Consider the following 56,798-nt stretch of genomic DNA (forward strand, 5'->3'; position numbering starts at 1 on the left):
TCATGCGAACTCGTGGTCATCGAGCCCGCATCACCACGAGTTCGCATGACTCGACGAACCGAGGTGGCAGCAGGGCGCGGCCCGCCGGGGCTCAGTCCGCGAGCAGCGACCACACGGCGTCGGGGGCCTCCCAGTGGGCGTTGTGGCCGGCGCCCTCGACCAGGACCGCACCCGGGTCCACCCGCCGCATCGCGGCCAGCCCCACCATCGGGTCGGCCGACCCCGCCGCCAGCCGCAGCGGCGCGACCGCCCGGGACAGCACATCTTCGACCGACGGGCCGACCGCCCCGAACGCCCGCGGGTCCAGCGCGGGGGTGTACCCGCCGTCGGTCTCCCACACGCCGGCCAGCGCGACCGGGTCGTCCGGCGCGACCAGCCCGGAGAGCCCGGCCAGCCGCAGGTGCCGCTCGGCGGCCTCGGCCGCGGTGGGCAGGACCGTGGGCGGGCGGACGGCGAGGGACCGCGCCCGGGCGACCTCGTCGTCGGTCCAGTCGATCTTGACGCCGACGGCGACCACCCGCTCGACGTCGACGCCGTACCAGCCGCCGGCGAGGACCGCCCCGACCACCCCGCCGAAGGAGTGCCCGAGCACGGTCACCCGCGCGGCACCGAGGGCCACGGCCAGCTCCGCCACGTCGGCGGCGTGCACGGCGTACCCGTAGGGCGGCTCGGCGACCGACCGGCCGTGGCCGCGCAGGTCCGGCACCGCCCACGAGCCCCGCCAGTCGCGCTCGACCAGCGGCAGCAGCCGATCCCACACCGCGCCCGTGGCGCCGAGACCGTGGAGGAGGACGAGCAGGTCGTCCCCGGGACCGCCGGAGCGGTACGCGATGCCCGAGTGCGTCCGCATCAGGAGAAGGTGGTGCCGGTGAGCTTCTCGTAGGCGGTCACGTAGCGCTCGCGGGTCGCCGCCACCACGTCGGCGGGCAGCTCCGGCGGCGGGGAGACGCGGTCCCAGCCGGAGGACGTGAGCCAGTCGCGCACGTACTGCTTGTCGAACGACGGCTGCGGAGCGCCCGGTGACCAGGTGATCGCCGGCCAGAACCGCGACGAGTCCGGGGTGAGCACCTCGTCGCCGAGGGTCAGCCGCCCGCCGGGGTCCAGGCCGAACTCGAACTTGGTGTCGGCGAGGACGATCCCGGCCTGCTGCGCCAGCTCCGCGCCGCGCCGGTACAGGGCCAGCGTGAGCTCCCGCAGCTCGGCGGCGCGCTCGGCGCCCACGGCCGCCTCCACCGCGGCGAAGTCGATCGCCTCGTCGTGCTCCCCGAGCTCGGCCTTGGTGGAGGGCGTGAACACCGGCTCGGGCAGCCGCGAACCCTCGACGAGGCCCGCCGGCAGGGCGACGTCCCGGATGGACCCGGTGCGCCGGTACTCGGCGGTGCCCGACCCCGACAGGTACCCGCGGGCCACGCACTCGACCGGCAGCATCGACAGCCGGCGCACCAGCATCGCCCTCCCCGCCACGGGAGCCGGCACGTCCGTGGAGGAGATCAGGTGGTGCGCGGCGCCGAAGGACTCCAGCACCGGGGCCAGCTGCTCGAACCACCAGACCGACAGCGCCGTCAGCACCCGCCCCTTGTCGGGGATCGGCGTGGGCAGCACGTGGTCGTAGGCCGAGATCCGGTCGGAGGCGACCAGCAGCAGCCGGTCGGGGGCGGCGGGGGTGGAGGCGTCGTAGATCTCCCGCACCTTGCCGCGGGCGACCAGGGGCAGGTCGACGGTCACGTCAGGGCAGCCACGCGCTCGAACAGCGGGTCCAGGTTGGTCACGTACCGCTCCGGCCGGCAGATCTCGTCGAGCCGCTCCTCGTCCAGGGTCACCCCGGCGGCCTCCGCCCGCGCCCGCAGCGTCTCCCGGAACGGCGTCCCGGTGTTCCACGTCTCCATCGCCGCGGACTGCACCAGCGCGTAGGCGTCCTCGCGCGACAGGCCGCCCTCGACCACCTCGAGCAGCACGGACGACGTGTAGATCAGCCCGCCGGTGGACTCCAGGTTGGCGCGCATCCGGTCGGCGTCCACCACGAGGTTCGCCACCAGGCCGGTGGTCAGGTGCAGCAGGTAGTCGGTGGTGATGGCGGCGTCGGGGAGGAACACCCGCTCGGTGGAGGAGTGGGAGATGTCCCGCTCGTGCCACAGCGGGATGCCCTCCATCACCGGGACGACGGCGGCGCGCACCACGCGGGCCAGCCCGGCGATGCGCTCGGAGCGGATCGGGTTCTTCTTGTGCGGCATCGCGCTCGAGCCCTTCTGGCCCGAGCCGAAGGCCTCCGAGAGCTCCCGCACCTCGGTGCGCTGCCCGTGCCGCACCTCGAGTGCGACCGTCTCGCAGACCGTCGCGATGATCGCCAGGGCGGCGACCCACTCGCTGACCGAGTCGCGCAGCACCACCTGGGTCGACGCGTCGGCCGGCCGCAGCCCGAGGGCGTCGGCCACGGCGACCTCCACCGACGGGTCGATCAGGGAGTAGGTGCCGACGGCGCCGGAGATCGCCACCACCCCGACCCGCTCGCGGGCGGCCCGCAGCCGGTCCCGGGAGCGGGCGGCGGCGAAGGCGATGTCGGCGACCCGGTGGCCCCAGACGTCGGGCTCGGCGTGCACCCCGTGGGTGCGGCCGACCTTGATGGTGTGCCGGTGGGCGAGCGCGTGGTCGCGCAGGACCGCCACCAGCCGGTCGAGACGGGCCAGCAGCAGGTCGGTGGCCTCGGTCAGCTGAACGGCGAGCGCGGTGTCGAGCAGGTCCGACGACGTCATGCCGTGGTGCACGTAGGCCGCCGCCGACCGGGGCGTGGTGTTGTCGGCCCACGCGGTGAGGAAGGCGATCACGTCGTGCTGCGTCGTCTCCTCGATCTCGGCGACCCGCTCGGGCGTCGGCGGCGGGGCGTTGCGCACCGGCTCCACCACGTCCGCGGGCACCCGCCCGGCCGCGGCGTGCGCCTCGAGCACCAGGGTCTCGACCCGGCACCACAGCTCGTACTTGTGCTGGTCGCTCCAGACCCGTCCCATCTCCGGGAGGGTGTACCGCTCGATCATGCGGGTACCGCCCGCACCCGGTCAGCTCGTCGCACCACGGGAACAGTCTCCCGTAGGGCTAGCGTGATCATGTACCGCCCCTACTGCCCGCCGGAGGTGTCGATGCTGCGACGGGCCAGTTCCCTGGTCACCCGGGCGCGCGAACGCATCCGCGCCGCCGCGGAGGCCGATCCCCACGGCTGGCCGGAGCGGGACGACGACCGGGCGATCCTGGTCCACGACGACCTCCCCGCCGACCCGGCCCCCGAGCCGGGCGAGGACGAGGAGCCACCGCTGGGCAGCCCGGAATCGGGCGCCCCCGACCTGGACGGCCCGATCGGCCCCGGTGGGGTCAGCGGCCCCCCGCGAGGAGCGCGCACCCACCGCACCGGCCCGAACGCACGGCGTCTCACCGGCACCGGCCGGCGCGCCACCGACGACGCCGTCCCGACGGCGCTGCGCGTCGCCGCCTCCTGGTCCTGGCGGCTGATCGTCGTCCTGGCCGGCCTCTGGGCGCTGCTGTACGCGGCCGCCTACGTCGCCGTCGTCGTGGTCCCGGTCTTCGTGGCGCTGCTGCTGGCGGCCCTCCTGCAGCCGGGCGCCGCCGCGCTGGTCCGGCACGGGTGGCCGCGGTCGCTGGCGGCCCTGGCCATGCTCATCGTCGGCCTGGGAGTGGTGGCCGGGATCATCACGCTGGTCGTCAACCAGTTCATCGCCGGCTTCCCCGACCTCGCCGACCAGGTCAGCCAGGGGCTCACCCAGATCCGCGACTTCGTCGTCGACAGCTTCCCGGTGTCGGAGCGCCAGATCGACGAGGCCCTGACCGCCGCGCAGGACGCGCTGGTGTCCAACCGGGACACCCTGACCTCGGGGGCGCTGACCACCGCGGCCACGGTCGGGGAGGTCTTCGCCGGCATCGTCCTGGCGCTGTTCACGCTGTTCTTCTTCCTCAAGGACGGCCGGTCCATCTGGCTGTGGCTGGTCGGCCTCTCCCCGGCCGGCGCCCGCGCCTACATCGACGAGGCCGCCCGCCGCTCGTGGCGCACGCTCATCTCCTACGTGCGCGCCACGGTCGCGGTCGCCCTGGTCGACGCGCTCGGCATCGGCATCGGGCTGGCGGTGCTGCGCGTGGACTTCGTCATCCCGCTGGCCGCGCTGGTGTTCCTGGGCGCCTTCATCCCGATCATCGGGTCGTTCCTGGCGGGCTCCGTGGCGGTGCTCGTGGCCCTGGTGACCAAGGGGCCGATCACCGCGCTGATCGCGCTGGCCATCGTGGTGCTGGTCATGCAGCTGGAGGGGCACGTCCTGCAGCCGCTGCTGCTGGGCCGGGCGGTGCGGGTGCACCCGCTGGCCGTCGTCCTCGCCATCGCCGCCGGCCTGCTCGTCGCCGGCATCTTCGGAGCGCTGATCGCCGTGCCCCTGGTGGCCTGCGCCAACGTCGCCGGCACCTACCTGTCCCGGCGGCACGACGGGCCGCGACCACCCGAGCCGCGTCCGGAGCGGGCGCGCCGGGCGGTCACCGCCGAGTGATCAGCCGACGGTGACGCGCCCCTCGACCGCGGCCAGCGCGATGTCGGTGCGCCAGTGCGCGCCGGCCAGCCGGACGGCGGCCACCCGCTCGTAGGCCCGCTGCCGGGCCGCGGCCAGGTCCTCGCCGACGGCGGTCACCGCCAGCACCCGCCCGCCGGCGGACCGGACCGTCCCGTCCGCGTCGAGAGCGGTCCCGGCGTGCAGCACCCCCTCCGCGTCGGCCCCGGTGATCGGGTCGCCGGTGCGCGGCCGCTCCGGGTAGCCCTCCGCGGCCACGACCACGGTGACCGCGGCGCCGGGACGCCAGCGCAGCGGAGGGTGGTCGGCCAGCGCGCCGGTGGCCGCGGCGTGCAGCAGCCCGCCCAGCGGGGTCTCCAGCAGCGGCAGCACCACCTGCGTCTCCGGGTCGCCGAAGCGGGCGTTGAACTCCACCACCCGCACACCGCGCGAGGTCAGCGCCAGGCCCGCGTAGAGCAGGCCCGCGAACGGCTCCCCGCGGCGGCGCATCTCGTCGACCGTCGGCTGCAGCACGGTGGCCAGCACCTCGTCGACCAGACCGGTGGGCGCCCACGGCAGCGGGGCGTAGGCGCCCATCCCGCCGGTGTTGGGCCCGGCGTCGCCGTCGTCGCGGCGCTTGAAGTCCTGCGCGGGCACCAGCGGCAGGACCGTCGTCCCGTCGGTGACGGCGAACAGCGACACCTCGGGCCCGTCGAGGTACTCCTCGACCAGCACGGCCCCACCGGCGTCCAGCACGCGACGGCCGTGGGCGAGGGCGGCGTCCCGGTCAGTGGTGACGACGACACCCTTGCCGGCGGCCAGCCCGTCGTCCTTCACCACGTACGGAGATCCGGCCTCGTCGAGCGCGGTCTCCAGCTCGGCGGGGCCGCCCACCGGCCAGGAGCGGGCGGTGGGCACGCCGGCGGCGGCCATGACGTGCTTGGCGAAGGACTTGCTGCCCTCGATCTGCGCGGCCTGCGCCGACGGGCCGAAGCAGGCGATGCCGGCGTCGCGGACGGCGTCGGCGGCGCCCGCCACCAGCGGCACCTCCGGCCCGACGACGACGAGGTCAGCGCCCCAGCCGGTGGCGGCCGCGGCGACCGCGACCGGGTCGGCGACGTCGACCGGCAGGGCGTCGGCGACCGCCCGCGTGCCGGCGTTGCCCGGCGCGCAGGCCAGGGCGGTCACCGCCGGGTCGTTTCGCAGAGCGACGCACAGGGCGTGCTCCCGGGCTCCGGAGCCGATGACGAGCACGCGCACGGACGGCGACCCTACCCACCTGCCAGATCAGCGCTGCCGGTTGGGCTGGGCGCGCACCGCGCGGGCGAAGGCCCGGACGCGGGCGTGCTCGGCGGCCCGTGCCCGCGCGTCGGCCCGCAGCTCCTGCCGTCGGGCCTCGGCCTGCAGCTTGCGCCAGGCGGTGTACCGGGCGGGGTCGAGCCGCCCGTCGGCGATGGCGACCGCGACCGCGCAGCCGGGCTCGCCGCGGTGCCCGCAGTCGCGGAACCGGCAGCCGGCGGCGAGCTCGGTGACGTCGGCGTAGGCGGTGTCGATGCCCTCGTCGTCCACCAGGCCGAGCTCGCGCATGCCGGGGGTGTCGACCAGCAGGCCCCCGCCGGGCAGCAGGTGCAGCTCCCGGGCGGTGGTGGTGTGCCGGCCCCGCCCGTCGCTCTCCCGCACCGCGCCGGTGGCGATCAGCGGGCGTCCGAGCAGCGCGTTGGCCAGGCTGGACTTGCCGACGCCGGAGGGGCCCACCATCGCCGCCGTCCGCCCCGGGCCGACGAGCGCGCGGACCGCCTCGACGCCGGCACCGGTCACCGCGCTGACCGCCCGGACCTCGACGCCGAGGGCGTCCTCGGCCACGGCGCGCACCGCGGCGGGGACGTCGTCGGACAGGTCGGCCTTGGTGAGGACGACGACCGGCGTGGCCCCGCTGCCCCACGCCACGGCCAGGTACCGCTCGACCCGCCGCAGCCGCGGCGCCCCGGCCAGGGCGTCGACCACCAGGACCGTGTCCAGGTTCGCCGCGACGACCTGCTCGGCCGACGCCCGGCCCGCCACGACGCGGGTGAACGCCGTCCGCCGGGGCAGCACCGCCACGGCGAGCTCCCCGCGCAGGGCCACCCAGTCCCCCACGGTCGCCCCGCCGTGCTCGTGCAGCGTGGCCGCGAGGACGGCGCGCACCTCCCCGCCCGCGGTGAGGACGGTGAGCCGGCCGCGATCGACCCGGGCCACGCGGCCGGGGACGGTGTCCGGCGGCAGCTCGGCCCCCCGGTCCGGCGTCCAGCCCAGGAGTGAGAGTTCGGTCACGGCGGCATGGTCCCGCGCAGGTCAGGACGCTGTCGTCCGAATTGTCAGCGAACCACCGGGCGGCGTTCGCGTTCTGTTCAGGTGCCTACGGTGTTGTAGAGGACATGCACGCGATCGAGTCGCTGGCAACCCGTCCGGCGACCGGCCTCCGCCGTCCCGTCGTCGTGGGGCACCGTGGCGCCCCGACCTACCGTCCGGAGCACACCGCGGCGAGCTACGAGCTGGCTATCGACCTGGGTGCCGACCTCATCGAGCCCGACGTCGTGGTCAGCCGCGACGGCGCGCTGGTCGTCCGGCACGAGAACGAGCTCTCCCACTCCACCGACGTCGCCGACCGGCCGGAGTTCGCCGAGCGGCGGACCACCCGCGAGGTGGACGGCCGCGAGCGCATCGGCTGGTTCACCGAGGACTTCACCCTCGCCGAGCTGCGCACCCTGCGCGCCATCGAGCGCATGCCGGCGCTGCGGCCGCTCAACACCACCTACGACGGGCGCTTCGGGGTGCTCACCCTGGCCGAGGTCCTCGAGATCGCCCGCCGGCGCTCGACCGCCGAGCGGCAGGTCCGCGTGCTGGCCGAGCTGAAGAAGCCCAGCTGGTTCGAGGCGCAGGGCCTGCCGATGACCGACCTGGTCGCCGCCGAGCTGCGCCGCCTCGGGGCGGCCGACCCCGACGGGACGGTCGTGGTGCAGTCCTTCGACGCCGCGGCGCTGCGCCGACTGCGCGCCGACCTCGGTTCCCGGGGTCCCACGATGCTGCAGCTGGTGGACGACGACGCCTCCGACGACCGGCTGGTCACCCCGGCGGGGCTGCGCGAGGTCAGCACCTACGCCCAGGGGATCGCGCCGAGCCGGCACCGCATCCTGCTGCGGGACGCCGACCAGGCGCTGACCGGCGTCTCCGACCTCGTGGCCCAGGCCCACCGCGCCGGGCTGCTGGTCGTCCCGTGGACGCTGCGGCCGGAGAACGCCTTCCTGCCCCGCCACCTGCGCCGGGGCACCGACCCGATCGGGCCGGGCGACGCCCAGACCGAGGCGCGTCTGCTGCTGGCCCTCGGCGTCGACGGGCTGATCACCGACGCCCCCGAGGTCGCCGTCCGGGCCCGCGCCGAACTGCAGTCCGCCGCGCTGGCCCCCCTCCGCCGGCCGTAGGGCGCCCGGGGCGCGGGCCGGGACCGGTCCACCCGCCTGCGGGTGGACCGGTCGCAGGAGCCCGGAGGGCTCCCCGACCGGTCCACGGGCAGCGGCTCGGCGCAGGCCGGGGACGGCACCTGGCCGCGGTGCGGTCCGGTGGGACCGCGGTGTCCTAGTCGATGAGGTCGTGGATGACGACGTTCTCGTCGCGGCCCGGGCCGACGCCGATGACGCTGATCCGCGCGCCCGAGAGCTCCTCCAGCCGGCGCACGTAGGCCTGCGCGTTGGCCGGCAGCTCCGCGAAGGTCCGGCAGTGCCGGATGTCCTCGGACCAGCCCGGCATCTCCTCGTAGACCGGCGTGGCGTGGTGGAAGTCGGTCTGGGTCATCGGCATCTCGTCGTGCCGGACGCCGTCGACGTCGTAGGCGACGCAGACCGGCACCGTCTCCAGGCCCGACAGGACGTCGAGCTTGGTGAGGAAGTAGTCGGTGATGCCGTTGACCCGGCTGGCGTAGCGCGCGATGACGGCGTCGAACCAGCCGCAGCGGCGGTCGCGGCCGGTGGTGACGCCCACCTCGCCGCCCTGCGTGCGCAGGTAGTCGCCGTTGGCGTCGAACAGCTCCGTCGGGAACGGCCCCGAGCCGACCCGGGTCGTGTAGGCCTTGAGGATGCCGACCACCCGCTGGATGCGGGTCGGCCCGATGCCCGAGCCGGTCGCCGCGCCGCCCGCGGTCGGGTTGGACGACGTCACGAACGGATACGTGCCGTGGTCGACGTCGAGCAGCGTGCCCTGGGAGCCCTCCAGCAGCACCCACTCCCCCGCGTCGAGCGCCCGGCCCAGCAGCAGCCGGGTGTCGGCGATGCGGTCCTTGAGCTGCTCGGCGTACCCGGCGTACTCCTCGACGACCTCGTCCACGTCGATCGCCTTGCGGTTGTAGACCTTGACCAGGACCTGGTTCTTCTCGACCAGGGTGCCCTCGAGCTTCTGCCGCAGGATCGACAGGTCCAGCAGGTCGGCCACCCGGATGCCGGTGCGGGCCACCTTGTCACCGTAGGCGGGCCCGATGCCACGGCCGGTCGTGCCGATCTTGCGCTTGCCGAGGAACCGCTCGGTGACCCGGTCCAGCGCCCGGTGGTGCGGCATGATCAGGTGCGCGTCGGCGGAGATCACCAGGCGCGAGGTGTCCACACCGCGCTCGTCGAGGCCCGCGAGCTCCCCGATGAGCACCTCGGGGTCGACGACGACGCCGTTGCCGATGACCGGGGTGCACCCGGGGGTGAGGATCCCCGAGGGGATCAGGTGCAGCGCGTACCGCTCCCCGTCGGGGGTGATCACGGTGTGGCCGGCGTTGTTGCCCCCCTGGTAGCGCACCACGTAGGGCACGCGGCCCCCGAGCAGGTCGGTGGCCTTCCCCTTGCCCTCGTCGCCCCACTGGGCGCCGATCAGCACGACAGCCGGCATCGGTAGCTCAGATCCCCTCGAGTCATCGGCACCGGCGGATGACCGGCTGGCAGGTGGCAGGGTATCCGCATGTCGCTCGTCGAGTTGGACCTGCGCGGCCTGGAGCCCGGGCAGGCACCGTCGCGCGAGACGGTCACGCCGGCCGCCGAGGCCGACGCGCTGCTGGTCCGCGGCCCGGTGCCCGCGCTGGCGGCGGTGCTGGCGACGCTGCACAAGGCCGGCCGCACCGCCGCGGTCCCGGTGTCGTGGGAGCCGGCCGACGACCCGCCGTCCACCGGGCTGGCCCGGTCGCTGGGTGTGGGCACGGGGAGCGAGCGGCAGCTGAGCCTGGTGCGCGACGACCACGGCGGGGTGCTGCTGCACCACGGCCGGGTGGAGGCGGCCGGCGACGACCGGCGCGGGTTCCTCGGCCGGCGGCTGGGCGCACAGGCCCACAACGACGAGGTCAAGGTCGCCGACGGCGAGATCACCCGCATCGACGTCCGGCCCGACTGGCGAGCCGTGGACACCCTCGCGGTGGTGGTGATGACGCTGCCGCTGCGGCCGACCCGGCGCACCACCGGCCGGGCGGTGCAGATCGCCTGCGACCCCGCCCGCGTCACCCGGGACGGCGTCGTCTACCCGCGCCCGGTCAGCCGGTGGACCTGGTACGCCGACGACCGCGTCCGCTGGCGCCTGCGCCCCTGAGAGGACCCCGTGCCCCGCTCGGCCGGGTCCTGCCCGAGCGGAGCGCGCGGGATCGGCAGGGTCGGGGCCTCCCATCGTGGACACTGGGGGGACCCCGCCAGGAGGAGGCCCCGCTGCCGACGTCCCGCCCACGATCGTGACCGCGCACGGTCTGCCCTCGTTCGGCCCCTCACCGGCCACGCTGGCCCCTGCCCGCGGACGGCGGCTCATCGACCGGGTCTTCGCCCGCCCCAGCCTCGCGGCGTTCGCCGGCCTGGTCGTCGTGCTGCTGTTCTTCGGCCCGCTGGCCCCGGGCCTGCTCAGCAGCGGTGGGCTGGCCAGCGTGCTGGACTCCGCGGCGCTGCTGGGCATCGGCGGGGTCGCGGTGGCGATGCTGCTCGTCTCCGGCCACTTCGACCTGTCCATCGGCATGGTGGCCGTGGGCGGCGCGCTGCTCACCGGGCTGCTCGTCGTCCAGGCCGGCTGGGACGCCTGGCCGGCGCTGGTCGCCTCACTGGTCGCCGCGCTGCTGGTCGGTCTGGTCAACGGCTGGCTGGTGGTCGCGACCCGGCTGCCGAGCTTCCTGGTGACGCTGGCGACCTTCCTCGTGCTGCAGGGGGTCGCGCTGGCCGGTACGCGGGCGCTCACCGGCTCGGTGCGCATCGAGGGGGTCGGCGCCGCCCCGGGCTGGTCGTCGGTGACGGCGGTCTTCGGGTCGACGGCCCAGTTGGGGGACGGCCGCTTCCGGATCTCGGTCCTGTGGTGGCTGCTGCTGACCGCGTGGGCGGCGTGGGTGCTCTGGCGGACCCGATTCGGCAACGCGGTCTTCGCCGTCGGAGGTGCCCGGCGGGCGGCGCGGGAACTCGGTGTCCCCGACCGGCGGACGACGATCGTCCTCTACTGCTGCACCGCGGCGGCCGGCTGGCTCATCGGCACCTTCGGCCTGGTGCGGCTGGGCGGCGTCCAGGCCACCACGGGGCTGGGGTCGGCGGTCGACTTCGTGGTGGTCGCGGTGATCGGGGGCTGCCTGCTGACCGGCGGCTACGGCTCGGCGGTGGGCGCGGCCATCGGGGCGCTGGTCTACGCCGTCGCCGAGCAGGGGGTCGCCCTGGCCGGCTGGGACCCGCGCTGGTTCGAGGCGTTCCTCGGCGTCCTGCTGCTCGTGGCGCTGCTGGCCAACAGCGTCGTCCGGGAGCGGCTGCGGGCGGTGCCGCGGTCGTGACCGAGGACGTGCCGTCCCCCGCGGTGCTGCAGCTGCGCGCGCTCAGCGTGCACCACGGCAGCGTCGCGGCGCTGGCCCGGGTGACCGCGGCGTTCCGGTCGGGGGAGATCACCTGCGTGCTCGGCGAGAACGGGTCGGGGAAGTCCACGCTGGTCTCGGTGCTCTCCGGGCTCCTCCGGCCCGACGAGGGCGAGCTGCTCCTCGACGGCCGGCCGGTGCGCTTCCGCTCCCCCCGGGCGGCCCGTGCGGCCGGCATCGCGACCGTCTGGCAGGACCTCGCGGTCGCGCCACTGCTCTCGGTGTGGCGGAACTTCTTCCTCGGGGCCGAGCCCACCCGAGGGAGGTGGCCGCTGCGCCGGCTGGACCTCGCCGCCGCGCGCGAGGCCACGGTGCGGGCGATGACCCGGGTCGGCGTCATCGGGATCGACCCCGACCTGCCGGCGGCCGCACTGCGCGCCGGCGAGCGGCAGAGCCTGGCGATCGCGCGGGCGCTGCACTTCGGTGCCCGCGTGCTGGTGATCGACGAGCCCACCGCGCCGATGACGATCGGCCAGCACACCCTGGTCGGGCAGGCGGTGCTGTCGGCCCGCGCGCAGGGGCTGGCCATCGTGGCGGTGACCAGCAACCCGCGGTACGCGCACCTGATCGGCGATCGCTTCCTGCTGCTGGCGCACGGTCACGTCGCCGGCGACCTGACGCGTGAGGACGTCGACGCTGACGTCCTCACGCGCCTGATGGCCGGGGGCGACGAGCTGAACTCGCTCACCTCGCGGCTGCGTCAGCTGCACCCCGAGCTCGACGACCGCTAGTCGGCCCCGTCCCGAGGCTCGCGCCGAGCGGCCGGGTGGCCCCGTCCCAGGGCTCGCCGAGCGGAGGACGGGGCCTGCCCTCAGGTGAAGACGCTCACCCCGCCCGGCCCGACGAGCAGGCCGACCACGATGAGCACGATGCCCCACAGCAGCTGCCGACGGATTATCGCGACGATGCCGGCGACGACGAGGACGACGGCGAGGATCCAGAGAAGAGTCGCCATGCAACACCTCCGGGAACGGGCGTCCCGACTGGGACGCGGGAACAGAGCGTAGCGCCGGAACGGGAATCCGCACGTCGAGCGATCACGCACCGTGACTCGGATCCGACATCCCGCCGGGCCCCCAGGTCTGAGGGCGGGCACCCGGCGCCGGCACCGGACCTGACCGCCCCGGCGGCGGACGCCGGCGCCCCCGCCGCGGCCTCCCCTGCAGCGGACGCCGCCGACGCCGCGGACGAGGGCACCTCGGTGCTGACGCTGCCGCGCTCGGGGTCGGCGTCGCCGGCCTGCTCGCCGGGGCCGCGGGTGTCGCGCTGACCCTGGGCGCCCGGCGCTCGCCCCGGCCGCCGTCCGGGAGCGCGAGACCGTCGGGGTCTGGAGTGGCGCCGGCCCGGGGTGGTCAGGCCGGGTGGACCAGCCGCTGCAGCAGGTCGACGTGCCAGTCCACCTGCACCCGCCGGCCGACGTGTCCACCGGGCCGGACCAGGTCGAACCGGGTGAGGACCGCTCCGGCGTCGGCCCACAGCAGCGCCAGGTGGCCCGGAGCCGGGCGGGGCTCGTCGGGCCGGTCGTCGAGGTGCAGCTGCAGCTGGCGGCTGGGCGCCTGCCGGTAGAAGGCGCGCAGTCCGTCGGTGGCGGCCGCGGGCAGCTCGCCGTCGTCGGACCGCCAGACCCGGACGACGTCGGCCGGCGTGCGCAGGATCAGCCCGCTCATGGGCAGGCCGAGGTTGTCGGTGCTGGTGTCGGCGAACTCCAGCTGCAGCGCCAGGAGGGGGTCGGGGAGCTCCTCGTCCTCGGGCCGGGCGCCCCAGGGCTTGAGCCGCTCCATCGCCTCGCGCCGGACCAGCTGGTGGTCGAGGTGCCGGTCGGCCGAGGGGTTCCAGCCGCGCTCGGCGTGGATGGCCGCGCTCACCGCGACGCCGGCGGACAGCGCCCGGTGGACGGCCAGCAGCAACGGCCGCAGCCGGTCGATGACGGCCTTCGGCGAGTGCTCTCCGGTCACGGGGACCGTCCTACCCGACGACCCTCCGGCTCCGCGCCGCCGCCCGCCGCCGGACGGTCCGCGACGGGTGAGAGGCTGCGGGGGCTGCCCGCGACCGGGCCATCCACCCCGTGCGACCAGGGAGCCCGACCGCATGACCGCGACCACCCTCGGCTCGCTGGGGGCGGTCACCCTCGTCCTCCTGGTGCTCGCCGCCTTCGCGGCCGGCTGGGTCGACGCGGTGGTCGGCGGCGGCGGGCTGATCCAGCTGCCCGCGCTGCTGCTGGTGCCCGGCATGGAGACCGTCCAGGCACTGGCCACCAACAAGATCTCCAGCGCCATGGGCACGGCCACGAGCGCGGCCACCTACTACCGGCGGGTGCGCCCGGGGCTGGCGACGGCGCTGCCCATGGCCGCGGTGGCGGCGATCGGCTCCGCCGGGGGCGCGCTGTCGGCCGCCGCGGTGCCCGACGGCGTGCTGGAGCCGGTCGTGCTGGTCGCCCTCGTCGTGGTGGCCGTCTACACCCTGGTGCGGCCCGCCGTCGGGAACGTCACCCGGCTGCGGTTCAGCGGCCACCGGCACACGGTGGCCGCCGGAGTGGTGGGCGCGGTGATCGGCTTCTACGACGGCATCGCCGGCCCCGGCACGGGCGCGTTCCTCGTCTTCGCCCTGGTCGGGCTGCTGGGCTTCGCGTTCCTCGAGGCGAGCGCGACCGCCAAGGTCGTCAACCTGGCCACCAACGTCGGCGCGCTGGTCGTCTTCGCCATCGACGGGTCGGTGCTGTGGGCGCTGGGCCTGGTCATGGGCGTGGCCAACCTGGCCGGTGGCTACCTCGGCGCCCGGACCGCCGTCGGCGCGGGCAGCCGCTTCGTCCGGGTCGTCTTCCTGGTCGTCGTCGGTGTGCTGATCGCCCGCCTGGGCTGGCAGCTGCTGCGGGGCTGAGATCCCTCGCCCTCGGGGGCGGCGACGGTGGTCGCCGCCCCCGGGGCCTCGGGGTCAGGGAGCCAGGGTGGGGTCGCTGTCGCGCAGCAGCTCGGTGAGCCGCTCCTGCTCCGCGGTCTCGCCGATGGCCTCCGCGGCCCGCGCCAGCGCCGTCACGCAGCGCAGGTACCCCCGGTTGGGCTCGTGCGACCACGGCACCGGGCCGTGGCCCTTCCAGCCGTTGCGGCGCAGCGCGTCGAGCCCGCGGTGGTAACCGGTGCGGGCGTAGGCGTAGGCCTCGATGGTGTCGCGGAGCTGCCGCTCCGGGCGGTCGAGCGCCTCCTCCGCCAGCGCCGCCCACGCCGCGCTCACCGTGGGGTGGCGCGACGCCACCTCGGCGGCCGGGGTGCCCTCGGCCAGCTCGGCGTCGGCCTCGGGGTTGGCCGGCAGCAGCGTGGCCGGGGGCTCGCCGAGCAGGTTGACGTGTGAGTGCGTCATGCGCTCTGCGACTGGCCGGCCGACAGCAGGTCCTCGCACGCCTCGACGACGCGCGCGGCCATGTTGGTCTCGGCGAGCTTCATGTAGGTGCGCGGGTCGTAGGTCTTCTTGTTGCCGACCTCGCCGTCGACCTTCAGGACGCCGTCGTAGTTGGTGAACATGTGGCCGGCGACGGGGCGGGTGAAGGCGTACTGGGTGTCGGTGTCGACGTTCATCTTCACCACGCCGTAGGACAGCGCCTCGCGGATCTCCGACTGCAGCGAGCCCGAGCCGCCGTGGAAGACGAAGTTGAACGGCTTGGCGCCCTCGCCCAGGCCGAACTCCTGGCTGACGACCTCCTGGCCCTGCTTGAGGACCTCCGGGCGCAGCTTGACGTTGCCGGGCTTGTAGACCCCGTGCACGTTGCCGAAGGTGGCCGCGAGCAGGTAGACCCCGCGCTCACCGAGGCCGAGCGCCTTGGCGGTGGCGACGAAGTCCCCGGGGGCGGTGTAGAGCTTCTCGTTGATGTCGTGCGCGACGCCGTCCTCCTCGCCGCCGACGACGCCGATCTCCAGCTCGAGCACGATCTTGGCCGCGGCGGCCTTGTCGATCAGCTCCTCGGCGATGTCCAGGTTCTCCTGCAGGTCGATCGCCGAGCCGTCCCACATGTGCGACTGGAACAGCGGCGCCTGCCCGGCGTCCACCCGGTCCTGGGAGAGGGCGATCAGCGGGCGTACGTAGGAGTCGAGCTTCTCCTTGGGGCAGTGGTCGGTGTGCAGCGCGACGTTGACCGGGTACTTCTCGGCGACGACGTGCGCGAACTCGGCCAGGGCGACCGCGCCGGTCACCATCTCCTTCACCCGGGTGCCCGAGGCGAACTCCGCGCCGCCGGTGGAGAACTGGATGATGCCGTCGCTGCCGGCGTCGGCGAAGCCGCGCAGGGCCGCGTTGACCGTCTCCGAGGAGGTGCAGTTGATCGCCGGGTAGGCGAAACCGCCCTCCTTGGCCCGGTTGATCATGTCGGCGTAGACCTCTGGGGTCGCGATGGGCATGCGAGGCACTCCTCTGCGTCGGGGACGGCGCTTGCTCGGCGGCCAGTATCCCGCCGCCGCTCCGCGCGGCGACACCCGCTACTCGGGCGGCTCCACGCGCAGGCCCAGCGCGGTCACCAGCGTGACCGCACCGACGACGTCGACCCGCGCGCCGGTCAGCTCGACCCGCCGGGGCTCGAGCGCGGACAGGTCGCTGCCGCGCAGGTCCGCGCCGGAGAGGTCGGCGCCGTCGAGGTCGGCGGCGGAGAGGTCCAGCTGCGTCAGCGTCGCGCCGGCGGCGCAGACGCCGGTCAGGTCGGCCTCCCGCATCCGGACGCCGTCCAGGCCGGCGCGGCGGAGGTCGGCCTCCGGCAGGGCGACGAACGACCAGTCGCCGCCGGTCGCGGTGAGCAGGTCGAAGGTGCACCGCTCGAACCGCGAGCCGACCAGCTTGCAGTCGGTCAGGGTGGCGTCGAAGAACGAGCAGCCGGTGAAGGTGCAGTTCAGGAACGCCATGCCGGTGTAGCGGGCCAGGTTGAACCGGCAGTCGCGGAACACGCAGTCGGTGAAGGCCGCTCCCTCACCGGTGGTCTCGGACAGGTCGACGCCGCTGAGGAGGAGGCCGGTGTGCTCCTGCCCGGAGAGGTCCTCGCCGTACCAGTCGGCACCCCGCACCTCCCCACCGGTCGTCATCCCCGCTCCGCCCGGCTGGCCACCCGGGCGGCCACCAGGACCGGGTCGTGGACCGGGGAGAACGGCGGGGCGTAGGAGAGGTCCGAGCCGGCGAACTCCTCGGCGGTCAGGCCGGCCCAGATCGCCGTGGCCAGGACGTCGATCCGCTTGCCGCTGCCCGCCCCGCCCACGACCTGCGCGCCGAGGAGCCGCCCCGAGTCGCGGTCGCTGACCAGCTTCACGGCGATCGGCTCGGCGCCGGGGAAGTAGCCGGCGCGGGTGGTGCTCTCGATCGTCTCGGTCCGGACGTCGTAGCCGGCCCGCTCGGCCTGGGTGGTGCACAGGCCGGTGCGGCCGATCTCCAGGCCCCCGATCGCGGTGAGCGCGGTGCCCAGGACGCCCTCGAACCGGGCCGGCCGCCCGCCGATCACCGAGCCCGCGACCCGGCCCTGCTTGTTGGCGTGCGTGCCGAGCGCGACGTGCACCGGGTCGCCGGTGAGCCGCGAGAACGTCTGCACGCAGTCCCCGGCGGCGAACACCTGCGGATGCGAGCGGCTGCGCTGCGTGCGGTCGACGTCGATCGCACCCGTCGGGCCCAGCCGCAGGCCGGCGTCCCGGGCCAGCGCCACCTCCGGGCCCATGCCCAGGCCCAGGACGACGAGGTCGCAGGGGTAGCTGCCGGCGTCGGTGCGCACCGCCCGGGCGACCCCGCCGGCATCCGTCTCGATCTCCCGCACCGGCTGCTCGGTCTGCACGTCGATGCCCATGTCGCCCATCGCCTTGCAGACCCGCTCGCCCATGTCGGCGTCCAGCAGGCCCATCGGCAGCGGGTCGGCGAGCACGACGGTCACCGACAGCCCGCGGCCGTGCAGCACGTCGGCCATCTCCAGGCCGATGTAGCCACCGCCGAGCACGACCGCCCGGCGGGCCCCGGCCGCGAGCGCGGCCCGGATGTCGGCGCCGTCGGCCAGCCGGTGGACGCCGTGCACGCCGGCGGCGTCCAGGCCCGGGACCGGTGGCCGCAGCGGCCGGCCGCCGGTGGCCACGACCAGGGAGTCGTAGCCGAGGACCTCGCCGGTGCTGGTCCGCACGGTGCCGGCGTCGAGGTCGACCGCCTCGGCCCGCGTGCCGGTGCGGACGTCGATGTCCTGCGCGGCGAACTCGTGCGGCGTGCGGGCGATCAGCCGGTCCCGGTCGGGCACCACGTCGCCGACCCAGTAGGGGATGCCGCACGCGGAGAAGGAGACGTCGGGTCCCTGCTCCAGGACGGTGACGGCGAGGTCGGCGGCACCGCGCAGCCGTCGGGCCTGCGCGGCCGCGGACATCCCCGCGGCGTCCCCTCCGACGACGAGCAGCCGTTCTGCGCTCATGGCCTCAGGCTGGCAGGCGGCGCAGCACCTTGCCCGGGTTGAGCAACCCGTCCGGGTCGAGCGCCTCCTTGATCGACCGGTGCACCTCCAGCGACACCGGACCGACCTCCCGCTCCAGCCAGTCGACCTTCAGCGAGCCGACGCCGTGCTCGCCGGTGATCGTGCCGCCGAGCGAGAGGCCGAGCTCGAGGATGTCGTCGAACGCGGCGAACGCCCGGTCGCGCTCGTCGGCGTCGGCCGGGTCGAAGCAGATGGTGGGGTGCATGTTGCCGTCACCGGCGTGCCCGACGACGCCGACGGTGAGCCCCCGCTCGCCCGCGATGGTGTCGCAGCCGTCGATGAAGGCGGCGATCCGCGACCGAGGCACGGCGACGTCGTCGATGAGCGTGGTGCCCAGCCGCTCCAGCGCAGGCAGGGCCATGCGGCGGGCGGCCAGCAGCAGGTCGCCCTCGGCGGGGTCGTCTGTGGTGTGCACGAAGTCGGCCCCGGCGTCCCGGCACAGCTGGGCGAGGGTCTCGATCTCCCGGGCGGCGGCCTCCCCGCCCGTGTCGGACTGCGCCACCAGCAGCGCGTGCGCGCTGCGGTCGAGGTCGGCGCGCAGCAGGTCGTCGACGGCGCAGATGCAGGTGTTGTCCATGACCTCCAGCAGGCTGGGCACCAGGCCGCTGGTGACCACCCGCTCGACGACCTGGCCGGTCTGCGCCGTGGTGGCGAAGGTGGCGGCCAGGGTGACCGGTCGCTGCGGGGCCGGGCGCAGCGCCAGGGTGGCCTCGGTGATGACGCCGAGGGTGCCCTCCGAGCCGACGAACAGCCGGGCCAGGTCGTAGCCCGCGACGCCCTTCACGGTGCGCCGGCCCGTGCGCAGCACCCGCCCGTCGGCGAGCACGACCTCGAGGCCGAGCACGTAGTCGGTGGTGACGCCGTACTTGACGCAGCACAGCCCACCGGAGTTGGTGGAGAGGTTGCCGCCGATGGTGCACCAGTCGTAGCTGGAGGGGTCCGGCGGGTAGAACAGCCCGGAGCCGGCCACGGCGTCGCGCAGCTGCTTGTTGACCACGCCGGGCTGGACGACGGCCAGCCGGTCGGCCGGGGACACCTCCAGGACGGCGTCCATGCGGGTCATCACCAGCGTGATCGCGCCGTCGACGGCGTTGCTGGCCCCGGCCAGGCCCGATCCCGCGCCGCGGGGGACGACGGGCACCCCGTGCCGGCTCGCCACCCGCATGACCGCGGCCACCTCGGCGGTCGTGCGGGGGAAGACCACCGCGGCAGGGGTGCCGGCCTCGGCGAGCATGGCCTGGTCGCGCGCGTAGGAGGCGGTGACGTCGGGGTCGGTCAGGACGCTGTCGTTGCCCAGGGCGTCGGCCAGCTCGGCCACCCACGCCGTCATCACCGTGGTCATCGTCACACCGTACGTGACCGGTCCCCCTGCGATGGCCAGGTTCCCTGGCCATCGGGCGTCCTCCCCCACGGTCGGCGGTGCGGGAGGACGCGCTGCGACCAGGCCACCTGGTCACCCCGCGATGATCAGTCCAGGCCCAGGTCGGCGAGGGTGTAGGCGGCGCGGTACTCCAGGCCGGCCGCCTCGACCGCGGCCCGCCCGCCGCGGTCCACGATCACCGCGACCGCCACCGGCTCGGCCCCGGCCTCCCGGAGCGCCTCCACCGCGGCCAGCGGGCTGGAGCCGGTGGTGGAGACGTCCTCCACCACGAGGACGGCGCGCCCGTCGACGTCCGGGCCCTCGATCCGGCGCTGGAGCCCGTGCGCCTTGCCGGCCTTGCGGACGACGAACGCGTCGAGGAAGCCCTCACCGGCGGCCGCGGCGTGCAGCATCGCCGTCGCGACCGGGTCGGCGCCGAGGGTGAGCCCGCCGACGGCGTCGTAGCGCAGGTCGCCGGTCAGCTGGCGCATCACCCGCCCGACCAGGGGCGCGCCCTCGTGGTGGAGGGTGAGCCGGCGCATGTCGATGTACCAGTCGGCCTCGCGCCCGGAGGACAGGGTGACCCTCCCGTGCACCACGGCGAGCTCGACGATGAGCTCGAGCAGCCGGTCGCGGTCGGGGGTGCTCACGGGAGCCGTCATGCACCCGACCCTAGGAGGACCCGCTCCGCCCACCCCTCGCAGGCCCGGCACCGGGCCCTCAGGCGGCCGGGGCGAGCACCTGGTCGAGGACGTACACGGTCGCGTTCGCCGTCTGCAGGTTGCCGCAGGTGACCGTGGCGTCCGCCGCGCCCACCAGGGTCTGGTCCGCGGCGATCGTGAAGTCCTGCCCGGACCCCTCGATGGTCACCTCGTCGCCGGCCATCGTCGGGTGGGTCCCGGCCAGCTCCTCGGGGCCGAGCCGGCCGGCGATGACGTGGTGGGTGAGCACCGCGGTCAGCCGTGCGGTGTCCCCGATCAGGGCGTCGAGGACCTCCCGGGGCACCGCCTCGAACGCCGGGTTGGCCGGGGCCAGCACGGTGACGTCCTCGGTGGTGTTGAGCGAGTCCACCAGCGTGGCGGTCTGGACGAAGAACGTCAGGTGCGACAGCTGCGGGGTGTGGCTGGCCGCGGTGGCCAGCGGGTCGTCGGCCATCCCCGGGATGCTGCCCTCGCCCTCGGTGGGGAACGTCCCGCAGCCGGCCCCGATCGGCCCGGTCACGGCCGGGGCCGACGTCGTCGTCGCGGGGGCCGGGGCCCCCTCGGCGGCGGGGTCGCTCCCGGGGGCGGGGTCGCCGGAGCCGCAGGCGCCCAGCGTGACCGCCAGTGCCGTGACGGCGGCGAGCAGGGCGGCGCTGCGGGAGGGGGTGCGCTTCACGGGGATGGAGCTCCTTCGTCCTCGACGGCCGCCATCATCCCCGGCTCCCCGCGACCCGCCGGGCACCACGCCCGTCCGTGCCGCCCGGCCGGCCCTGCGCTCAGGCCCGGGACGGTCGGCGCAGGCCCGCGACGGTCAGCGCAGGCCCGCGGCCCGGCGCCGGCCCACCGCGGCGTACCACTCGTTGGACGGCTTCATCGCCAGCGCGACGATCCCGACGACGGTCAGCAGCAGCGTGAACACCGACAGGGAGTCGAGGAAGCCGGAGCCCGCGACGCCGCCCGCGGCCCCGCTGAGCGCGCTCAGGCCGAACAGCACGCTGAGCCCGCCGAGGACCCACAGCACCACGCGGGCCCAGTTGCGCCCGTTCCAGGCGAACCAGATGAACAGCGCCTCCAGCGCCACCAGCAGCAGCCCGATCACCGCGCCGACGACCAGGCTGGCCCGGACGACGTCCTCGGTCAGGGCCGGGTCGTTCGCCGCCGCCGCCGTCTCGGCGACCAGCCCGTCGAGGTCGGAGAACTGCACCAGCGAGGAGATGACGCCCAGGATCAGCGTGGCCAGGAAGGCACCGATCCCGACGCGCACCGTCGTGGGCCGTTCCGGAGCCGGGGGCGGCTGCCAGCCCGGTGCGGACGGCGCGGGCGCGTAGCCGTACTGCTCCGGCGGCGGCGCCTGCCAGCCCTGCTGCGGCGGGGGCTGCCAGCCCTGCGGCGGCGTCTGCCACCCCTGCTGCGGGTCCTGACCGCCCTGCCCTGAGGTCATCGCGTGCGCTCCTGTCCCGTTCGACGTCGGCGCGATGATCACCCACGCCGCCGCCCCCGGGCCAGCGCCCGCCCCGGATCGACACCCGATCGCGACGAACGCCCCGCCGGGCGGCGCGGCACACCCGACGACGGGAGGAGGTCCGGGGAGGCCTCGGGCCCGCCGTCCCGGGGAGGGACGACGGGCCCGGTCGACCCGCGCAGGGAGGCCTCCGTCAGCCGCGGGAGACGGTCAGCCCGTCGACGGAGAGGTCCTCCGGCGCGTCGACGAGGACCTCGTCGCCGTCCCGGATGTCGCCGGCCAGCAGCGCCTTGGCCAGCTGGTCGCCGATGGCCGACTGGACCAGCCGGCGCAGCGGCCGGGCGCCGTACACGGGGTCGAACCCGTTGATGGCCAGCCACTCCCGGGCGGCGTCGGTGACCCGCAGGGTCAGCCGGCGGGCCGCCAGCCGGCGGGCGAGCACGCCGACCTGGATGTCGACGATGCCGGCCAGCTCCTCGCTGCCCAGCGCGCGGAAGACCACGACGTCGTCGAGCCGGTTGAGGAACTCCGGCTTGAAGTGCACCCGCACGACGTCGAGGACGCCCTCCCGGCGCCGCTCCTCGGGGAGCGACTGGTCGGCGATGATCTGCGACCCCAGGTTCGACGTCAGGATCAGGATGGTGTTGCGGAAGTCCACCGTCCGGCCCTGGCCGTCGGTGAGCCGGCCGTCGTCGAGGACCTGCAGCAGGACGTCGAAGACGTCCGGGTGCGCCTTCTCCACCTCGTCGAGCAGGACGACGGTGTAGGGCCGCCGCCGCACCGCCTCGGTGAGCTGCCCGCCGGCCTCGTAGCCGACGTAGCCGGGCGGGGCGCCGACCAGCCGGGCCACCGAGTGCTTCTCGGAGTACTCGCTCATGTCGATGCGGACCATCGCCCGCTCGTCGTCGAAGAGGAACTCCGCGAGTGCCTTGGCCAGCTCGGTCTTGCCCACGCCGGTGGGGCCGAGGAACAGGAACGACCCGGTGGGCCGGTCGGGGTCGGACACGCCGGAGCGCGCACGACGCACGGCATCGGAGACCGCCCGGACGGCGTCGGGCTGACCGACGACCCGCCGGCCGAGCTCGTCCTCCATGCGCAGCAGCTTCTGGGTCTCGCCCTCGAGCAGCCGGCCCGCGGGGATGCCGGTCCAGGACTGGACGACCTCGGCGATGTCGTCGGGGCCGACCTCCTCCTTGAGCATGGAGTCGCCGGTCTCCACCGAGGCCTCGGCCTCGGTGAGCGCCTTCTCCAGCTGCGGCAGCCGGCCGTAGCGCAGCTCGGCGACCGTGGCCAGCTCGCCGTCCCGCTCGGCCCGCTCGGCCTCCTGCCGGGCGCGCTCGAGCTCCTCCTTGATCTGCTGGATCCGGACGATCGCGTTCTTGTCCTGCTGCCAGCGCGCGGTCAGCTCGGCGAGCTGCTCGCGCTTGTCGGCCAGGTCCGCGCGCAGGGCGACCAGCCGCTCGACCGAGGAGGGGTCGTCCTCCTTGGCCAGCGCCATCTCCTCGATCTCCAGTCGGCGGACGGCGCGCTCCACCTCGTCGACCTCGACCGGCCGGCTGTCGATCTCCATGCGCAGCCGGCTCGCGGCCTCGTCGACCAGGTCGATGGCCTTGTCCGGGAGGAAGCGGGCCGTGACGTACCGATCCGACAGGGTCGCGGCGGCGACGATCGCGGCGTCGGTGATCCGGACACCGTGGTGCACCTCGTAGCGCTCCTTGAGGCCACGGAGGATGCCGATGGTGTCCTCGACGCTGGGCTCGCCGACGAAGACCTGCTGGAAGCGCCGCTCGAGCGCGGGGTCCTTCTCGATGTGCTCGCGGTACTCGTCGAGCGTCGTCGCGCCGACCATCCGCAGCTCGCCGCGGGCCAGCATCGGCTTGATCATGTTGCCGGCGTCCATCGCGGAGTCGCCGGTCGCGCCCGCACCGACGATCGTGTGCAGCTCGTCGATGAAGGTGATGACCTGGCCCTCGGACTCGGTGATCTCCTGCAGGACGGCCTTCAGCCGCTCCTCGAACTCCCCGCGGTACTTGGCGCCGGCGACCATGCTCGCCAGGTCCAGCGCCATGAGCCGCTTGCCCTTGAGGCTCTCCGGGACGTCGCCGGCCACGATGCGCTGGGCGAGGCCCTCGACGATCGCTGTCTTGCCGACGCCGGGCTCGCCGATGAGCACCGGGTTGTTCTTGGTGCGCCGGGACAGCACCTGGACCACCCGGCGGATCTCGGTGTCGCGGCCGACGACCGGGTCGATCTTGCCCTCACGGGCGCGCTCGGTGAGGTCGACGGCGTACTTCTCCAGCGCCTGGAAGGTGCTCTCCGGGTCGGCGGTGGTGACCTTGCGGTTGCCGCGCACGGTGCGGAAGGCGGCCAGGAGCGCGTCGCGGGTGGCGCCGGCGCTCTTCAGCACCGCGGCGGCCTCCCCCTCGACCTCCGCGAGGCCGACCAGGAGGTGCTCGGTGGAGACGTACTCGTCGCCGAGGGCACTGGCCTGCTCGCCGGCGGCGTTGAGCACGCGCAGCAGTTCGCGCGACGGCGAGGGAGCCGGCACGGTCGCGCCGCTGACGCTGGGCATCCGCCGGATGGCGGCCTCGGCCTTGGCGCGGACGTCGGCCGCGTCGGCTCCCACGGCCCTGAGCAGCGGGCCGGCGACGCCGTCGGTCTGCTCGAGGAGGGCGACGAGCAGGTGCAGCGGCTCCAGGGCCGCCTGACCGCGGTCGACCGCCAGCCGCTGGGCGGCCGCGATCGCCTCCTGCGAACGGGTGGTGAGCTTGCTCTGCATGGTCGGTGGGGACGGTCCTCTCCGGGAGCGGCCGGGGACCCGGCCGGGGGTTGTCGCCTCGTCCAACGTCGGCGGAGTTGAGTCTGTTCCACTCAATCTCGCTGCGTGTCCTCGCCGCAAGAGCCGGACGGCCTCACCCGGTCGAGGACGTCACAGGGGCAACCCCCGGTAGCGCCACTCGCGGGCGGCCTAGACTGCGGGGCGTGACCCGACTGCCGGCACCGAGCGCTGTCCTCGAGGACCAGCTGTGCTTCGCGCTCTACGCCGCCTCGCGGGCGATGACGGCGCGTTACCGTCCGCTCCTCGACGCGATCGGGCTGACCTACCCCCAGTACCTGGTCATGATGCTGCTCTGGGAGACCGACAACCAGACCGTCGGGCAGCTCGGCGCGCGCCTGTCCCTGGACAGCGGCACGCTCTCGCCGCTGCTCAAGCGGCTCACGGCTGCCGGCCTGGTGACCCGCCACCGGCGCGTGGAGGACGAGCGCTCGGTCTCGATCGCGCTCACCGACGCCGGCCGCGAGCTGCGCGACGAGGCCGAGTCCATCTCGGGGGAGATCATCTGCGCCCTCGACCTCGACCGCGAGGAGTTCGCCGACCTCCGGGCCAAGCTGCAGGTGGTCACCGAGCGGGTCACCCGCGACTGACCCGACGTCTGCGGAGGTTGCGCGCAACCGACCGGGGTAGGGCGACCTCCGTAGGAGTACGAGACGGAGGAGATCGCATGCCCACCCGCACTGCCCGCACCGCGTGGAACGGCACCCTGCAGGAGGGGTCCGGTCAGGTCGAGCTGTCCAGCTCGAAGGTCGGCACCTACGAGGTGTCGTTCCCGAAGCGCACGGCCGAGGAGGCCGGGGGCACCACCAGTCCGGAGGAACTCATCGCCGCGGCCCACTCGGCCTGCTTCGCGATGGCGCTGTCCAACGAGGTCGGCAAGGCCGGCGGCACGCCGCAGTCCCTCGAGGTGTCGGCCGACGTCACGCTCGGCCAGAAGGACGGCGCGCCGACCATCACGACCATCAGGCTGACCGTGCGCGGCGAGGTCGACGGCCTCGACGCCGCCGGCTTCGAGAAGGCCGCCCAGGCGGCCAAGGTCGGCTGCCCGGTGAGCAAGGCCCTGGCCGGCGTGGAGGAGATGACGCTGGACGCCACGCTGGAGAGCTGAGGGGGCACCCCGGAGGTCCACCGGAGGAGGACCCCGTCCTCCCCACCCCTCGCACGCTCGGGCGGGACCCGGGACGGGGCCTGCGGCGGGACCCTGCAGGGGGCCTGGCACGGACGACGGCGGCCCGTCCCCGGAGGGGCCGGGCCGCGGTTCGTCGTGCGCGGTTCAGCGGCCGGCGCGCAGCCGCTCGTCGCCGCTCTCGGTGCGCAGCGCCACCTCGCGGATGAGGAGGATGGCCAGCACCGCCACCACCGCGAGGACGGCGGAGATGAGGAAGATCCGGCCGGTCGCGTCACCGTAGGAGACCTGGATCAGCGTGCGGATCGCCGGCGGGGCGTCGGCGAGGTCGGCCAGGCCCACCTCCCCGGACGCGGCGGCCGGCGCGGCACCGGGGACGCCGGCCAGGCCCTGGGCGATCAGGTCGCCGACCCGGGAGCTGAGCACCGCGCCGAGGACCGAGACACCGATCGTGCCGCCGAGGCTGCGGAAGAAGGCCACCGCCGAGCTGGCCGCACCGAGGTCGCGGGCCGCGACGGTGTTCTGCACCGCCAGCACCAGGTTCTGCATCGTCATGCCGATGCCCACGCCCAGCACGAAGAGGAAGACGCCCAGGAGCACCATGTCGGTCTCGTGGTCGATGGTGGCGAGCAGCCCGAACCCGGCGACCACCAGCAGCGAGCCCGCGACCAGGAAACGCTTCCACCGGCCGGAGCGGGTGATGAGGATGCCGGAGACGGTCGAGGACAGCAGCAGTCCGGCCACCATCGGGATGGTCAGCAGGCCGGCGGCCGTGGGCGAGTAGCCGCGGGAGATCTGCAGGTACTGGCCGAGGAAGACCGACGAGCCGAACATCGCCACACCGATCGCGATGCTGGCGACGATCGCCAGGGTCGTCGTCCGGTCGCGGAAGAGCCGCAGCGGGACGATCGGCTCCGCGGCCCGCAGCTCGGTGACGACGAAGGCCGCGATCGCCAGCAGCCCGCCGCCCACGAACAGCGCCGTCTCGACCGACCACCAGGCGAAGGTGCCGCCGGCCAGGGTGACCCAGATGAGCAGGGCCGACACGCCCGCGGTGAGGAAGGTGGCACCGAGGTAGTCGATCCGCACGTGCCGCCGGGTCACCGGCAGGTGCAGCGTCCGCTGGAGGAGGACCAGCGCCACGGCCGCGAACGGCACCCCGACGTAGAACACCGAGCGCCAGCCCAGCCAGTCGGTGTCGACCAGGACGCCGCCGATGAGCGGGCCGCCGACGGTCGCCACGGCCATCACCGCGCCGATGAGGCCGGAGTACCGGCCCCGCTCGCGGGGACTGATCATCGCGGCCATCGCGATCTGCACCAGCGCCTGGATGCCGCCGAGCCCGAGGCCCTGCAGGACGCGCCAGGCGATGAGCGTGTCCACCGACTGCGCCAGGCCGGCGAGCATCGAGCCCGCGATGAAGACCACGATCGAGATCTGGATGAGCAGCTTCTTGCTGAACAGGTCGCTGAGCTTGCCCCAGATCGGCGTGCTGGCGGTGCTGGCCAGCAGGGTCGCCGTGACCACCCAGGTGTACTGCCCCTGGGTGCCGCGCAGGTCGGTGATGATCGTCGGCAGGGCGTTGGAGACGACGGTCGAGGACAGGAACGCCACGAACATCGCCAGCAACATCCCCGAGAGCGCCTCGAGGATCTGCCGGTGGGACATCCGCCCCTGCTGCCCGGCGGGGGCGGTCTCGACGGCGGGCCGGTCGAGGGTGCTGGTCACGGTTCTCCTGGACGGTTCGAGGGGAGGCAGCGGCGGCGCGCCGCCGGTGGCGGGAGCGGGGCCGGTCACGACACGGCCCGGCGGGAGGACGCGGCCGCCGAACGCTCGAGGTCGGCGGCGAGGCGCTCGAGGAACCCGCTCAGCTGCCGGGCGTCGCCCTCGTCCCAGTCGGCCAGCGCGGTCGTGGCCCACTGGGAGCGCACCGCGCGGGTGCCCGCGAGGGCGGCGGCACCGGCGTCGGTGAGGTGCAGCAGGGTCGCCCGCCCGTCGGCCGGGTCGGGACGGCGCTCCACGTAGCCGGAGCGCTCGAGGACGGCCAGCTGCCGGCTGGCCACCGAGACGTCGATGCCCGCACGCGCCGCCAGGGCACTGCAGCGCTGCTCGCCGCCCCGCTCCAGGGGCACGAGCAGCGCCCAGCCGTAGGACGGCAGGTCGCCGGAGACGGCGTCGGCGACGCGGGCGCTCAGGCGCCGCCCGCTGCGGACGATGCGAGCCAGGCCGGCGGTCAGCCGGTCACGGGTCTCGGAGGTGATGGGCACGGGGTTCCTCGCCACAAAGGTGTGTGCAGACTGCAACCATACTTTTTGTTGGTTGCAACCTGCAACTTTCTGTGGCGCACGGAACACCACCGCCGGTGGCCCGCAGCGGTCAGGACCGGGCGGCGCTCTCCTGGTCCAGCGCGTCCGCGCTGTCGCGCGCCTCACCCAGGCGGTTGAGCCGGCCCAGCAGGTCACCGAGGGTGGCGACGTCCTCGGTCGGCCAGTGGGCGAGGTCGGCCTCCCAGCGGGCGCGCCGGGCCTCCCGGATGCGGGTCAGCCGCGCCGTGCCCTCCTCCGAGGTGCGCAGCACCTGCGCGCGACCGTCGGCGGGGTCGGCCTCGCGGGTCACCAGGCCCAGGCCGACGAGCGAGGCGACCTGGCGGCTGACCGTGCTCTTGTCCAGCCCGAGCCGGGCGACGAGGTCACTGGCGCGCAGCGGACCGGTGTCGTACAGCAGGGCGAGCAGGCCGTAGGCCGCGCCGTCCAGGTCCGGGTGCAGCTCACGCGAGAGCCGGGCGGAGATGGCCCGGGAGCGGCGCAGCAGCAGGCCGATCTCCCGCTCCACGCGCACGATCGCCTCGTGCGGGTCCACGGCGGTCACGGCACCTCCTGGCTGACGCTGGTCGTCACCGGGCCTCGCACGCTCGGTCACCTCTCCCCCCGGGGGCGCCAGACGACCAGCGCCGAGGTCGAGGGCCGCAGCGGCACCAGGTCGCGGCCGTACCCGGCCTGGACGGCGGCCTCGGCGGCGATCCGCCGGGCCTCGGCCACCTCGAGCTCGGTGATCAGCTCCTGCACCCGCTGCTGCAGCGCCTCCACCTGCGACTCGAGGTCGATGATCCGCTTGATGCCGGCCAGGTTGACGCCGTCCTCCTGCGAGAGGCGCTGGACCTCCCGCAGGAGGGCGACGTCGCGCGGGCTGTAGCGCCGTCCACCTCCGGGCGTGCGGCCCGGGCGGACCAGGCCCAGCCGGTCGTACTGGCGCAGGGTCTGCGCGTGCATGCCGGCGAGCTCGGCGGCGACGGAGATGACGAAGACCGGCGCGTCCTCGGAGACCGACCGGCCGGCCTCCTGCCGCTCGCGGCCCCCGTCGGCCGGGGCGCTCACCGGGCACCGCCCTTCACCGCGGCGGTGATCCGCGGCCGCGGGTCACCGAGCTCGGAGTCGAGCACCTTGACCGCGTCCTGGGCCGCCGGCGACAGCCGCTTGGGCACGGCCACCTCGACGGTGACCAGCAGGTCACCGGCGCGCCCCTTGCCGGGCACGCCGCGACCGCGGACGCGCAGCGTCTGACCGCTGGCGGTCCCCGGCGGCACCTTCAGGGACACGTTCCCGTCGAGGGTGGGCACGGTCAGCGTCGTCCCGAGGGTCGCCTCGGAGAAGGTGATCGGCACGGTGAGCGTGAGGTCGTTGCCCTTGCGGCCGAACAGCTCGTGCTCGGACACGTGGACGACGACGAACAGGTCACCGGCCGGCCCACCGCGCCGCCCCGGGGCCCCCTTGCCGGCCAGCCGGATGCGCTGGCCGTCCTTGACCCCGGCCGGGATCCGCACGGTGATGGTGCGGGTCTGCGTGGTCACGCCGTTGCCGGCACAGGTCGGGCAGGGGTCGTCGATCACCGTGCCGGTGCCCCGGCAGTTGCGGCAGGGCTCGGAGAACGCGAACGCGCCCTGGCTGCGGCTGGTGACGCCGGCCCCCTGGCACACCGGGCAGGTGCGCGGCGAGGTACCGGGGCGCGCGCCGCTGCCGGCGCAGGTCGGGCAGGTGCCCGGGCTCTGCATCCGCAGCGGCACGGTCACGCCGAGGACGGCCTCCTCGAACGACAGGGTCGCCTCGGTCTCGACGTCCTGGCCGCGGGCCGGGCCGGACGCGGCCTGGCTGCGGGCCCGGGCCGAGCCCGCTGCCCCACCGCCGCCGAACAGCCCGCCGAACAGGTCGCCGAGCCCCCCGGCCCGCGCGCCGCCCGCGTTCCCGAGCAGGTCGCCGAGGTCGAAGGGCTGGCCGCCGCCGCCCCCTCCGGGGAAGCCCCCGGGGAAGCCGGCGCGCGCACCCGCCCCGCCCGCGCCGAACAGCCGCCGGGCCTCGTCGTACTCGGCCCGGCGCTTCGGGTCCGACAGCACGTCGTAGGCCTCGGAGACGTCCTTGAACCGGGCCTCGGCCTCGGCGTTGCCGGGGTTCTTGTCCGGGTGGAGGTCGCGCGCCAGCTGGCGGTACGCCTTCTTGATCGCCGCCGCGTCGGCGTCCTGGGAGACGCCGAGAGCGGCGTAGTAGTCCTTCTCGATGAAGTCCCGGGTGCTCATCGGGCGCCCCCTTCCTGCATCAGTCGGACGCCGACGCGCCGTCGCCCGGACCGGCCGGGGCCGCCTCCCCCGCCGCGCCGTCGGGCGAGGCCGCGGGGGCCGGGGACTCCGGGTCGGAGACCGCCACCATCGCCGTCCGCAGCACGCGGTCGCCGCGGCGGAAACCCTGCCGCAGCACCGTCGTCGCCGTGGGGACGTCGACCTCGGCCGAGGTGTCGTGCATGACCGCCTCGTGCAGGGACGGGTCGAACGGGTCGCCCGCCTTCCCGAACGCCTCCACGCCCAGGCCGTCGAGCAGCCCCAGGACGCGGTCGGCGACCACCTTGAAGGCGCCGGTCAGGTCGCCGTGGTCGCGTGCCCGCTCGATGTCGTCGACGATCGGGAACAGCTGCGCGGCGAACCGCTCGGCGGCCTGGTCGACCACCAGCTGGCGGTCGCGGTCCACCCGCCGGCGGTAGTTGGCGTACTCGGCGGTGACCCGCTGGAGGTCCTCCGTCCGCTCCGCCAGCTGCCGGCTGACCTCGTCGTCCGCCACCGGCTGCTGGCCGGTGACGGTGTCCTGCTCGCTCATCTGCTCCCCTTGCGCCGGGCCGGGCACGGTCGAGGTCGGTCCGTGTGCGCCCGCGCGGGCGCCGGCCGGCTGCTCGCCGGCCGGCTCCCGCACGGTGCCGCTGATCGGGTCGATGCGCCGCTTGTCGCGGATGACGACCCGCGGCTCCTCTTCCCTGTCGGTCATCGGCGGTCGTTGTCCTCGTCGACGATCTCGGCGTCGACGACGTCGTCGTCCGTCGTCGTCGTACCGGACGTGCCGGCCTCACCCGGGGTTCCCGCGCCGGCACCGGCCGCACCGGCCGCGTTCTGCGCCTCGGCCTGCTGGGCGTAGAGCGCCCCGCCGACCTCCTGGGAGACGCGGGCGACCTTCTCCTGCGCGGCCTTGATCGCGGCGATGTCGGAGCCACCGAGGGCCGAGCGCAGCTCGGTGAGGGCCTCGCCGAGCTCCTCCTTCTTGTCCGCCGGGATCTTCTCGCCGTTCTCGGCCAGGAACTTCTCGGTCTGGTACTGCAGCGACTCGGCCAGGTTGCGGGTCTCGGCCTCCTCGCGGCGGCGCTTGTCCTCCTCGGCGTGGGCCTCGGCGTCGCGCATCATCCGCTCGATGTCGTCCTTGGGGAGCGCCGAGCCGCCGGTGATGGTCATCGACTGCTCCTTGCCCGTGCCGAGGTCCTTGGCGGTGACGTGCACGATGCCGTTCGCGTCGATGTCGAAGCCGACCTCGATCTGCGGGACGCCGCGCGGCGCCGGCGGCAGGCCGGTCAGCTCGAACATGCCGAGCTTCTTGTTGTAGGCGGCCATCTCGCGCTCGCCCTGGAAGACCTGGATCTGCACGGACGGCTGGTTGTCGTCGGCCGTCGTGAAGATCTCGGAGCGCTTGGTCGGGATCGTGGTGTTGCGCTCGATGAGCTTGGTCATGATCCCGCCCTTGGTCTCGATGCCCAGGGACAGCGGGGTGACGTCGAGCAGCAGGACGTCCTTGACCTCGCCCTTGAGGACGCCGGCCTGCAGGGCGGCGCCGACGGCGACGACCTCGTCGGGGTTGACGCCCTTGTTGGGCTCCTTGCCGCCGGTCAGCTCGCGGACCAGGTCGGTGACGGCCGGCATGCGGGTCGAGCCACCGACGAGGACGACGTGGTCGATCTGGCCGACGGTGATGCCGGCGTCCCGGATGACCTGGTTGAACGGCGCCTTGGTGCGGTCGAGCAGGTCCTGCGTCAGCCGCTGGAACTCCGCGCGGGTCATCGTGACGTCGAGGTGCAGCGGGCCCTCGGCGCCGGCGGTGATGTAGGGCAGGTTGACGTTGGTCGACTGCGCGCCGGACAGTTCGATCTTGGCCTTCTCGGCGGCCTCACGGAGCCGCTGCATGGCCAGCTTGTCCTTGGACAGGTCGATGCCGTTGGAGGCGTTGAACGTCTGCACCAGGTGCTTGACGATCCGCTCGTCCCAGTCGTCACCACCGAGGTGGTTGTCACCGGCGGTGGCCTTCACCTCGATGACGCCCTCGCCGATCTCCAGCAGGGAGACGTCGAAGGTGCCACCACCGAGGTCGAAGACGAGGATCGTCTGCTCGGTCTCGCCCTTGTCCAGGCCGTAGGCCAGCGCGGCCGCGGTCGGCTCGTTGACGATGCGCAGGACGTTGAGGCCCGCGATCTCACCGGCCTCCTTGGTGGCCTGGCGCTGGGCGTCCTCGAAGTAGGCCGGGACGGTGATGACCGCGTCGGTCACCGGCTCGCCCAGGTAGGTCTCGGCGTCCCGCTTGAGCTTCTGCAGGATGCGGGCGCTGATCTCCTGCGGCGTGTAGCGCTTGCCGTCGATCTCCGGCGACTTCCAGTCGGTGCCCATGTGCCGCTTGACCGACCGGATGGTGCGGTCGACGTTGGTGACCGCCTGGTTCTTGGCCGACTGCCCGACGAGCACCTCGCCGTTCTTGGCGAAGGCGACGACGGACGGGGTGGTGCGCGAACCCTCGGAGTTGGCGATGACCGTCGGCTCGCCGCCCTCGAGGACGGTGACGACGGAGTTGGTGGTGCCGAGGTCGATACCGACCGCTCGAGCCATGGAGCTGGCCTCTCTTCCGTGTGTACCGGGGTGTTCCTGTGGTGTCCGGGGAGTCGAGGTCCCGCCTTGCGCGGGGTCCACTCAACTTTCCTGCCCAGCCTAACGGCACCTCCGGCGGAAGTGTTCCCGGGCCCCCCGCCGAGTTCCCCGTTCCCCGGGTCCGGCCGTTGCGCCCCCGACCATCAGTCGCCCTCCCCGAGCGCCGACCACGCCGCGTCGTCGCGAGACACGCCGCACATCATGAGGACGGCGACCTCGCCGCGCGGTCGGCTGGGACCGCCTCGCCGCGCGACCCTGACGGCACGGGTTACCGGCGAGTAGCCTGCGGTCCCGACAGCTATCGTGCGATCGGCGGTGAGCGCCCTCCCGCCGCGCCGGCGGGCGGGGATCAACGGACGCCGATCGGCGTCCGGGAGGGAATTCGATGGGCCCCTTGCAGGTCGTCCTCGGGACGATCAGCGTCATCTTCCTGGTCGTCGCGATCGTCTTCGCCTACCGGGCGGTGCGCGCGATGATCCGCATCATCAGGACCGGGCAGCCGGACCGCACGCGCACCCGGCCCGTCGGCCCGCGGCTCAAGACGCTGGTCGTGGAGTCGCTCGGGCACACCCGGATGCTCAAGTGGTCGGCGATCGGCGTCGCCCACTGGTTCGTGTTCGTCGGCTTCTACGGCCTGTTCCTCACCCTCGTCGAGGCCTTCGGCGAGGTCTGGGACCCGGCCTTCCACCTGCCACTGATCGGCGAGTGGAGCCTGTGGAACCTGTTCGTCGACGTCATCGGCGCCGGCACCGTGCTCGGCATCCTGTACCTGATCGTCCGGCGCCAGCTCGACCACCCGCGCCGGCAGGGCCGGGCCAGCCGTTTCGCCGGCTCCAACGAGGGCCGCGGCTACTTCGTCGAGGCGATCGTCCTCATCGTCGGCCTCTGCATCCTGGGCATCCGCGCGGCCAAGATCGCCGCCGGCCTGGTCGAGGCCCCGACGTGGTCGCACCCGGTGTCCAGCGCGCTGTCGAGCCTGTTCCCGAGCAGCCCCGACCTGGTCAGCGTCATCGCGTTCATCAAGATCGTCGCCTCGCTGGTGTGGCTGGTCGTCGTCTCCCGGCTGCTCAACATGGGCGTCGCCTGGCACCGGTTCAGCGCGTTCTTCAACATCTACTTCAAGCGCGAGGGGACCAGCGGCGCCCCGGCGCTGGGCCCGCTGCAGCCGATGACCTCCGGCGGCGAGGTGATCGACTTCGAGGACCCCGACGAGGACGCGGTCTTCGGTCGCGGCAAGATCGAGGACTTCACCTGGAAGGGGATGCTCGACTTCACCACCTGCACCGAGTGCGGGCGGTGCCAGAGCCAGTGCCCGGCGTGGAACACGGGCAAGCCGCTCAGCCCGAAGATGGTGGTCATGGACCTGCGGGACCACCTGTACGCCAAGGCCCCGTACCTGCTGGGTGAGAAGACCGCGAGCGAGACCGCGCCGGACTACGACGTCCTCAAGCCCAGCGACGAGCAGGTCTGGGCCTCCGGGTACGCCCGCATCGAGGGCACCAACGACGCCCAGGCCCACCGCCCCCTGGTCGGCACGCTGGAGGAGGGCGGGGTCATCGACCCCGACGTCCTGTGGAGCTGCACCAACTGCGGCGCCTGCGTCGAGCAGTGCCCGGTCGACATCGAGCACATCGACCACATCGAGGACATGCGCCGCTACCAGGTGCTCATCGAGTCCAACTTCCCGTCCGAGGCCGGCGTGATGCTCCGCAACCTGGAGAACCGCGGCAACCCGTGGGGCGTCCAGGCGGGCACCCGCGAGGACTGGGTCAAGGAGATGGACTTCGAGGTCCGGATGGCCGACGGGCCGCTGCCCTACGAGGTCGAGTACCTGTTCTGGGTCGGCTGCGCCGGCGCCATCGACGACCGGGCCAAGAAGGTCACCAAGGCCGTCGCCGAGCTGCTGCACACCGCCGGCGTGGAGTTCGCCGTCCTCGGCTCCGGGGAGACCTGCTCGGGCGACCCGGCCCGCCGCATGGGCAACGAGTTCGTCTTCCAGATGCTCGCCCAGGAGAACGTCGCCACGCTGGACGGCGTCTTCGAGGGCCGGGTGCCGGGGATGCGGAAGATCGTCACCACCTGCCCGCACTGCTTCAACTCGCTGGGCCGGGAGTACCCGCAGGTCGGCGGCCACTACGAGGTCGTCCACCACACGCAGCTGCTCGGCCAGCTGGTGGAGGAGGGCCGGCTCACGCCGGTCACGCCGGTCGACCGCAAGGTCACCTACCACGACCCGTGCTTCCTCGGCCGGCACAACAAGGTCTACACGCCGCCGCGGGAGATCCTCGACTCCGTCCAGGGCCTCTCCACGCAGGAGATGCACCGCTGCAAGGACCGCGGGTTCTGCTGCGGCGCCGGCGGTGCCCGGATGTGGATGGAGGAGAAGATCGGCAAGCGGATCAACATGGAGCGCACCGAGGAGGCGCTCGACCTCGATCCCGACGTCATCTCCACCGCGTGCCCGTTCTGCATCACGATGCTGTCCGACGCGCTGACCACCAAGAAGCAGAACGGCGAGGCCGGCGAGCACGTCGAGGTGCTCGACGTCAGCCAGATCCTGCTCCGGTCGCTGGCGCCGGTCGGCGCCCCCGGCACCGAGTCCGGTGCCGACGTCGGCCGCGAGGACGACGACGTGGCCGGCACCGGCTCCGCGGCGACGGAGCACGGCGCGCCCAACTGAAGAAGGACCTCCTCGCCTCCCACTGCTCACGAGCTCGCAGCGGGTCCTGCGAGGCGGCCGAGACAACCGACGACGGCGCGTGTCCCGACCAGGGACACGCGCCGTCGTCGTCTCCCGGTAGAACGGCGCGGTGCTGCTCCACCTGCGGATCACCGTCCCCGCCGATCGGACCGGGGACGTCCTGAGCCTCTTGTCCCAGTGCCCGGGCACGGCCCACCTGGCCGTCTTCCCGGGCGCCGCACAGGCACCGGCCGGCGACCTCGTCATGGCCGACGTGGCCCGCGAGTCCGCCGACGCCCTCCTGCGCGACCTGCGCGACCTGGGCGTCGACCGGGACGGCGGCATCACGATGGAGGCCGTCGACGCCGCCGTCTCGCGGGCCGCCGAGCGCGCCGAGGAGCGCGCCCCCGGGGACGGCGCCGACGCCGTGGTGTGGGAGCAGGTGGTCCGGACGACGGACGCCGACTCGTCGCTGTCGGCGTCCTACCTGGCCTTCCTCACGATCGCGACGTTGCTGGCCGCCGCCGCGATCATCAACGACTCGGCGATCCTGGTGATCGGCGCGATGGTGCTGGGACCGGAGTTCGCACCGCTGGCCGCCCTGGCCGTCGCCGTGGTCCACGGGCGGCGCTCGATCGCCCGCCGGGCAGCGGTCGCCCTGGCCGTGGGCTTCGCGGTGGCGATCGCCGTGACCGCGCTGACCGTGCTCACCGGGCGATGGCTGGGCTGGTTCGGCACCGAGGTGCTGAGCGCGGAGCGTCCCGCGACCGGCTTCATCACCGCGCCGGACCGGTGGTCCGTGGTCGTCGCGGTGCTGGCCGGGGTCGCCGGGGTCCTGTCGCTGACCTCGGCCAAGAGCGGCGCCCTGGTCGGCGTCTTCATCTCGGTGACCACGGTGCCGGCAGCCGCGGACATGGCGATCGCCCTGGCGCTCGGCGGCGGCGACGAGTTCCTCCGCGCCGCCACGCAGCTGGGCATCAACCTGGCGGGCATCCTGGTCGCCGCCCTGGTGACCCTGTCGGTGCAGCGGGCCGTGTGGCACCGCCTGCCGCGGGCCGTCCCGCGGGTGGAGCGGGTCGACCGCTCCACCCGCTGAGATCGTTGCGTGAGGTAACCACCCGGCGGCGAGTCGCCTCCGCCACAGGAGCACCATCGTCGGGTGACCCGCACCGCCCCGGCCCCCTCCCCCGCCCCGCCCGCTCCCGATCACCGGCGCGGCCTGGTGCTGATCGGGACGGCGATCGTGCTCACGGGCTTCAACCTGCGGACGGCGGTCAACAGCATCGGGCCGGTGCTCGAGGAGATCGAGCGGGGGCTGGGCATCTCCAGCGGGATGGCCGGGCTCCTGACGACCATGCCGGTGCTCTGCTTCTCCGCGATCGGGTTCGCCGGACCCCCGCTGGCCGCCCGCTACCGGGACGGGCACGTGCTCGCGGGCGCTCTCCTGGCCATGGCGGCGGGGCTCGTGCTCCGGTCGTTCTCCGGGGCGTTCTGGCTGTTCCTGGTCGGCACGGTACTGGCGATGGCCGGCGGCGCCCTCGGCAACGTGCTGCTGCCCAGCCTGGTGAAGCGCCACTTCCCGACGCGCACGGGCCTGCTCGTCGGCGCCTACAGCGTGTCGATGGCCGTCGGTGGGGCCATCGCCGCCGTCACCGCGGCCCCCCTGGCCGCCGCCGCGGGCGCCGAGGGCTGGCGGTGGGCGCTGGGGGTCTGGGCGGTCTTCGCCGTGGTCGCGGCCCTGCCGTGGCTGGCGGTGCCCGCGCGGCCGGGTGCCTCGCGGGCGTCGCACGTCGCGCTGCGGATGCGGTCACTCGCGCGCAGCCGCATGGCGATCGCCCTGGCGGTCTTCTTCGGCACGCAGTCGATGCAGGCCTACGTGGTGATCGGGTGGGGGGCGCAGTACCTGCGCGACTCCGGGCTGAGCGCCGGGACGGCCGGCCTGCTGCTGGGCCTCAACACCGTGGTCGTCATCCCGCTCAACGCGATCGTCCCCACCCTCACGGTCCGCCCGCGCCTGCAACGACCGCTGCTGGTCACCTTCGTGGTGTTCCTCGTGGCCGGCTGGGTCGGACTGATGGTGGCGCCGCTGGCCGCGCCCTGGCTGTGGATGACCCTGCTCGCCCTCGGCCTGGGCAGCTTCGCCATGGTGCTCACCCTGATCGGTCTCCGGGCGCGCACGCCGGAGACCACCGCGGCGCTCTCCACCTTCGCGCAGGGGTGCGGGTACGTGCTGGCGGGCAGCGGCCCGATCCTGGTCGGCGTCCTCCGCGGGATCACCGGCGGCTACACGGGCATGTTCGTCGTCGTCCTGACCGGCGTCGCGGTGCTGCTCTGCAGCGGGTGGCTGGCGACCCGCCAGCGCTACGTGGACGACGAGGTGCCCGGCTGGGCGTGCGACGCCCACCACGGCGACGTCATCGAGGTGGCCGGCACCGAACCGCCGGTCACCGTGCACGTCAGGGAGCCGGACGCCGGGTCTCCGCGCCGCTGAGAGCAGGCCCGCTCAGCCGAGGGTGACCTCCGGGTGCAGCCCGAGGAACCGAACGCTGGGTTCGACCTGGGCGTCGCGCATGTACCGCCCCCGGTGCACCGGGTGCCCGGCCCCCTCCGCGGCGGCGAGCAGCGCCGTGGTGTCCGGCTGCATGACGATGTCCGCGACCAGGGCCCCCGGGCGCAGCGCACCGATGTCGAGCGGCAGGGCGTCGTCGGGGTCCAGACCGAGACGGGTGGCGTTCACGACCACGTCGACCGCGGCCAGCTCACCCGGGTCGGTCGACACCGGGAGCCCCGGGTGCACCCGTCGGACCTCGGCGGCCAGCCGCTCGGCCCGCTCGGAGGTCCGGTTGAGGACGACCAGGGCGGCGACCCCGGAGCGAGCCAACTCGAAGGCGATCGCTCGACCGGCCCCACCCGCGCCGACGAGGCCCACCCGCCGGTCGGTCGGCTCGTGCCCCCGGACCCTCAGGCCCGCGACGAAGCCCAGGCCGTCGAAGGTGGCGCCGACCAGCCGGCCGGAGGGCTCCCGTCGGATGGTGTTGACCGACCCGGTGCGCGCCGCCGAGTCGGCGAGGTCGTCCAACAGCGGCACGACGGCCTCCTTGTGCGGCACGGTCACCGCGCACCCGGCGAGGTTGGCCCACCCCCGGAGACCAGCGACGAACGCGGCGAGGGCCTCCGGGCGGACGTCGGCGGCGACCATGAGGGCGTTCACCCCGGCGGCCGCGAACCACTTGTTGAAGGCCTGGGGTGCCCGGAGGTGCCCCGACGGGTGGGCCAGCATGAGACAGAGGCGGGTGGTGCCGTCCACGGCGGGCGGCCCATCACTCGGCATGCGACCGGTGATCCAGGGCGACGGTCCCGGGGCCGGCGACCGACGGCACCCGCGTCCCCCGGACGAGGGCGAGCGCCATCTCGACGACGAGCTCCTCGAGTTCGTCCCCGTCGACCTGCGGGGGCATGAGCGTGTGCGCTCCCGCCAGCACGTGGATCGACGAGGCCACCGTCCCGGCCTGTTCGAGGGAGAGGTCGGGACGGACCTCGCGCACGGAGCGGGCCAGCGCGTCCACGAAGTAGCGGCGGCGCTGGTGGGTGATGGCGAGGTCCTCCTCGGTGAGGTTGCGGTCCTCGACGAAGACCAGCGAGTAGGCCTCGCCCTGCCGCCGGACCACCTGCACGAGGTGGCGGACGAGGGCCTCGTTGCGCTCCCAGGGCGTCAGGTTGCTGCGCGTGACCTGCTCCAGGCCCGCGTTGATGTCGTCACCCAGCTGCCACATGGTGGCGGCGAGGACCTGCTGCTTGGTGGCGAAGTGGTGGTACAGGGCCGGGCCGGTGACGCCGGCCAGCCTGCCGATGTCGTCCATCGTCGTCCCGGCGAACCCCTTGTCCCGGAACAGGTGGGTCGCGGCGGCGACGATCTGGTCGCGCCGCCGCCGGCCACGGGCGGAGGTGACCGCCCCCTCCCCCTCGCTCCCACGCCCGGGCGGCCCGCTCCCGATGCTCCGCTCGAGGCCCTCACCCACCCCGGACCTCCTCCGCCCGGGGGCCGGCCCCCTTCCCCGGGGCCACGCTCGGCCGGTCCGCCGACCGCTGCTGCTCGATGCCGGGCATGACCCACGGTGGCATGGGCCGGCTCGGCAGCAGGTGGACACCGGGCGTCTGCGGCGTGATCCCGACCAGCGTGAGGTCGTGCACGCGGGTGTACTCGACGTCGCCCGCCCGGGTCACGCGGAAGGGGTGGTCGTGTCCCGGGTACAGGACGTCGGCGAGCGCGACCGCCCGGTCGATGCTGCGGGTGGCCTGCTCGGCGTCCCAGAACACCAGGGGGTTGACCCGCGTGCGGGCCACCTCGGCGAAGTGCAGGGCGTCACCGGTCACCACGGCCATGCCCTCGGCCGTCTCGACCGTGATGCCGATGCTGCCGGCGGAGTGGCCGGGCATGTCCAGGACCCCGACCCCGGGGATGATCTCGTCCCCCTCCTGCACGTCGCCGAGCCGCATGGTCTCCAGCATCACGCCGGTCCACGCCGGCGTGGCCCAGTCGTTGACGTGCGGCGCGAGGGAGTACCGCCGCTCGGCCGGGTGCAACAGCACGGTCGCCGAGGGGAAGACGTCGATGTTCTGCACGTGGTCCCAGTGGGCGTGGGTGAGGACCACGAGGTCGATGTCGGCCGGAGTCAGGCCGCGATCGGCGAGCGCCTGCCACAGGACCGGTCGGCGGCCCACGTGCGCGGGGTCCACCAGGACCCGCGTCGGACGTCCCTGCGCGTCCGGCCCCTCGATGAGGAAGACCCCGCAGAAGGCAGGGTGCCCGCTGTCGGTCGTGAAGCCGAAGCCGGGCAGCAGGACGCTCAGCCGGGGCCCCACCCCGTCGCCCCCCGTCACCGCGGGCCCCCCGGGGTGGATGCAGCCAGGGTGCCCCGGCCGGCAGCCGTGGCTGCGGGTGGGCCACCGCGTCCCGTGGCCGAGCACAGGTGCGCCAGCGCCGAGCGGGCCAGGTCGTCGGGGTCGTGCCAGAGGGTGCGCCAGGCCGCCACCGCCGCGGCCAGCCGAGGGGTGACCGCCGGGGAGAAGGTCTCGACGGTGATGGCTCCGCGGTACCCGGCCGCGCCCAGGGCGGCGAAGAACTCGGGGAACGGGAAGCGGCCCTCTCCGAGGTGGCCGCGGTCGTTCTCCCCGACGTGCACGTGCATCAGATGGGGGGCGGCGGTCCGGACCGCGCCGGCGATGTCCCGCTCCTCGATGTGCATGTGGAAGGTGTCGAGGTGCACGCCGACGCGGGGGTGCGCGACGAGCGCGCAGAACGCGCGCGCCTGCTCCGCGGTGTTGAGCAGGTTGCTGCCGTAGCGACTGACGACCTCCAGCGCCAGCACGGCGCCCGATGCGTCGGTGTCGGCGGCGACCGACCGCAGCACGGCGGCCGAGCGCTCGACCGCTGCCGCGTCGGCGGCCGCGGTGTGGCGGCCCAACGCCCCGTACAGCACCCCACCGAGGACACCCGCGCCCAGCTCGCTCGCGGCGTCCAACGACGCCCGCAGGTGCTCCTCCCCCCGCCGACGGTGCGCGGGGTCGTCGCTGCTGACGTCGGACGACGGCCCCAGCGCGGTCACCATGCCGAGGCCGACCCCGGCCGCCTCGGCCGCCCTCCGGACGGCCCGCGGGTCGAGCGCGGCGGGGTCGGGGACGAGCAGCTCCACGACGTCGTAGCCCAGCTCGGCGGCCCGGCCGAGGACCGGTGCCAGCGCGGCCACGGACAGCTCCTCGGTCCACACCGCTGCCTGGATCCCCAGCGGGTTGCCTGCGAGGGCCTCGGCGGTCACAGCGCACGCTCCAGGACGGCCTCGTAGGTCGTCACCGGCGCGGCGCTGCTCCGCGGGACGCGCACGTCGATGAGCGCGGGCCGCCGCACGGACAGCGCCTCGTCGAGGGCGTCGCGGAACTCCTTGGCCGAGGTCGCCCGTGCTCCGAAGGCGCCGAGCGCGGTCGCGACGGCGCCGTAGTCGACGTCGCCGAGGTCGTTCACCGCCGGGACGACGTCGTTGCCGAAGACACGCTCCTGGAGGTGCTGCTCGAACGCCAGGCAGGCGTTGTTGAGCACGACCGTGACGGCCGGGATGCCCAGCCGGACAGCGGTCTCCAGGTCCCCCAGGTGGTAGCCGATCCCACCGTCGCCGATCACCGCCACGGCCCGGCCGCCGGGACACGCCAGCTGAGCGCCGAGCACGGCCGGGAAGGCCCAGCCGAGGGAGCCGGCGGCGCGGAGGAAGGTCCGCCCGGCCCGGGCCACGGGGAGCAGCGTCCCGCTCCAGGCCCCCATGTAGCCGGTGTCGGTGACGACGACGTCCTCAGGGGTCAGGCGCTCGGCGACGTCGCGCAGCAGCGTCTCCGGGAGGACCGTCCCCTCGGGCGCCTCGCACTCGGCTCGGGCGTGGAACTGCGCCCGCCACCCGCGCACCCGCGCCTGGACCTCCGCCAGCCACTCGCGGTGCGCCTCCGGGGGGAGGGAGTCGCCCAGGGCTGCCGTCAGGGCGAGCAGGGCCGGGGCCGCCGCGGCGTGCACCGCGGGGTCGGCCGGCAGGGTCGCGCCGAGGACGGAGGGGTCGAGGTCCACGTGCACCACCACGGCCCCGGGCGCCGGCAGGCGGTAGCCGTCGGTGACCTGCCCGTCGAGGTCCGATCCCAGGACCAGGCACAGGTCGGCCTCGCCGAGCACCTGGTTGCTGACGGTGCGGGAGTACCGGCCCACGACGCCGACCGCGCACGGGTGGGTGTCGGAGATCGCGCCCTTGCCGCCCATGCTGGTCACCACCGGCACCCCGGCCGTGTCGGCGAAGGCGGCCAGCTCGTCCCACGACTCGCCGGCGACCACGCCGGCGCCGGCGAGCACGACCGGACGGCGGGCCCGCCGGAGCCGCGCCACGATGGCGGCGACGTCGTCCGACGCCGGGACGGGCAGGGTCGACGGGGCCCGGGGGGGCCCCGGGGACCAGGCGATGGACCCGGGCGGCATCGTGAGCAGGTCGCGGGGGAGATCGAGGTGCACCGGGCGGGCGGGTGCCGCGGCGGCGGTGCGCACGGCCCGCTCGGTCAGCTCACCGACCCGCGCCGCTGTCGGGACCTCGGCGTTCCACTTGGTGACCGGGTCGAACATCGGCAGTTGCGACAACTCCTGGTACTCCGTGCGATGGCGGCTGGACAGCCCCATGGACGAGGTCAGCGCGACCACCGGCGAGCGGGCCCACCAGGCGTCGGCCAGCGCAGCCGCCACGTTCGCCGCCCCGGGGCCCCACTGCCCGTAGACGACGGCCGGCCGGCCGGCGGCCCGGGCACAGCCGTCGGCCATGTACACGGCCGCGGCCTCGCTGCGGGCCAGGACGAGCTCGATCCCGGCGTCGCGCAGGGCCTGCCAGAGCGGGATGTCGCCGCCGGTCATCAGGAACACCCGGTCCACCCCCGTGCGCCGCAGGGCCTCGGCGACGGCGCGAGCCGGGGTGTCGGGGACCTGTCCGCTAGGAGTCGTGTCGTCGGTGCCCGTCATGCCGTCCTCCCGTGGCTGGCTGTCGGCCGGTGGATGTCCGTGCAGGGTGTGCCGCTCATCGGACCGGACGCTCGCGCCAGAAGACCAGTCGCCGGTCGAGCCACTCGAGCAGCAGGTAGACCAGGCCCGACAGCAGCGACACGATGAGGACCGTCGCGTACAGGGCGTCGAGCTGCAGGCGGGACGCGAGCGCGACGATGCGGTAGCCGAGCCCTTCCCGGGCGCCCAGGAACTCCGCCGTGATGGCCGCGAGGATCGCGTAGTTCACGGCCATCTTCCCGCCGGTGAACAGCAGCGGGAGGGCCGAGGGCAGGCGGTACATGACGAACGTCTGGACCTTCGAGGCCCGCAGCGAGCGGAGCAGGACCAGCCCGTCGCGGTCCACGGCGGTCAGCCCGAGGACCCCGTTGACGTAGACGGGGAAGAAGGTCACCAGCGCGACCACCACGGTCGCCGACCCGAACCCGATGCCGAACCAGACGGCCAGAAGTGGGATGAAGACCACCTTCGGGATGGCCTGGAAGACCACGATGTAGGGCGCCAGGAGACGCCGGACGGACGGCCAGGCGACGGAGGCGAGGGCGAGGACCAGACCGGCCACGGCCCCCGCCGCGTAGCCGATCGCGATCTCGAGCACCGTCGTCCGGAGGTCGGTCCGGAACGTCTCGGAGGTCACGAGGTCCGGCAGACTGCTCGCCACCTGCGAGGGCTCCGGCAGGACGATCCGGTGCACCCGGCCGGACTGCACCAGCCAGTCCCAGAGCCAGACGAGCACGGCGACCAGCGCGACGGTGACCAGCAGGGGCGCCACGCGGGCGAGGCCCGACCGCGGGCGGTCCCGTCGAGCGGGGGTGCGCACGTCAGCTCACCCCGAGGAGGGCGCGGACGTCGAAGACGTACTCCTGGAAGCGCGGTGTCTTCATGTCGCTGATCTGCCGGGGACGGGGCAGGTCGATGTCGAGCACCCGCGCGATCCGACCGGGTCGGGGCGTCATGACCACGACCCGGTCCGAGAGGAACACCGCCTCCTGGATGTTGTGGGTGACGAACAGGACCGTCTTGCCGGTGCCCTGCCAGAAGTCGAGGAGCAGCAGGTTCATGCTCTCCCGCGTGAACTCGTCCAGGGCGCCGAAGGGCTCGTCGAGGAGCATGACCTCGGGGTCCTGGAGCAGCAGTCGGCAGAGGGCGACCCGCTGGCGCATCCCTCCGGAGAGCTCCTTGGGGTAGCTCTTGGCGAACGCACCCAGGCCGACGGCCTCCAGCAGCTCCCGCGCCCGCGCCTCGTGGTCGGACCGCTTCTGTCGGGCGACGTCGACGGGGACCAGCACGTTGGCCAGGACGGTGCGCCACGGGAACAGCACCGAAGACTGGAACATCATCCCCATCCGCGACGACGGTCCGTCGACCTCGGCGTCGTGGAACCGGACGCTGCCGGCGGTCCTCGGGACCAGTCCGCCGACCACGTTGAGCAGCGTGGACTTGCCGCAGCCACTGGGGCCGACCAGGGAGACGAAGGAGCCTGGCGCGACGTCGAAGGTGGCGCCTTCGAGGGCCACCAGCTGCTCGCCGGAATGCAGCGGGTAGGCGACGTCCAGGTCGCGCACGCGGAGCACCGGCTCGGCCGGCCGGTCCACCGGGCGCGCGTCCGACACGGTCCCGGCCACGTGTCCCTCAGCCATGATCGACTCCCAACTCCTCGTACCAGGACCGTGCGGTCGTAGGCGTCGGACCGTGCGGCCCGAGGCCCGTCGGGGACAGGCGCAGGACCTGTCCGGGGCACGCCGGCGCGCGTCCGGCCACGCGGTCGGCCAGCCAGTCCATCGCCCACGCCGGGGTGTCGTGGCCCCACATCGCGCTCTCCACGAGCGGCCGCCCGGTGATCGAGCAGGCGTGGTGCTGGTCCTCGAAGACCCACAGCTCCCGCGGGCCGGCGAGCGCGTCGAAGACCTCGTAGACCTCCTCCAGCGGGCTGCGCGGGTCGTACTCCCCGACCGCGAGCAGGACCGGGCACGTGATCTCGCGGGCGCGCTCCCCCAGCGCCATGGCGGCGACCACCTCGTCGAGCTCCTCCTCCGAGGAGCTCTGCGTGAGGTAGGCGAACAGCCGTTTGTACCGCGGGGACTCCTCCTCCATGAGGTGTCGGAGGTCGCCGACCGAAGCCCAGGCGGCCACGCAGGCGGCGATCCGGTCGTCGGACGCGGCCGACTGCAGTGCCCACAGCGACCCGAAGCTCAGGCCGAACAGGAGCAGGGCGCCGGCGTCGACGTCGGGGCGGGAGCAGAGCGCGTCCAGGAAGGCCGAGACCGCCCGGGGGTAGTTGTCGGCGGTGAGCCGGACGCCGGCGGTGTTGGACTCGCCCTGGCCTGGGCCGTCGATGACGAGCACGTGCAGCCCCCGCTGATGGGCCTGGTTCCACAGCGGGTGCGGGTACATCTCCTTGGTCATGTCGCAGCCCGGCACCACCACCACACAGGGGGCCCGGTCCACCCCGGGGTGCAGGTGCAGCCACCCGGCCGCCGTGACCCCGTCGTAGGGGACGACGACCCGCTCGATCCGATAGGGCGCGAGCCGCCGTACCCGCTCGTAGGCCCGCAGCGAGGCCGCGTGCAGCGCGCGCTTCTCGTCGTCGGTGCGCAGGACCGTGTGCTGGGCGGCCGCCAACGCCGTCGCCGCGTCGAAGGCCAGCTCCAGCGCGGTCGTCGGGTGCCCGGCGGCCTCCTCCCGCTCGGCCATGGCCAGCAGGCGCAGACCGCGGCGGCCGACGTGCTTGCTGATCATGTCGTGACTGCGGACCGCCGGCGGCAGGCCCCCACGCCCGTCGCCCTGGAAGTGGAAGACGCGGCCGGTCTCCTTCACGACCCAGTCGAAGACCCACTGCTGGTTGTCCCGGTGCAGCTGCACTGTCCCCTCCCTCCTGGTGCGAGAACCCGTCCCCGCGGGCCCGGCGCTCAGAGCAGCCCCGCCTCGCCCTCGTCGGCGCTGGCCCAGAAGACCAGCCAGCGCTCGAGCGCCTCGGTGACGAAGTAGAGGGCCGCCCCGATGGCGGCGACGGCGACGGTCGCGGCGAGGACGTAGTCGACCTGGAGGGCACTGCGGAACGAGGTGACGAGGTGACCGAGCCCCTCGTTCCGGATCATGAACTCGGAGATGACCGCGGCGATGAAGGCCACGGTGATGCTGATCTTCACGCCGGCGAAGACCTGCGGGGCGGCCGCCGGGAGGGCGTACATCCGGAACACCTGCCACCGGCCGGCCCCCATCGACCGCAGGAGCCGGACGCCGTTGCGGTCGACGCCGACCAGGCCGCTGAGCGTGGACAGGAAGACGGGGAAGAAGGTGGTCGCCGCGACGATGACCAGCTTCGACGTCGTCCCGAAGCCGAACGCGATGATGAACAGCGGGATCAGGGTGACCTTGGGGATGACGTCCAGCGCGACGACCAGCGGGTACACCGCACGCCGGGCGAACTCGGACAGGGCGAGCGGGAGAGCCGTGAGGAAACCGATCGCCGTGGCCAGCAGGAAGCCCACGGCGATCACCCGCAGCGTGCTGAGGACGTTCTCGTAGAAGAACCGCTGGGTCAGCAGGTCGGCCAGGGCGACGGCGACCTCCGACGGGGGCGGCAGCGTGCGGGCGCTGATCCACCCGAGCCGGCAGACCGCCTCCCACGTGGCCAGGACGGCGACCAGCAGGACGACGGAGGCGGCAGCCGAGCTCCGCGTCGCCCCGATCCGGCCGGCCGGAGGCCGACCGTCCTCCCCCGTGGTCGCCGTCGTCGCGGGCACGTCCGCGACGCGGAGCGCGTCAGCCACAGTCCGCCGCCCGCGCGGCCTCGGCCTCGGCCTGCTGGTCGAAGTCGTTCACCTCGTCGATCAGCTCGTTGGACACGAAGGACTCCACGTCCAGGGGCTCGGTGATGACGACGCCGTCCTCACCTTCGATGGCCCCCTCGATGAGGAACGACTGGTACTCCTCCCACCCGGCGGTGTCCTGGGCGCCGAAGCGCTGGTGGTCAGGGGAGGCCGGGTCGAAGTGGGTCTCGTTGTTCCCCACCCAGAAGTTCTGCACGAAGGAGGCCACCCCCTCGGCGTCGAGGTCACCGACCGTCTCCGGCGCCCGCTCCATGGCGACCTCGGCGACGCACGCCGGGTTCTCCTTGAGCCAGATCAGCCCTCGGGCGTGGGCACGCAGGAACCCGACGACGGCCTCCCGGTCGTTCTCGAGCATGTCGGGCGTGACGGCGTAGACGTGCCCCGGGAACCGCTCGGTCAGGTCGGGGGTGATGAAGCGGATCTCCACTCCCCGGCTGCGCAACGCCTCGAGGTCGTGCGCGCCGCCGGCCATCACCGCCACGTCGCCGGACTCGATGGCCTCGGCGGTCTCCGCCCCGCCCTCGCCGACGGGTACGAGCTCGAAGTCCTCGCCCTCCGTGGTCAGCCCGATGGCGGCGAGCGCACCGCGTAGCAGCGGGACCTCGCCGCCGTCGAACGCGGTGATGCCGATGCGTGCGCCGCGGAGGGACCCTGCGTCCCACCCGGTGATGTCGCTGTCCTCGGGGACGGCGAAGTCGAAGCCGCTGCCCCGGTACGTGCTGTAGACCGAGATCAGGTCGAAGCCCTGGGACTGGGCGGTGAGGACGCCGAACGCGTCGGTCCAGGCGATCCCGATCTGCCCGCCGACGACCGACTGGATGGCCCTGACCGTGGACCCGGGGTATTCGAGCCCGAAGTCCAGGCCCTCCTCCTCGAAGAACCCCCGCTCCTGGGCGAGGTAGATGGGTCCCTGGAGGATGTGGTCACCGGGGAAGGCCGACAGCTCGACCACCTCCGTCCCGCCTCCGCCGCCGGACCCACCGCTGCCCTCCGCCCCGCCGCCGCACGCGGCGAGCAGCAGGCAGCCGACGAGCGCCGCGGGCACGCGGACGCCGGGAGCCCCGGTCGCCTGCCGGGTCGGGACTGCACGCCATCTGGCCATCTCGTTGCCCCACTCCCTCGAGTCGGTGCTGCCGATCCGGGCGCGTTGCGCGGGTCACCGCAGCCGGCCCGCAGGACCGTCGTCCTGCACCACTCGGCGCGCCTTGTGTGATCCGTGTCACGTTGTTCTTTAGGCGCGATTAAGTTCCTCGTAGCCGCCGGGGATGTCAAGGGGGAGGCTGACGCATGGGAGTCCCCGACAAGGCCCGACCGGTGGGCTTGGTGGCGTCGACAGGCGGACGAGGCCTTAGTGGTGACTAACCGGATGGGGTGGAGCCGCGGTCGCGGGGACGACCGCGCTCAGATCGCCGGGCGCCGGGTCTCCGCGCGGGTGAAGTTGCGGAACGACCGCGACGGCGTCGGGCCGCGCTGGTCCTGGTAGCGCGAGCCGTAGACCGCCGACCCGTAGGGGTGCTCGGCGGGGCTGGTCAGCCGGAACAGGCAGAGCTGGCCGATCTTCATGCCCGGCCACAGCGTGATCGGCAGGTTGGCGACGTTGGACAGCTCCAGCGTGATGTGCCCGGAGAAGCCGGGGTCCACGAAGCCGGCCGTGGAGTGGGTGAGCAGGCCCAGCCGGCCCAGGGAACTCTTCCCCTCGAGCCGCGCGGCGAGGTCGTCGGGGATGGTGACGACCTCGAGCGTGGAGCCGAGCACGAACTCCCCCGGGTGCAGGACGAACGGCTCGTCGCCGTCCGGCTCCACCAGGGTGGTCAGGTCGTCCTGCTGCTGCGCCGGGTCGATGTGGGTGTACCGGGCGTTGTTGAACACCCGGAAGAAACGGTCCAGCCGGACGTCGATGCTCGAGGGCTGCACCAGGCCCTTGTCGTAGGGCTCGATGCCGAGCCGCCCCTCGGCGATGGCAGCCGTGATGTCGCGGTCGGACAGCAGCATGCGGCGGAGTCTAGGGACCGCCCGCCGCGCGCCCGCCCGCCCGCGTCCACGAGGGAGCCCTCCGCCGGTCGAGGACCTCCGTCCCCGTGTCCGCCACCACCCGCAACCCCGGCTTCACTCGGGGGCGGCCCTGCCGATGGAACAGGGACGTCATCGTCCGGAATCCGGGAGGACCGTTGCTCGACACCCTGGCGGGGCCCCGCACCCGCGGCGCCGGCCGCGGCATCCGGCCCACCGGGGAGGAGCGCACCTTCCGCCCCGACGAGCTGATCGTCTCCAAGACCGACCCGCGCGGGGTCATCACCTACGCCAACGACGTCTTCCTGCGGATCAGCGGCTACCAGCTCGACGAGGTGATCGGGCAGCCGCACAACCTGATCCGGCACCCCGAGATGCCGCGGGCGGTGTTCGCCCTGCTGTGGTCGACCCTCGCCGAGGGCCGCGAGCTGTTCGCCTACATCAACAACCTCGCCTCCGACGGCGCGCACTACTGGGTGCTGGCGCACGTGACGCCGTCCTACGGCCCCGACGGCCGGGTGGTCGGGTACCACTCCAACCGCCGGCGCCCGTCGCCGGGAGCGATCCGCCAGCTGACCCCGCTCTACGCGCAGCTGCTCGCCGAGGAGCGGCGCCACCCGACCGCGAAGGCCGCCGCCGCGGCGTCGTCCCGGCTGCTGGGCGAGCTCGTCGCCGCGCGGGCGGGCTCCTACGAGGAGTTCATCTGGTCGGTCATCAGCCGGGAGGAGAGCTGACCATGGGGTTCCGCGCACGCGGTGGGGACCGGCGCAGCGACGCCGAGGAGCTCGCCGTCTACCGGGAGTTCGTCCGCGAGCTCACCGCGACCTGCCAGGCGGCCGCCCGCGGCGACCTGGAGGCCCGCAGCCGGCCGACGGCGGGCTCGGAGGACGTCCCGGAACTGCGGGCGCTGCAGCACAGCGTCAACTCCATGCTCGACGTGTCCGACGCCTTCGTCCGGGAGTCCTCGGCCGCCCTGACCGCCGCCGCGCAGGGGCGCTTCCACCGCTCGGTGCTGCTCGGCGGCCTGGCCGGCGCCTACCGGAAGGGCGCGACGGACATCAACACCGCGCGGGACGCCATGCGGGAGACCGCCGGGCGGGTCACCGAGGCACAGACCGCACGGCTGCGGCTCGCCGACGAGTTCGAGGCCGTCGTCCTGGCGATGTCCGAGCAGGTGGCCACCGCCTCGACCGAGATGAGCGCCTCGGCCGCCGGCCTGACCGCGGCCGCCTCGGCGGCCAGCGCCGAGACCGGCACCGCGCGGGGGACGATGAGCTCGCTGACCCGCTCCTCGGCCGAGATCAAGGACGTCGTCGCGCTCATCGACGCGATCGCGGCACAGACCCGGCTGCTGGCGCTGAACGCCACCATCGAGGCCGCCCGCGCCGGCGAGGCGGGCAAGGGCTTCGCCGTCGTCGCCTCCGAGGTCAAGGACCTCGCCGACCAGACCGCCCGCGCCACCGAGCAGGTCACGGCCCACGTCGAGCAGATCCAGCAGGCCTGCGAGCAGGTCGCCACGGTCATGCACGAGGTGGGGACGACGGTCACCGAGATGAACGGTCTGGTCGACGGGATCGCCGCGGCCGTCGACGGCTCGGCGTCGCTGGGCTCGGCCGACGGCGACACCACCGGCCTGTCGCAGATGGCCGAGCGCCTGCGCTCGGACGCGATCGGCTTCCTCGCCGAGATGCGGCGCTGACCACGGGGGTACCGTTCCCTCCCGGTCGGCCGGACTCGGGCCGGGCGACCGGTCCGCGGCCTGGCCGCGGGAACCCGACCGTCCAGGACGAACGGAGGTGTGCCGGCGCGTGAGCGTGGCCGACCACCTCCCCGGCCCCGGGGACGCCGAACTCTTCCGGGACGGCGGCCGCAACGGCCGGCTGATGGCCGCCTTCGACTGGTCCACCACGCCGGTGGGGCCGGTCGCGGGATGGCCGGCCAGCCTGCGGCACGCCGTCCGGACCGTGCTGGCCTCGCGGTTCCCGATGATCCTGGCCTGGGGCCCCGGGTACACGCAGTTCTACAACGACGCCTACGCCACGCTGATCGGCGCCAAGCACCCCGGGGCGATCGGCGACGACCTGCGGGTCACCCTCGCAGAGGGCTGGGCGGCGCTGCAGGAGCCGGTCGAGCACGCCATGGCCGCCCGCGAGCCGTCCTGGATCCCGCAGCTGCTCCTGCTCCTGGAGCGCGCCGGCTACCGCGAGGAGACCTACTTCACCGTCTCCCACGCCCCCGCCTACGGCGACGAGGGCGAGGTCGCCGGCATGCACGCGGTGTGCACGGAGGTCACCCGCCAGGTGCTCGCCGAGCGCCGGCAGCGGTTGCTGCACGACGTCGCGACGGCGGCCGGCCGGCTCGGGGACGAGCTGGCCACGGTGGCCGGGATGACCGCCGCGCTGGCCGGCGCCCCGCTGGACGTCCCCTTCGCCGCCGTCTACCTGCAGGACCCCGGCCGGGACCGGCTGCGGCGCGCGGCCACCGTCGGGTGCGCCGCGGACCTGCTGCCCGCCGAGGCCGGGAGCGCCGACGCGCTGCTGCCGGACGGCGCCGCGCCGCTGGGTGTGACCGGCGGCCCGTGGGGCGACCCGGTCCGCGACGCCGTCGTCCTGCCGCTGGTCACCGGGGCCGGCGCCGAGCCGGTCGGCGCGCTCCTCGTCGGCGTGAACCCCAACCGGGCGCTGGACGAGGAGTACCGGAGCTTCCACGAGCTCCTGGCCGGGCAGTTCGCCGGCGCGGTGGTCAACGCCCGCGCCTACACCGAGCAGCGGGCGCGCGCGGAGGCGCTCGCGGAGCTCGACCGCGCCAAGACGGCGTTCTTCGCCAACATCAGCCACGAGCTGCGCACCCCGCTGTCCCTGCTGCTGGGCCCCCTCGCGGACGCGCTGGAACAGCCCGGCGCGGCGCTGCCCGCCGCCGTCCGGGAGCAGCTGACGCTGGCGCAGCGCAACGGGGAACGGCTCCAGCGGCTGGTCAACGACCTGCTGGAGTTCGTCAGCATCGAGGCCGGCCGGGCATCGGCGGTCCGGGTCGAGACCGACGTCGCCGCCTACACCGCGGAGCTGGCCGGGGTGCTGCGGGCGGCCGCGGAGCGGGCCGGGCTCCGGCTCACCGTCGACTGCCCGCCGCTGGGCCGGCCCGCCCACGTCGACCCGCGGATGTGGGAGAAGGTCGTCCTCAACCTGGTCGCCAACGCCGTGAAGTACACCTTCGTCGGCGGCATCGACGTCACCCTGCGGCCGGACGGCGACCGGTTCGTGCTGCAGGTGGCCGACACCGGTGTCGGCGTCCCCGCCGGGGAGCTGCCGCACCTGTTCGAGCGCTTCCACCGGGTCACCGGCTCCGCCGCCCGCAGCCGGGAGGGGACCGGGCTCGGGCTCGCGCTGGTCCGCGAGCTGGTCGGCCTGCACGGCGGCGAGGTCTCGGTCACCAGCGAGCCCGGCGTCGGCAGCACCTTCACCGTCACCGTGCCCTTCGGTGAGCCCGACGCCGCGCCCGACGCCCCCGCCGTCCCCTCGCCGGCCGCGAGCGGGGCGGTGGTGGCCCCGTGGGACGACGACCTGCAGTGGAGCGGCCCGGAGGCGCCGGCTGCCTCCGCCGGGAGCGTGCTGGTCGTCGACGACAACGCCGACATGCGGGCCTACCTCACCCGGCTGCTCGCCCCGCACTGGACGGTGCGGACGGCCACCGACGGTCTCGTGGCCCTCGAGAGCGTGCGGGCCGCACGGCCGGACGTCGTGGTGACCGACGTGATGATGCCCGGGCTGGACGGGTTCGGCCTGCTCCGCGCGCTGCGGGCCGACCCGGCGACCCGCGCCGTCCCGGTGGTCATGCTCACCGCCCGGGCGGGCCAGGAGGCCGCCGTCGAGGGCTTCGACGCCGGCGTCGACGACTACCTGGCCAAGCCGTTCCGGTCCGCGGAGCTGGTGGGCCGGATCCGGGCCGTGGTGGCCCGAGCCGGCCGGACCGTCGACGGCGCGGCCGGGGTCGCGGCACCGCCTGCGGCCGACCCGGCGCTGCCCCCCTCGCCGCGGCCGCCGCTCGGTGCGGTCCCGCCGGTCGCCGCCCCCCGGGCGGGACGGGGACCCGGGCGCAGCGTCCGCGACCACTGGCGTCTCCCGGCGCGGACCTCCTCCATCCCGGCACTGCGCCGCCGCCTGGCGGCGCTGTTCGCCGAAGCGGGCCTCGACGAGGACCTCGCCTACGACCTGGTGCTGGCCACCTGCGAGGCGGCCACCAACGCCCTCGAGCACGCCCAGGAGCCCACCGAGCCGTTCATCGACGTCGCGGCGGAGGTGGTCGACGGGCGGGTGGAGGTCGCCGTGCGGGACTACGGCCGGTGGCGGGAACGGGTGCCGAGCATGGACCGCGGCCGCGGCTCGATGCTCATGAGCGCGGTCGGCGAGGTCACCGCCACCCCGAGCGCCGCCGGGACGACGGTGGTCATCCGCACCGCCTGACCCCTGCGGGGGACCCTGCTCCCCTCGCTCGCCCGCCTCGGTTAGACTCGGGACCGCACCTCGCGGGTGTAGTTCAATGGCAGAACATCAGCTTCCCAAGCTGACAGTGCGAGTTCGATTCTCGTCACCCGCTCTCCCGACCGGCCCGGCCGGTCCCGCCTCGGGCGCCGGTGACCGGCGCCGTTCCCTCCCCGGTTAGCCTCCCGGCATCGTGCCGCAGGAGATCGTCGACGCCCTCGTCGCCCGGCTGCGCGCCGCCGGGTGCGTCTTCGCCGAGGAGGAGGCCGGCCTGCTGCTCGCCGCGGCGACCGGCCCGGCCGAGCTGGAGTCGCTGGTCGCCCGCCGGGTGGCCGGGGAGCCGCTCGAGCTGGTCCTCGGCGTGGCCGAGTTCTGCGGGCACCGCATCGCCGTGGAACCCGGCGTCTTCGTCCCCCGCCGCCGCACCGGCCTGCTCGTCGACCTCGCGGTGGCGCGGGTGCGCGACGTCCCGGACCCGGTCGTGGTGGACCTGTGCTGCGGCACGGGCGCGGTGGGTGTCGCGATCGCCGCGGCCCTCGGCCGGCCAGAGGTGCACGCCGCCGACGTCGACCCGGCGGCGGTCCGCTGCGCGCGCCGCAACCTGGCTCCCTCCGGCGGCCGCGTGCACCAGGGGGACCTCTACGACGCCCTGCCCGGGGACCTGCGCGGCCGGGTGGAAGTCCTCGCCGTCAACGCGCCCTACGTCCCGACTGCGGCGATCCCGCTGATGCCCCCGGAGGCGCGCGACCACGAGCCCCGGACCGCCCTGGACGGCGGACCGGACGGCGTCGACCTCCACCGCAGGGTGGCGGCCGGCGCGCGCCGGTGGCTGGCGGCCGGAGGCGTGCTCCTCGTGGAGACCAGCCGGGACCAGGCGCCGCTCACCGCGGCCGCCGTCACGGCCGCCGGCCTACGTGCCGAGGTGCACCGGGACGACGACCGGGACGCCACCGTGGTCTCCGGCGCGGCGCCGGACCGTCGGGCGCCGGAGGACGAGTGTCCGCCACGTCACCGTCTGCGATGACACGCTCGTCAGCGATACGGAACGGCTCGGTGGCGTCACGACCTGCGAACTTCCTGGGTCCTTGGTCCCTGCCGCCCGCTGCGGAGCCGGTCCACGATCGGTGCATGAGCGAAGGACACCGCTCCAGCGGCGGGCCGGAGGAGGACCGTCCCGCCGAGCGGCGGGGTCCGGACGCCCCCCTCGCCGCGGTGCCCGACGACCCCCGGGAGGGCCGGGGCGTCGAGCCGGTCCGCCTCTCCCCCCTGCTGCCTCGGCGCCAGCACCCCTGGCTGGTCGTCGACGTCGACGGCACCCCCTCGGGGTACGGCGCCCTCATGTGGGCGCTGCGCGAGGCCGCTCGCCGCGAGGCGACCGTGGTCGCGGTGTGCGTGCTCGACGACGCCGGTCCCGACCCGTTCACCCGGTCGACCCGGCGGGAGTGGACGGCGGCCGAGGAGCGACTGGAGGCCCAGGTGCTGCGCGCCATCGCCGAGACCGGCGTGGTCGGCCGCGCCCGGACGGCCGTGCTGGAGCGCCCCGTCTTCGAGGCCCTGACCGGCGCCGCGCGCGGCGCGGACCTCGTCGTCGTCGGCGCCCACGGCAAGACCCTGCTGCGCCCCGCGGTCCCCCGGCCCCACGTCCGTCGCGTCGCCCGCGGCGCCTGACAGGAGGCCGGCATCCCAGCGCACGCACCGATCCGCCCGACGGCCGGGCCGTGACCCCGCCCGCCGCCGAGGCCTCCGAGACCCCCTCGATCGCGGTCCCGGGCCTGTCCGCCGGCGTCCGCGCCGCAGCCCGCAGCGACCGTCTCGAGTCGACCCTGCTCGGCATCGTCCGCGCGGCGGTCGAGCGCACCGGCGCGACGTACGGCCTGTTCGGCGTGCTCGGCCCCGACGGCGCGGAGATCGAGAGCTTCGTCGCCGTCGGCATGGACGACAGCGACCGCGAGCGCATCGGGCAGCTCCCCAGTGGCCAGGGCGTGCTGGGGCTGGTTTCCGGCCGCAGCGGACCGGTGCGGCTCGACGACCTCACCGCCCACCCGCAGGCCGTCGGCTTCCCGCCCGGCCATCCGCCGATGCAGGCCTTCCTCGGCGTGCCGGTGCGGGTGGGCGAGGCCGTCTTCGGCCACCTGTACCTGACCCTCGCGCGGGGCGCCGGGACGTTCACCGCCGTCCACGAGGAGGCCGTGCACGCGCTCGCCGCGGCCGCCGGCCTGGCGATCGAGAACGCCCGCCGGGTGGAGTGGGCCGAGCGCCGGCGGGGGTGGGCCCAGGCCGGCAGCGAGATCGCCACGGCGCTGCTCTCCGGCGCCGATCCCGGCAGCGTGCTGCGCTCGATCGCCCAGCGGGTCGCCGACCTGGGCGCGGCCGACGTCGCGGGCGTCCTGGTGCCGAGCCAGGAGGACGACGACGTGCTCACCGTGGTGGTCGCCGTGGGGCTGGACGGCGACGACGTGGAGGGGGTGCGGGTCCCGCTGGCCGGCAGCCAGCTGGGCGCGGCACACCACTCCGGGATCCCCCGGCTGCTGGTCGACGCGAGCACACCGGCACCCGGCGACCAGCGGGCGCCGGTGCTCGGTGAGCTCACCGTCCACTACGGCCCGACGCTGATCGTCCCGCTGGGCGGTCGTCCGGCGCTGGGCACGGTGGTCGCGATGCGGCTGCGCGGCCGGGAGCCCTTCGACCCCTCCACCCTGGACCTCGCCTCGGCCTTCGCCGCGCAGGCCACCGTCGCCCTCGAGCTGGCCCGCAGCCAGCAACGCGAGCGCCGCCTGCAGGTCGAGGCCGACCGCGACCGGATCGCCCGGGACCTGCACGACCACGTCGTCCAGCGGATCTTCGCCACCGGGCTGGCCCTGGACCGGATCAGCCGGCAGCTGGAGGGCACCCACCCGGAGGCGGCGGCCCGCATCGCCGAGCGGGTCGACGAGCTCGACGGCACGATCGCCCGCATCCGCTCGGCGATCTTCGAGCTGCACGAGGCCGACGACACCTCCCCCGACGCGACCCGCACCCGCATCGTCGACGTCGTCCGGTCGATCACGGGGGGACAGGGCGTGCGACCGGACGTGCGGGTGCGCGGGGACGTCGAGGACCTGCCGCGGGCGCTGGTCCCGGACGTGGTGGCGGTCATCCGGGAGCTGGTGACCAACGTGGTCAAGCACGCCCGCGCCACTCGCGTGACCGTGACGGTCACCGTCGACGGCGAGATCCGGGTCGTGGTCACCGACGACGGGATCGGGCTGCCCTCGGTGACCGTGCGCAGCGGGCTGACCAACCTCGCCGACCGCGCCGAGCGGCACGGCGGCCGGATGACCAGCTCGTCGGGGCCGCGCGGCACCGAGATCCGGTGGGTGGTCCCGCTGCGCCCGGAGGGCTGACCGGGGTCAGGAGCCGGGGCCGGAGCGGTCGCGCAGCTCGGTGGCGAGGATGGCGGCCTGCGTGCGCCGTTCCAGGCCCAGCTTGGCCAGCAGGTGGCTGGTGTAGTTCTTCACCGTCTTCTCGGCCAGCCCCATCCGGGCCCCGATCTGCCGGTTGGTCAGGCCCTCGCCGATCAGCCGCAGCACGGTGCGCTCCTGCTCGGTGAGGACGGCGAGCCGGCGGTCGCGCTCGGCCGGCCGGCCGCGGGTCACCGCCGCGGCGATCGCCGCG

At 74.4% G+C, this 56,798-nt stretch carries 53 protein-coding genes and 1 tRNA gene (1 of these 54 running past the window's edge); 18 read left to right on the plus strand and 36 right to left on the minus strand.

Annotated features, from left to right (window positions below):
* Positions 1-91: 91 nt before the first annotated feature.
* The 3 genes from ACI79C_RS19190 to purB are packed head-to-tail and all read right to left on the minus strand — an operon-like array spanning position 92 to position 3,029.
* Positions 92-850, minus strand: a complete 759-nt coding sequence (locus ACI79C_RS19190; RefSeq protein WP_456947282.1) for an alpha/beta fold hydrolase — start codon at positions 848-850, stop codon at positions 92-94.
* Positions 850-1,725: a phosphoribosylaminoimidazolesuccinocarboxamide synthase gene (locus ACI79C_RS19195; RefSeq protein ID WP_456947283.1), complete on the minus strand. Its 876-nt coding sequence runs from the start codon at positions 1,723-1,725 to the stop codon at positions 850-852. The genes ACI79C_RS19190 and ACI79C_RS19195 overlap by 1 nt, the downstream gene beginning before the upstream one ends.
* Positions 1,722-3,029, minus strand: coding sequence for an adenylosuccinate lyase (purB, locus tag ACI79C_RS19200; RefSeq protein ID WP_456947284.1), 1,308 nt, complete (start codon positions 3,027-3,029; stop codon positions 1,722-1,724). Before purB ends, ACI79C_RS19195 begins: the two co-directional genes overlap by 4 nt.
* A 69-nt stretch (positions 3,030-3,098) precedes the next feature.
* On the opposite strand from purB, the gene ACI79C_RS19205 reads away from it, so the two are divergent.
* Positions 3,099-4,538 (plus strand): AI-2E family transporter, encoded by a 1,440-nt coding sequence (locus ACI79C_RS19205; RefSeq protein WP_456947350.1) that lies wholly within the window; start codon positions 3,099-3,101, stop codon positions 4,536-4,538.
* Here ACI79C_RS19205 and purD read toward each other — a convergent pair whose 3' ends face one another.
* Positions 4,539-5,795: a phosphoribosylamine--glycine ligase gene (gene purD / locus ACI79C_RS19210; protein ID WP_456947285.1), complete on the minus strand. Its 1,257-nt coding sequence runs from the start codon at positions 5,793-5,795 to the stop codon at positions 4,539-4,541.
* A gap of 27 nt (positions 5,796-5,822) precedes the next feature.
* The gene (rsgA, locus tag ACI79C_RS19215; protein WP_456947286.1) at positions 5,823-6,845 is read right to left on the minus strand and encodes a ribosome small subunit-dependent GTPase A; all 1,023 of its coding nucleotides are present in this window, start codon (positions 6,843-6,845) and stop codon (positions 5,823-5,825) included.
* Between the two features lie 104 nt (positions 6,846-6,949).
* On the opposite strand from rsgA, the gene ACI79C_RS19220 reads away from it, so the two are divergent.
* A complete protein-coding gene (locus tag ACI79C_RS19220) occupies positions 6,950-7,993 on the plus strand; it encodes a glycerophosphodiester phosphodiesterase family protein (RefSeq protein WP_456947287.1) in 1,044 nt (347 codons plus the stop codon).
* A gap of 154 nt (positions 7,994-8,147) precedes the next feature.
* On the opposite strand, the gene ACI79C_RS19225 is transcribed toward ACI79C_RS19220, so the two are convergent.
* Positions 8,148-9,437: an adenylosuccinate synthase gene (locus ACI79C_RS19225; RefSeq protein WP_456947288.1), complete on the minus strand. Its 1,290-nt coding sequence runs from the start codon at positions 9,435-9,437 to the stop codon at positions 8,148-8,150.
* 69 nt (positions 9,438-9,506) lie between these two features.
* On the opposite strand from ACI79C_RS19225, the gene ACI79C_RS19230 reads away from it, so the two are divergent.
* From ACI79C_RS19230 to ACI79C_RS19240, 3 genes are all read left to right on the plus strand, one after another.
* Positions 9,507-10,124, plus strand: a complete 618-nt coding sequence (locus tag ACI79C_RS19230) for a hypothetical protein (protein ID WP_456947289.1) — start codon at positions 9,507-9,509, stop codon at positions 10,122-10,124.
* Positions 10,125-10,260: 136 nt separating this feature from the next.
* A complete protein-coding gene (locus ACI79C_RS19235; RefSeq protein ID WP_456947290.1) occupies positions 10,261-11,325 on the plus strand; it encodes an ABC transporter permease in 1,065 nt (354 codons plus the stop codon).
* Positions 11,322-12,134: an ATP-binding cassette domain-containing protein gene (locus tag ACI79C_RS19240; RefSeq protein ID WP_456947291.1), complete on the plus strand. Its 813-nt coding sequence runs from the start codon at positions 11,322-11,324 to the stop codon at positions 12,132-12,134. Before ACI79C_RS19235 ends, ACI79C_RS19240 begins: the two co-directional genes overlap by 4 nt.
* Before the next feature lie 80 nt (positions 12,135-12,214).
* Here the strand turns inward: ACI79C_RS19240 and ACI79C_RS19245 are convergent, their stop codons facing one another.
* The gene (locus ACI79C_RS19245) at positions 12,215-12,358 is read right to left on the minus strand and encodes a GPGG-motif small membrane protein (protein WP_456947292.1); all 144 of its coding nucleotides are present in this window, start codon (positions 12,356-12,358) and stop codon (positions 12,215-12,217) included.
* A gap of 397 nt (positions 12,359-12,755) precedes the next feature.
* The gene (locus ACI79C_RS19250) at positions 12,756-13,358 is read right to left on the minus strand and encodes a hypothetical protein (protein ID WP_456947293.1); all 603 of its coding nucleotides are present in this window, start codon (positions 13,356-13,358) and stop codon (positions 12,756-12,758) included.
* A 133-nt stretch (positions 13,359-13,491) separates the two neighbouring features.
* On the opposite strand from ACI79C_RS19250, the gene ACI79C_RS19255 reads away from it, so the two are divergent.
* Complete coding sequence (locus ACI79C_RS19255) at positions 13,492-14,280, plus strand: TSUP family transporter (protein WP_456947294.1); 789 nt, start codon at positions 13,492-13,494, stop codon at positions 14,278-14,280.
* Between the two features lie 54 nt (positions 14,281-14,334).
* On the opposite strand, the gene ACI79C_RS19260 is transcribed toward ACI79C_RS19255, so the two are convergent.
* The 9 genes from ACI79C_RS19260 to clpB all read right to left on the minus strand — a co-directional run bounded on the left by ACI79C_RS19260 (position 14,335) and on the right by clpB (position 24,171).
* Entirely contained in the window at positions 14,335-14,757 is a 423-nt protein-coding gene (locus tag ACI79C_RS19260) for a DUF3151 domain-containing protein (protein WP_456947295.1), read from the minus strand.
* The gene (gene fbaA, locus ACI79C_RS19265; RefSeq protein ID WP_456947296.1) at positions 14,754-15,788 is read right to left on the minus strand and encodes a class II fructose-bisphosphate aldolase; all 1,035 of its coding nucleotides are present in this window, start codon (positions 15,786-15,788) and stop codon (positions 14,754-14,756) included. Before fbaA ends, ACI79C_RS19260 begins: the two co-directional genes overlap by 4 nt.
* A gap of 78 nt (positions 15,789-15,866) precedes the next feature.
* A complete protein-coding gene (locus tag ACI79C_RS19270) occupies positions 15,867-16,460 on the minus strand; it encodes a pentapeptide repeat-containing protein (protein WP_456947297.1) in 594 nt (197 codons plus the stop codon).
* Positions 16,457-17,809, minus strand: a complete 1,353-nt coding sequence (locus tag ACI79C_RS19275) for an FAD-dependent oxidoreductase (RefSeq protein WP_456947298.1) — start codon at positions 17,807-17,809, stop codon at positions 16,457-16,459. The genes ACI79C_RS19270 and ACI79C_RS19275 overlap by 4 nt, the downstream gene beginning before the upstream one ends.
* 4 nt (positions 17,810-17,813) lie before the next feature.
* Positions 17,814-19,211, minus strand: a complete 1,398-nt coding sequence (locus ACI79C_RS19280; RefSeq protein WP_456947299.1) for an FAD-binding oxidoreductase — start codon at positions 19,209-19,211, stop codon at positions 17,814-17,816.
* A gap of 125 nt (positions 19,212-19,336) precedes the next feature.
* A complete protein-coding gene (gene pyrE, locus ACI79C_RS19285; RefSeq protein ID WP_456947300.1) occupies positions 19,337-19,891 on the minus strand; it encodes an orotate phosphoribosyltransferase in 555 nt (184 codons plus the stop codon).
* A 58-nt stretch (positions 19,892-19,949) separates the two neighbouring features.
* The gene (locus tag ACI79C_RS19290) at positions 19,950-20,606 is read right to left on the minus strand and encodes a fasciclin domain-containing protein (protein WP_456947301.1); all 657 of its coding nucleotides are present in this window, start codon (positions 20,604-20,606) and stop codon (positions 19,950-19,952) included.
* Positions 20,607-20,741: 135 nt separating this feature from the next.
* A complete protein-coding gene (locus tag ACI79C_RS19295; RefSeq protein WP_456947302.1) occupies positions 20,742-21,371 on the minus strand; it encodes a hypothetical protein in 630 nt (209 codons plus the stop codon).
* Positions 21,372-21,585: 214 nt separating this feature from the next.
* Entirely contained in the window at positions 21,586-24,171 is a 2,586-nt protein-coding gene (clpB, locus tag ACI79C_RS19300) for an ATP-dependent chaperone ClpB (RefSeq protein WP_456947303.1), read from the minus strand.
* A 203-nt stretch (positions 24,172-24,374) separates the two neighbouring features.
* On the opposite strand from clpB, the gene ACI79C_RS19305 reads away from it, so the two are divergent.
* Entirely contained in the window at positions 24,375-24,818 is a 444-nt protein-coding gene (locus tag ACI79C_RS19305) for a MarR family winged helix-turn-helix transcriptional regulator (protein WP_456947304.1), read from the plus strand.
* Positions 24,819-24,895: 77 nt separating this feature from the next.
* Positions 24,896-25,336, plus strand: coding sequence for an OsmC family peroxiredoxin (locus tag ACI79C_RS19310; RefSeq protein WP_456947305.1), 441 nt, complete (start codon positions 24,896-24,898; stop codon positions 25,334-25,336).
* Between the two features lie 165 nt (positions 25,337-25,501).
* Here ACI79C_RS19310 and ACI79C_RS19315 read toward each other — a convergent pair whose 3' ends face one another.
* The 7 genes from ACI79C_RS19315 to dnaK all read right to left on the minus strand — a co-directional run bounded on the left by ACI79C_RS19315 (position 25,502) and on the right by dnaK (position 32,531).
* Complete coding sequence (locus tag ACI79C_RS19315; RefSeq protein ID WP_456947306.1) at positions 25,502-27,082, minus strand: MDR family MFS transporter; 1,581 nt, start codon at positions 27,080-27,082, stop codon at positions 25,502-25,504.
* 65 nt (positions 27,083-27,147) lie between these two features.
* Positions 27,148-27,621 (minus strand): MarR family winged helix-turn-helix transcriptional regulator, encoded by a 474-nt coding sequence (locus ACI79C_RS19320; RefSeq protein WP_456947307.1) that lies wholly within the window; start codon positions 27,619-27,621, stop codon positions 27,148-27,150.
* A 109-nt stretch (positions 27,622-27,730) separates the two neighbouring features.
* Entirely contained in the window at positions 27,731-28,222 is a 492-nt protein-coding gene (locus ACI79C_RS19325) for a MarR family winged helix-turn-helix transcriptional regulator (RefSeq protein ID WP_456947308.1), read from the minus strand.
* A 47-nt stretch (positions 28,223-28,269) separates the two neighbouring features.
* Positions 28,270-28,728 (minus strand): heat shock protein transcriptional repressor HspR, encoded by a 459-nt coding sequence (locus ACI79C_RS19330; RefSeq protein ID WP_456947309.1) that lies wholly within the window; start codon positions 28,726-28,728, stop codon positions 28,270-28,272.
* Positions 28,725-29,921 (minus strand): molecular chaperone DnaJ, encoded by a 1,197-nt coding sequence (dnaJ, locus tag ACI79C_RS19335; RefSeq protein WP_456947310.1) that lies wholly within the window; start codon positions 29,919-29,921, stop codon positions 28,725-28,727. The genes ACI79C_RS19330 and dnaJ overlap by 4 nt, the downstream gene beginning before the upstream one ends.
* 19 nt (positions 29,922-29,940) lie before the next feature.
* Positions 29,941-30,657, minus strand: a complete 717-nt coding sequence (gene grpE / locus ACI79C_RS19340) for a nucleotide exchange factor GrpE (RefSeq protein WP_456947311.1) — start codon at positions 30,655-30,657, stop codon at positions 29,941-29,943.
* On the minus strand, positions 30,654-32,531 hold the full coding sequence (gene dnaK / locus ACI79C_RS19345) for a molecular chaperone DnaK (protein WP_456947312.1): 1,878 nt from the start codon (positions 32,529-32,531) through the stop codon (positions 30,654-30,656). The genes grpE and dnaK overlap by 4 nt, the downstream gene beginning before the upstream one ends.
* A 424-nt stretch (positions 32,532-32,955) precedes the next feature.
* Between dnaK and ACI79C_RS19350 the strand changes: the two genes are divergently transcribed.
* The 3 genes from ACI79C_RS19350 to ACI79C_RS19360 all read left to right on the plus strand — a co-directional run bounded on the left by ACI79C_RS19350 (position 32,956) and on the right by ACI79C_RS19360 (position 37,741).
* Positions 32,956-35,250, plus strand: coding sequence for a heterodisulfide reductase-related iron-sulfur binding cluster (locus ACI79C_RS19350; protein WP_456947313.1), 2,295 nt, complete (start codon positions 32,956-32,958; stop codon positions 35,248-35,250).
* A gap of 130 nt (positions 35,251-35,380) precedes the next feature.
* Positions 35,381-36,346, plus strand: a complete 966-nt coding sequence (locus ACI79C_RS19355; protein ID WP_456947314.1) for a DUF389 domain-containing protein — start codon at positions 35,381-35,383, stop codon at positions 36,344-36,346.
* 63 nt (positions 36,347-36,409) lie between these two features.
* A complete protein-coding gene (locus ACI79C_RS19360; RefSeq protein WP_456947315.1) occupies positions 36,410-37,741 on the plus strand; it encodes an MFS transporter in 1,332 nt (443 codons plus the stop codon).
* 12 nt (positions 37,742-37,753) lie between these two features.
* On the opposite strand, the gene ACI79C_RS19365 is transcribed toward ACI79C_RS19360, so the two are convergent.
* The 11 genes from ACI79C_RS19365 to dcd form a co-directional block, all read right to left on the minus strand.
* Positions 37,754-38,581, minus strand: a complete 828-nt coding sequence (locus ACI79C_RS19365) for a shikimate dehydrogenase family protein (RefSeq protein WP_456947316.1) — start codon at positions 38,579-38,581, stop codon at positions 37,754-37,756.
* Positions 38,571-39,269, minus strand: a complete 699-nt coding sequence (locus tag ACI79C_RS19370; protein WP_456947317.1) for a TetR/AcrR family transcriptional regulator — start codon at positions 39,267-39,269, stop codon at positions 38,571-38,573. Before ACI79C_RS19370 ends, ACI79C_RS19365 begins: the two co-directional genes overlap by 11 nt.
* Positions 39,262-40,131, minus strand: coding sequence for an MBL fold metallo-hydrolase (locus tag ACI79C_RS19375; protein ID WP_456947318.1), 870 nt, complete (start codon positions 40,129-40,131; stop codon positions 39,262-39,264). The genes ACI79C_RS19370 and ACI79C_RS19375 overlap by 8 nt, the downstream gene beginning before the upstream one ends.
* The gene (locus ACI79C_RS19380; protein ID WP_456947319.1) at positions 40,128-41,066 is read right to left on the minus strand and encodes a sugar phosphate isomerase/epimerase family protein; all 939 of its coding nucleotides are present in this window, start codon (positions 41,064-41,066) and stop codon (positions 40,128-40,130) included. Before ACI79C_RS19380 ends, ACI79C_RS19375 begins: the two co-directional genes overlap by 4 nt.
* Positions 41,063-42,784, minus strand: a complete 1,722-nt coding sequence (locus ACI79C_RS19385) for a thiamine pyrophosphate-binding protein (protein ID WP_456947320.1) — start codon at positions 42,782-42,784, stop codon at positions 41,063-41,065. Before ACI79C_RS19385 ends, ACI79C_RS19380 begins: the two co-directional genes overlap by 4 nt.
* Before the next feature lie 55 nt (positions 42,785-42,839).
* Complete coding sequence (locus ACI79C_RS19390) at positions 42,840-43,643, minus strand: ABC transporter permease (protein WP_456947321.1); 804 nt, start codon at positions 43,641-43,643, stop codon at positions 42,840-42,842.
* A 1-nt stretch (position 43,644) separates the two neighbouring features.
* Positions 43,645-44,463, minus strand: coding sequence for an ABC transporter ATP-binding protein (locus tag ACI79C_RS19395; protein ID WP_456947322.1), 819 nt, complete (start codon positions 44,461-44,463; stop codon positions 43,645-43,647).
* Positions 44,456-45,685, minus strand: a complete 1,230-nt coding sequence (locus ACI79C_RS19400) for an alpha/beta hydrolase family protein (protein WP_456947323.1) — start codon at positions 45,683-45,685, stop codon at positions 44,456-44,458. The genes ACI79C_RS19395 and ACI79C_RS19400 overlap by 8 nt, the downstream gene beginning before the upstream one ends.
* 47 nt (positions 45,686-45,732) lie before the next feature.
* Positions 45,733-46,569 carry an ABC transporter permease gene (locus ACI79C_RS19405; protein ID WP_456947324.1) on the minus strand — a complete coding sequence of 279 codons (837 nt, stop codon included), beginning with the start codon at positions 46,567-46,569 and terminating at the stop codon, positions 45,733-45,735.
* Between the two features lie 19 nt (positions 46,570-46,588).
* A complete protein-coding gene (locus ACI79C_RS19410; RefSeq protein ID WP_456947325.1) occupies positions 46,589-47,758 on the minus strand; it encodes an ABC transporter substrate-binding protein in 1,170 nt (389 codons plus the stop codon).
* Positions 47,759-48,057: 299 nt separating this feature from the next.
* On the minus strand, positions 48,058-48,648 hold the full coding sequence (gene dcd / locus ACI79C_RS19415; RefSeq protein ID WP_456947326.1) for a dCTP deaminase: 591 nt from the start codon (positions 48,646-48,648) through the stop codon (positions 48,058-48,060).
* Between the two features lie 176 nt (positions 48,649-48,824).
* Here dcd and ACI79C_RS19420 point away from each other — a divergent pair, with 176 nt between their 5' ends.
* From ACI79C_RS19420 to ACI79C_RS19450, 7 genes are all read left to right on the plus strand, one after another.
* Positions 48,825-49,400, plus strand: coding sequence for a PAS domain-containing protein (locus ACI79C_RS19420; protein WP_456947327.1), 576 nt, complete (start codon positions 48,825-48,827; stop codon positions 49,398-49,400).
* 2 nt (positions 49,401-49,402) lie between these two features.
* Positions 49,403-50,365, plus strand: a complete 963-nt coding sequence (locus tag ACI79C_RS19425) for a methyl-accepting chemotaxis protein (RefSeq protein WP_456947328.1) — start codon at positions 49,403-49,405, stop codon at positions 50,363-50,365.
* Positions 50,366-50,474: 109 nt separating this feature from the next.
* Complete coding sequence (locus tag ACI79C_RS19430) at positions 50,475-53,126, plus strand: ATP-binding protein (RefSeq protein ID WP_456947329.1); 2,652 nt, start codon at positions 50,475-50,477, stop codon at positions 53,124-53,126.
* A 62-nt stretch (positions 53,127-53,188) separates the two neighbouring features.
* Positions 53,189-53,259, plus strand: a tRNA-Gly gene (locus tag ACI79C_RS19435).
* Between the two features lie 78 nt (positions 53,260-53,337).
* Complete coding sequence (locus ACI79C_RS19440; RefSeq protein ID WP_456947330.1) at positions 53,338-54,168, plus strand: putative protein N(5)-glutamine methyltransferase; 831 nt, start codon at positions 53,338-53,340, stop codon at positions 54,166-54,168.
* 104 nt (positions 54,169-54,272) lie between these two features.
* Complete coding sequence (locus tag ACI79C_RS19445; protein WP_456947331.1) at positions 54,273-54,812, plus strand: universal stress protein; 540 nt, start codon at positions 54,273-54,275, stop codon at positions 54,810-54,812.
* Between the two features lie 50 nt (positions 54,813-54,862).
* Positions 54,863-56,527, plus strand: coding sequence for a GAF domain-containing protein (locus tag ACI79C_RS19450; protein ID WP_456947332.1), 1,665 nt, complete (start codon positions 54,863-54,865; stop codon positions 56,525-56,527).
* A gap of 6 nt (positions 56,528-56,533) precedes the next feature.
* Here ACI79C_RS19450 and ACI79C_RS19455 read toward each other — a convergent pair whose 3' ends face one another.
* Positions 56,534-56,798 carry the 3' end of a response regulator gene (locus ACI79C_RS19455; RefSeq protein ID WP_456947333.1) on the minus strand. 401 nt of this gene lie beyond the right edge of the window, so only the last 265 of its 666 coding nucleotides appear in the window; its start codon lies beyond the right edge, outside the window — the gene reads right to left on this strand; it ends in the stop codon at positions 56,534-56,536.

This window comes from Geodermatophilus sp. SYSU D00697 (assembly GCF_054050175.1).

What these genes read in the sequence shown, in the direction of transcription:
- ACI79C_RS19190 (WP_456947282.1), bottom strand. Translation starts at nt 850, where the DNA reads ATGCGGACGCACTCGGGCATCGCGTACCGCTCCGGCGGTCCCGGGGAC.
- purB (WP_456947284.1), bottom strand. Translation starts at nt 3,029, where the DNA reads ATGATCGAGCGGTACACCCTCCCGGAGATGGGACGGGTCTGGAGCGAC.
- ACI79C_RS19205 (WP_456947350.1), top strand. Translation starts at nt 3,099, where the DNA reads ATGTACCGCCCCTACTGCCCGCCGGAGGTGTCGATGCTGCGACGGGCC.
- ACI79C_RS19220 (WP_456947287.1), top strand. Translation starts at nt 6,950, where the DNA reads ATGCACGCGATCGAGTCGCTGGCAACCCGTCCGGCGACCGGCCTCCGC.
- ACI79C_RS19225 (WP_456947288.1), bottom strand. Translation starts at nt 9,437, where the DNA reads ATGCCGGCTGTCGTGCTGATCGGCGCCCAGTGGGGCGACGAGGGCAAG.
- ACI79C_RS19230 (WP_456947289.1), top strand. Translation starts at nt 9,507, where the DNA reads ATGTCGCTCGTCGAGTTGGACCTGCGCGGCCTGGAGCCCGGGCAGGCA.
- ACI79C_RS19245 (WP_456947292.1), bottom strand. Translation starts at nt 12,358, where the DNA reads ATGGCGACTCTTCTCTGGATCCTCGCCGTCGTCCTCGTCGTCGCCGGC.
- ACI79C_RS19255 (WP_456947294.1), top strand. Translation starts at nt 13,492, where the DNA reads ATGACCGCGACCACCCTCGGCTCGCTGGGGGCGGTCACCCTCGTCCTC.
- ACI79C_RS19260 (WP_456947295.1), bottom strand. Translation starts at nt 14,757, where the DNA reads ATGACGCACTCACACGTCAACCTGCTCGGCGAGCCCCCGGCCACGCTG.
- fbaA (WP_456947296.1), bottom strand. Translation starts at nt 15,788, where the DNA reads ATGCCCATCGCGACCCCAGAGGTCTACGCCGACATGATCAACCGGGCC.
- ACI79C_RS19270 (WP_456947297.1), bottom strand. Translation starts at nt 16,460, where the DNA reads ATGACGACCGGTGGGGAGGTGCGGGGTGCCGACTGGTACGGCGAGGAC.
- ACI79C_RS19275 (WP_456947298.1), bottom strand. Translation starts at nt 17,809, where the DNA reads ATGAGCGCAGAACGGCTGCTCGTCGTCGGAGGGGACGCCGCGGGGATG.
- ACI79C_RS19280 (WP_456947299.1), bottom strand. Translation starts at nt 19,211, where the DNA reads ATGACCACGGTGATGACGGCGTGGGTGGCCGAGCTGGCCGACGCCCTG.
- pyrE (WP_456947300.1), bottom strand. Translation starts at nt 19,891, where the DNA reads ATGACGGCTCCCGTGAGCACCCCCGACCGCGACCGGCTGCTCGAGCTC.
- ACI79C_RS19295 (WP_456947302.1), bottom strand. Translation starts at nt 21,371, where the DNA reads ATGACCTCAGGGCAGGGCGGTCAGGACCCGCAGCAGGGGTGGCAGACG.
- clpB (WP_456947303.1), bottom strand. Translation starts at nt 24,171, where the DNA reads ATGCAGAGCAAGCTCACCACCCGTTCGCAGGAGGCGATCGCGGCCGCC.
- ACI79C_RS19310 (WP_456947305.1), top strand. Translation starts at nt 24,896, where the DNA reads ATGCCCACCCGCACTGCCCGCACCGCGTGGAACGGCACCCTGCAGGAG.
- dnaJ (WP_456947310.1), bottom strand. Translation starts at nt 29,921, where the DNA reads ATGAGCACCCGGGACTTCATCGAGAAGGACTACTACGCCGCTCTCGGC.
- grpE (WP_456947311.1), bottom strand. Translation starts at nt 30,657, where the DNA reads ATGACCGACAGGGAAGAGGAGCCGCGGGTCGTCATCCGCGACAAGCGG.
- dnaK (WP_456947312.1), bottom strand. Translation starts at nt 32,531, where the DNA reads ATGGCTCGAGCGGTCGGTATCGACCTCGGCACCACCAACTCCGTCGTC.
- ACI79C_RS19350 (WP_456947313.1), top strand. Translation starts at nt 32,956, where the DNA reads ATGGGCCCCTTGCAGGTCGTCCTCGGGACGATCAGCGTCATCTTCCTG.
- ACI79C_RS19365 (WP_456947316.1), bottom strand. Translation starts at nt 38,581, where the DNA reads ATGCCGAGTGATGGGCCGCCCGCCGTGGACGGCACCACCCGCCTCTGT.
- ACI79C_RS19385 (WP_456947320.1), bottom strand. Translation starts at nt 42,784, where the DNA reads ATGACGGGCACCGACGACACGACTCCTAGCGGACAGGTCCCCGACACC.
- ACI79C_RS19395 (WP_456947322.1), bottom strand. Translation starts at nt 44,463, where the DNA reads ATGGCTGAGGGACACGTGGCCGGGACCGTGTCGGACGCGCGCCCGGTG.
- ACI79C_RS19410 (WP_456947325.1), bottom strand. Translation starts at nt 47,758, where the DNA reads ATGGCCAGATGGCGTGCAGTCCCGACCCGGCAGGCGACCGGGGCTCCC.
- dcd (WP_456947326.1), bottom strand. Translation starts at nt 48,648, where the DNA reads ATGCTGCTGTCCGACCGCGACATCACGGCTGCCATCGCCGAGGGGCGG.
- ACI79C_RS19425 (WP_456947328.1), top strand. Translation starts at nt 49,403, where the DNA reads ATGGGGTTCCGCGCACGCGGTGGGGACCGGCGCAGCGACGCCGAGGAG.
- ACI79C_RS19445 (WP_456947331.1), top strand. Translation starts at nt 54,273, where the DNA reads ATGAGCGAAGGACACCGCTCCAGCGGCGGGCCGGAGGAGGACCGTCCC.